A 52,659-nucleotide genomic window follows, 5' to 3' on the forward strand; every position below is an offset into this window, starting at 1 on the left:
ACTTAATGGTATTTTTTAATTTCTCTATATTATATAATGATTTGTGAATTTATGGTAGAAATTTATTCATCTTTAGTTTAAAAAAAGTCTTTTTTGCTTTAATAAAAAAATGAAATTATTTCTAAAATTAATCCCCGTAATTGTTTAAAAATTTAGCATTAAATGAAAAAAATAAGATTAATTTTTTTCATAAGATCACTAAATCAAACTGTTTTTATTCTAACTGTCTGATAATTAATTAATAAATAGAGAAAGGAAATAATATGCGGATAGTTTTAGCGATTTTGTTGGTGTTTTGTTTAACTGCTTGCCATGTTCGTACGGCTGATCAGGCATATAATGAAGGGAAATATGTAGAAAGTATTAGTTTATTAACGGCTACTATTAGTGAAAAAGGCGAAGCAAAATTTAATGAAGAAAGTGCCGAAAAATTACGGGGATTGGTTAGTAATGTGATGAAACATTACGAGACAATCATTAATAGTAGTGCTAGTACTGATTATCAAGCACGTATTGATAGTTATGAATCGCTTCGAAAAATCAATTTAATGTTAGTTAATCGTTTTTATAGTCAAACTGTTGCATTTTTTAACGATAAATATCCAGTGAGTAAATTAGATCAACTTATTGCAAAAGAGTATTACGATTATGGTAATTCGATAAAAGGTACGGATAGTGAAAGTTACAAAATAAAAGCTGACTTATATTTAAAAGGTTCAGAACGGTATAAATATAAAGATATTTTTACTTTATATAAAAATGCTAAAAAGCAACATCTGGATATTGAAGCAAAACAACACTATGATTTAGGTAAAACATTTTCGCAACAGGGTAGTTATCATGAAGCATCCCTAGAATATCTTAAAGCTTGGGAAGTTTATAAGCCAATAGGCGAATATAAAGATAGTTTTAAACTCTATGAGGATAATAAAAGAAAACATGTTACTGCGCTAGCAAAAGAGTATTATGAAAAAGCCTCGTCACTTGAAAAAATAGCTTATAAACGCGAAATTTATCGTGAAGCGGCTAAATATTATGAGGCAGCCAATTCAGCCTATGAACAGTTCGGTTCATACCGTGATGCCAGCGCTAGAGCGAGTCGTTGTAAATTAAAGGGACGCGTTAATGTGTATGTTAAAGATTCCGACTATCTTAGCTGGGTAAAACAAGTTTTTAACGCTGATTATATATACTTTGTTGATCATAGTTCACAAGCTAATATCATTATAGATATTAATGCCAAATCTGACTATATTCATATGAAACCGTATGAAAAAAATGAAGTAAAAACAGAAAAATATGTAGAAAGAATGAGCGAAAAAACCGATGATAAGGGTAATAAAATTAAAGTTCCAATTTATAAAGAGCAAAAATTCAATTTAAAGACTATCACTAATTCAAAAAAATACATTTTTACTACTGATATCGAAATAACCGGAGAAATCAGTAATTCTAAACGTTTGATAAGCGAAGCCATCTCTTCTAAAACGGATTATATCTATACGGGTGATGTTCCAAGTAAATTTCATAACTCACAAGCAGGCGAGTGGAAGTCCAAATCAACGTTAAAATCTGAAGCACATTATACGCAAGGTGAGGATATCAGAAACCATTTAAAACAATTTATTGATAAGATGAGTTCTTTATAATAATTGTTAATTATCGCTCAAAAATAGAATCCCACAAAATTGATAATGTGGGTTTTTTTATTTTAATCGTCTTTTAGTATAACTTAACGTCTGATATGGATTAATTGATACCTTTTAATTTATTAAATGTAATCGTGCGATTATCTAAAATTTAGCACCTTAATTATGATCAATTTAACTCTGACAATTTAGTTAAAAATTATCATTGTCATTGCTCAATCCAATCACAGTCTTATATAAAATATAACTAACCTATATCCTATGATTATTAAGATAATTTTCATTTTAATTTATTCTTGCCAATTATTCTGAATCAGCTTGAATAAACCTTAAAAATTTGGTAGTTTACTGTTAGTTATTTTATCATTTAACACAAATAAAGAAGGTAATTTTTATGACAATCAAAGTAGGTATTAATGGATTTGGCCGTATTGGTCGTATTGTTTTCCGTGCTGCACAAAAACGCTCTGATGTTGAAATCGTTGCTATCAATGATTTATTAGACGTTGAGTATATGGCGTACATGCTTAAATATGATTCAACTCACGGTCGTTTTGATGGTACTGTTGAAGTTAAAGATGGCAAATTAATCGTTAACGGTAAAACAATCCGCGTTACAGCTGAAAGAGATCCTGCAAACTTAAAATGGAACGAAGTGGGTGTTGATGTTGTTGCTGAAGCAACAGGTTTATTCTTAGATGATGCAACTGCTCGTAAACACATCCAAGCGGGTGCTAAAAAAGTTGTTTTAACTGGTCCTTCTAAAGATAGCACGCCTATGTTTGTTATGGGTGTTAATGATAAAGATTATGCTGGTCAAGATATCGTATCTAATGCGTCATGTACCACTAACTGTTTAGCGCCTTTAGCTAAAGTAATCAATGATAACTTTGGTATCGTTGAAGGCTTAATGACAACTGTTCATGCAACTACAGCTACTCAAAAAACGGTAGATGGTCCATCTCACAAAGATTGGCGTGGTGGTCGTGGTGCAGCACAAAACATCATCCCTTCATCAACTGGTGCAGCTAAAGCAGTAGGTAAAGTTATTCCTGAATTAAACGGTAAATTAACTGGTATGGCTTTCCGTGTTCCAACTCCAGATGTTTCTGTTGTTGACTTAACTGCTCGTTTAGCAAAACCTGCTAAATATGAAGATATCTGTAAAGTGATCAAAGCGGCTTCAGAAGGCCCAATGAAAGGCGTTCTTGGTTACACTGAAGATGATGTTGTTTCAACTGATTTCTTAGGTGAAGTTTGTACTTCTGTATTTGATGCAAAAGCGGGTATCCAAATCAGCGATACTTTCGTTAAATTAGTTTCTTGGTACGATAACGAAGTTGGCTATTCAAATAAAGTTTTAGATTTAATTGCGGTTGTATCTAAAAAATAATGACTAATTTTTAGTTTTCTAAAAAGTGACCAAGTGGTCACTTTTTTTTCGCTAAAATCTTATAGCTTTACAAAATAAAAACGCTCATTTTTTAAAAATGAGCGTTTTCACTAATATATATACTACGATATTAATTAGATTACGACAACTTCTGATGCCGCTGGTCCGCGAGGGCTATCTTGAATAGCAAATTCGACTTGTTGACCTTCAGCTAGAGTTTTAAAACCTTCCCCCGAGATTGCTGAAAAGTGAACAAATACGTCTTTGCTCCCATCGGTTGGTGTGATAAATCCAAAACCTTTACTCTCGTTAAACCATTTTACTTGGCCTGTTTTCTTATTCATTTACTAGATATCCTAACAATAATTAATATTTTGCCTTTAAGGCACGTATAGACTTTTATGCAATATAAATTAATCAACTTACAAACTAGATGATGCGTTAAAAACACCTCCTAATTGTTAAACGTTTTCATAAAAAAATATTGCTTCATAAGTCTGTTACTATTACCGCATAATTTATAATCGAAAGCAAGATATTAATGACAATTTTTTCATCTTAGGATGAAGTTTTTTATAAAATTTTTAGATATAATGGTTAAATTTGATAAATAGCAAATTATTGAAGGGTTTTTGATTTAAATTTATTTCGAAAGTAAAGATTATTTAAGCAGATTAAGGCATGTAAGATGTAAATTTAAAAATTAGTATTAACGATTACTTTTAGGTTTCTTTTGAATACATTGTTTTATCGTTTCTTTATATCAAACGTTTACATACGTTTTATCTGTAGGTTTACAACTTACTGTTAAAGATGTGAATCACAATGTGGTTAATTATGTCATTTATGTCATATAAGGCTTGCAACTTGCCTTATTGAGATAAGATTGCCAGCGCAAATTATCTAAGCTAAATAGCACTAAATTGGATATTCACTTATTTTTCATCTCATCTGTTAAAAAGGCATTGTTATTGATTTAATTACTTTCTGCTATTCTTTATTTAAAAATAAAAGCTATAAGTAAAGACTTATAGCTTTTAATTAACCATTATTATGAAAATTGATAGCAAATATTAATTATTTTTTAGCTCTCTCAAAAGATTCAATAATTTCTTTGCGAGCAGCATCGGCATTTTCCCAACCGTCAACTTTTACCCATTTTCCTTTTTCTAATGCTTTGTATTGTTCGAAAAAGTGTTTAATTTGAGATTTTAGTAATTCAGGTAAATCATCCACATCTTTGATGTGATCATACTCTTTAGATAATTTAGTATGTGGTACTGCAACCAATTTAGCATCTTGACCGGCTTCATCAGTCATTTTTAATACACCAACAGGACGGCAACGAATCACTGAACCAGGTTGTAATGGATACGGTGTTGGAACTAAAACGTCAACAGGATCGCCATCAAGCGATAATGTGTTATTAATATAACCATAGTTACATGGATAAAACATTGCTGTTGCCATAAAACGGTCAACAAAAACTGCACCTGTATCTTTGTCTACTTCATATTTAATTGGATCCGAATTTGCTGGAATTTCAATTACTACATAAATATCATCCGGTAATTCTTTACCTGCTGGTACATTTAAAAGTCCCATTTTTGTATCCTCTATCTTGGTTAATAATTTACAATATTGTTTCTGATATGAAATGAGCGAACATTATAAAGATTATTCGGCGTTGCTCAATTCTTTTAAGTATTGAAAAATCTGTTTGGCTGTTTTTGGTGGTTTATTGGATTCTCGTTCTTTTTTAGCCTGACGGGCAAGCGTACGCAGTTGTTGTCTGTCTGCTATAGGAAAGAGTTCGATAATGTTTTCTGCATCACCTGTTTCAATCAATTCGTCACGTAACTTTTCAAGTTTATGAAATAAGGCAACTTGTTGGTTATGACGGTTTTTGAGCTTGTCTAAAGCTTGCGTGATAGGATCGATATTGCGGCTACGAAGCAATTTGCCAATATATTGTATTTGTCTTCGATATCCCTCTTTTTTGATTTTTTGAGCAAGTTCGATAGCATAAAGTAAATCTTCATCAAGGGGGATTTTAGTCAGTTCATTTTTGCTTAAATTAACCAATTCGACGCCCATCTTTTTTAAAATTTCGGCATCTCGTTTGATTTCACTTTTACTGACATAAATAATTTCATCATCCATATCAGTATCAAATTCTTGGTCAATGATTAAATCTTTAGGGTTATTCATAGGATTTCTTTTGTTAATAGTTAACTAAAATTGAATTCTGGCTTATTATAACGTATCACTAGCAGAATTGTAGAAAATAATAAAATGAGTATTGAACAGATTAAAAAAGATGCCCAAAGACAACAAGATAAGTTATCAAATATTGTTGCTCAAGCTATTGAACTGGCTAAACCTCGTGTTGATTCAGTTGAAGTTTCAATTAACCAAGCAACTGGTATTGGTGTAAGTACTCGTCAAGGGGAAACTGAAAATGTTGAATTTAATAGTGATGGTGCATTATCTATAACCGTTTATAAAGAACAACGCAAAGGAAATGCATCAACTAATGATTTATCGCCACATGCAATAAATCAAGCTATCGATATGGCAATTAATATTATGCAATATACTTCTGCTGATCCTTGTTCTGGTTTAGGAAACTTAGATCAGATGGCATTGAATCCTCCTGATTTAGATCTTTTTTATCCCAGTGATTTAGACGTGGATAAGGCTATTGAGCAGGCAAAACAAGCTGAGCTAGCAGCCCTTGCCAATGCTGACATTATGAGTAGTGACGGCGGTTATTTTAGTAGTAAATATGGTGTGTATGTATATGGTAATAGTCTTGGTATGTTACAAGGCTACTGTGCAAGTTCTCATTCGTTGTCTTGTACAGCGATTGCTGAACAGGCGGGAAAAATGGAACGAAACTATGCTTACACTTCATCGCGTGATATTAAGGCTCTCAAATCCCCTAGTTGGGTTGGGCAGCAAGCAGCAGAAAGAACAATTGCGCATTTAGGGGCTAAACAAATTTCTACCATGCAAGTACCCGTACTGTTTAGTGCAGAAGTTGCAGTTGGATTAATAAGGCACTTAGTGGGTGCAATTAGTGGCGGTGCAATCTATCGCAAATCATCATTTTTACTTGATAGCGTGGGTAAACAGATTTTTCCTTCATGGCTAACTATTTTTGAAGATCCACATATTTTAAAAGGTGTTGGTTCATCGCCTTTTGATAGTGAAGGAACCAAAACAATTAAACGAAATATCATTGAAAACGGTGTATTGCAAACCTACTTGCTTAGTCATTATTCAGCCAGAAAGCTTGGTTTAACATCAACAGGTCATGCGGGAGGAATTCATAACTGGCTTGTATCGCCAAGTGAGCATGATGCTGATTTTAAAACCATGTTGAAAAAATTGGATAAAGGGGTTGTGATTACTTCGCTTATGGGGCAAGGTGTGAATAATGTAACGGGCGACTATTCACGTGGTGCGACAGGTTTTTGGGTTGAAAAAGGTGAAATTCAATATCCAATAAATGAAATAACCGTTGCTAATAACCTAAAAGATATGTATAAAAATATTGTAGCAATAGGGAATGATCTTGAAACACGCAGCAATATTCAATGTGGTTCAATATTGATAGATAAAATGAGTATAGCAGGGAAATAGGATGAAAAATGGGAAAGTTAGTCAGTAGTACGTTTTTCCAAAAAATCACATTATGGATGCCAGGACTAATCAGTTTCTTACATTATAAACGTGAATATTTAAACGCAGATATAAAAGCCGGATTATCCGTAGCCGCGGTATCCTTACCGGTATCGATTGCTTATGCTGAGCTAACAGGTGTTGGTGCTATTGCGGGGCTATACTCAACTATTTTACCGCTTATTGTCTATGCCCTTTTTGGATCGTCTAAACAGTTGATTGTAGGACCCGATACCGCAACGTGTGCGGTGGTTGCTGCGGTTGTTTTTCCTTTAGCTGCAGATGATCCCATGTTACGTTGGCAACTGGTGGTGCTGCTGACAATTATGATTGGTATTTGGTGCATCATTGCCGGCAAATTTCATCTTGGCGCCTTAGCAGATTTACTCAGTCAACCTATTTTGATTGGTTTGTTAAATGGTATTTCTATTACAATCATTGTCGATCAATTAGCGAAAACATTTGGTTTTCATTATGACTATTCTTACCTTATTGAACGTGTGGTTTATTTACCGGTTAAGCTTTATCAATCACATTTAGGCACGACATTTATATCTTTCATAACATTATTGATTCTCATTGCTTTTAAGAAATATAAACCACGTTACCCGGCACCACTTTTTGCCGTTGTGATAATGACTTTATTTTCATGGCTGTTTAATTTTGAACATTTTGATATCCACATTATTGGTAATGTAACTGGTGATTTTATACCATTGGAAGCTTGGATTGATTTTGACAAAGGATTAATGCGTGATTTAGTTGTTCCCTCATTGAACATTGCTGTTATCTGTTTTGTGAGTATGATGATTACCGTACGAAGTTTTGCGACAAAAAATAATTATGAAACGAATGCCGATGTTGAATTTAAGGCATTAGGCATGGCAAATATTGCAGCAGGTCTATCACAAGGATTTGTTGTAAGTGGTACTTCGTCACGAACGGCAGTGAACGATGCGAATGGTGGAAAAACTCAGCTTGTATCGATCATTGCTGCGGCATTAATAGGATTTGTGGTACTCTTTTTGTTGTCACCGTTACAATATATTCCAACAAGTGTCCTTGGCGTGATTTTGATATATTCCTCGATCTCGCTAATTAATGTACAAACAATTTTGCGTTTTTTTAAATATGACCGTGACGCATTTTATTTAAGCTTATCAACATTTATTGCGGTATTACTTATCGGTATTATACCGGGTATGGCTTTAGCAGTATTATTAGGCATCTTTTTGTTTCTACGTCGCGTTTTTCGACCTAAAGATCAGTTATTAGGGGTTGATGATGACGGACGAATTCATTCATTAGGCAAAGATGTTAAACCTGTTAGTAATACGATAATTTATCGATTCAATTCACCTTTAACGTATTTTAATATTGCTTATTTTAAACGAAGAATCATTAGTTATATTGACGAATCAGAGCAATCTGTTAATTATGTTATCGTCGATGCGATTCCTTGCTTTACTTATAAAGATGTCAGTGTATTATCGGGTATTAACGAATTAGTTAATGCATTAAAAGTACGTAATGTGGTTTTAATCTTATCAGGTAGACGCAAAACCCTTAAAAATTGGTTTAAACAAATGAATATTACCCCTGATCATGATTACATTGAATTTACTTACGATCTCTATTTTGCTGTTAAGTTAGTTCAAAGTAGGGAACATATGGACAATAAAAATGAAGACGAGGATACGGATTAATTAACGCCCCCTTTTTTGTTCAATTAATGATGTCAAAAGGTGCAGAACCATGATGAATAAGAACAATAATCACGTTAAGATCGAAATGATAAGTACCGGCGATGAAATTTTATATGGTCAAATAACCGATACGAATGCAGCTTGGCTTTCTGAACTATTTTTTCAAGAAGGTATTTTAATCACGACTCGCCACACAGTTGGTGATAATCTTAACCAGCTTACCCAAACATTACAAGAACGTAGTCTGATCAATGATATCATTATTGTTAATGGGGGGCTTGGGCCAACCAGTGACGATTTAACAGCACAAGCGGCAGCTTTAGCCAATCATGAAGCACTGGTACTCAATCAGCAGTGGTTGACACAAATTGAACGTTATTTTGCCAGTTGCGGTAACGTGATGCCGTCAAGCAACCTTAAACAAGCTTTATTGCCGCAAAGTGCTGTATTAATTGATAATCCAATAGGAACAGCCTGCGGATTTAAAATGCACATCAACGGCTGTATTGTGTTTTTTACGCCTGGTGTGCCTGCTGAATTTAAAGAGATGATCAAAACTCTTGTATTACCAGAAATTAAATTATCCTTTCCAAAATTAGAAAAAACGCTCTGTTATCGATTAACTATTATCGGGCGCACTGAAAGTGATTTAGCCACCGAGCTAACATCTAAATTAGATATTCCAAAAGATATCGTGATTGGTTATCGTGCTGCGATGCCTATTATTGAATTAAAATTGAGTGGTCCTCAACACAAAAAAGACACGCTGGATAGTTTATGGCGAAAAACTAAATCTATTGTTGATGACAATTTGCTTTACGAAGGCATGATTAGCAAAGACAGTGAACTCGGTTTAGCCAAAGTTGTTTCAGGGCTGTTACATGAAAAAGATTTAACTATCGCAGTGGTCGAACAACAATCAGCAGGGATAATTAGTTATCAATTATTTGAAACCGATGCACCCATCGCAAAATCAGAAGTGATTCCATTATTATTTGAAGATCCCAAAGATTATCTTTGGCATATTATGACCCAATATAGAGCTGATATTGTATTAGGTATGGTTAATTTCAAAGAAAAGAACAGTCAATTTACGTTAATCATTACCACAGCAAAGCAAACTATCCAAGTTAATTTAAAATATATTGGTCGAAAACTTTCACGGCATGAAGAGTTACAAACTTTTTCAGCAATAGCGTTAGATGCTTTACGTCGTTATTTGTTAAATAAACCAATAATTGCTTCTAATGTTTGGCTCGATATTTTGGATTAAGTTAAACGATAATGTGATGTTTTTTAGACTAGGAATGGTTAATTTTAACTATCTTAACAATAGTATGATATTAATATAGACAATTCCCCACAAAATTAAGTAAAATAACGGATCTTCCAAATTACATAAACTAGTAAATACATTAGAGGTAAAAATGGCTCGAGTAACTGTTCAAGATGCTGTAGAAAAAATTGGTAATCGCTTTGATCTAGTTTTAGTTGCAGCAAGACGCGCACGTCAATTGCAAGTTGAAAACAAATCACCATTAATTCCAGAAGAAAACGATAAAGAAACCGTTGTTGCTTTACGTGAAATTGAAGATGGTCTTGTTAATAAACAAATTCTTGATACAGCTGATTTTCAAGCTCGTCAGGAAGAAGAAGCAGAAGTGCGTTCTACACTGCATGAATCGATCCTTCTTGAAAATACGCCATCATACGAATAAGCGCTATAGGAATTGCCTATGCAATATTTTGATAGCTTAAAAGAGGTTGTAGCATCTTATCTTCCACCCAAACAAGTTGAACTTATTAAAGATGCTTATCTTTTTGCTCAGAAAGCACATGAAGGGCAATTTCGATCTAGTGGTGAACCTTATGTCACGCATCCTGTTGCTGTGGCATCGATTTTAGCCGATATGCGGCTTGATTATGAAACCATCATTGCTGCACTATTACATGATACGATTGAAGATACACCAGTTACTTTCCAAGATATCACAAATCATTTTGGTAAACATGTTGCAGTGTTAGTTGAAGGTGTATCCAAACTTGATAAATTAAAATTTCGTAATCGACAAGAGGCTCAAGCTGAAAATTTTCGGAAAATGGTGCTCGCCATGACCGAAGATGTGCGAGTGATTTTAATTAAACTGGCTGATCGTACGCATAATATGCGAACACTTGCGGCATTAAGACCAGACAAACGCCGTCGTATTGCAAAAGAAACGCTTGAAATTTATGCTCCATTAGCTCACCGTTTAGGTATTCACCATATTAAAACTGAACTCGAAATTTTAGGATTCACGGCGATGCATCCTAATCGAGCCAAAGTAATTGAAAATGTGATAAAAGCAGCTCGAGGTACACGTAAAGAATTAATTCAACAGATTTTATCGGAAATTCGTGGTCGTTTAGCTGAAGCAAATATCGAGGCGGAAGTTGAAGGATTAGAAAAAAATATCTACGTGATTTATCAAAAAATGCAAATGCGTGAACAGCATTTTCATTCTATCATGGATATTTATATTTTTCGGATCGTTGTGAAAGATGTTGATGCCTGTTATCGTGCACTTGGTCTTGTTCACAATCTGTATAAACCTCGCCTTAATCGCTTCAAAGACTATATTGCAATTCCTAAAGCTAACGGTTATCAGTCATTGCATTCTTCATTAATTGGACCACATGGTACGCCAGTTGAAGTGCAAATACGTACTGAAGATATGGATCAAATGGCTGAAATGGGTGTTGCCGCACATTGGGTTTATAATGCCAATGATGAGCTGAATAATACAACGGCGCAAATCAAGGCACAGCGTTGGATGCAAAGTCTATTAGAGTTGCAACAAAGTGTGGGTAACTCTTTTGAATTTATTGAAAATGTGAAATCTGACCTGTTTCCGAAAGAAATTTATGTTTTTACCCCTAAAGGAAGAATAGTACAGTTACCGGAAGGTTCAACCGCCGTAGATCTTGCTTACGCTGTCCATTCTGATATTGGCTATCAATGTATCGGCGCAATTGTTGACCGAAAACCTTATCCACTTTCACAGCCATTAAGTAATGGTCAAACCGTTGAAATTATCACGTCGCCTGAAGGTCGTCCGAATGCAAATTGGCTTAATTTTGTTGTGAGTGCTAAAGCCAGATCACGTATTAGACAAGCGTTAAAAATGTTAAAACGTGATGATGCAATTGAATTAGGTAGAAGACTATTGAATCTGTCATTATTAAAAACAGGTGGCATCAATTCACTTAAAGCTAAACAAATTGCGAAAATTGTTGAGATAACGCAGTTACAATCTTTTGATGATGTCTTAGCCGAGATTGGTCTTGGTAATATAATGAGCCATTTTATTGTCAAAGGGTTAGAACACAAAGAATTGTTTCAAAATAACAACGATACAAATAAAACCTTAGTCATTACTGGTAGTGAAGGGGTTTTAGTCACATTTTCGAAATGTTGTCACCCAATTCCCGATGATCCGATTGTCGGTCAAGTGAGTCCTGAAAAAGGATTAATTGTCCATCATGAATCATGTCGAAATGTCACGGGATACCAAAATAATCCTGAAAAATACATCTCTTTAAAATGGGCGACTGATATCACTCAACAATTTGTTGCTGAAATATGGGTTGATATCTCCAACAACCAAGGAGCTCTTGGGCATATTCTTTCAATTATTAATGATGAAAAAGCGCATTTGCAATGGCTTAATACCGAACAGAAAGATCGACAAATTTATACAGTCATTTTGCAAGTTGAAGTTAAAAATCGTCAGCAGCTCAATGAGTTAATGCGTAAAATTTCATTGCAGCAAGATGTTGTAAGTGTCTCACGTAATATTAATAAGCGATGATGGCAAATCGATTTTTAAGTCAGGTTCCGATAATAAAATTGAGCGGAATTGGCTCTAACCTTGAAAAAAAATTCAATGCATTAGGTATCTATACTGTTCAAGATCTTTTATTACACTTTCCGTTACGTTACGAAGATCGCACCTCATCTTGTCCTATAAGTGAGGTTGCTATTGGTGAGCACACTACCATAGAAGGTCGAATCATCAAGTGTGAAGTGGTGCTTAGACGTCGACAAATGTTAATTTGTCATATTCAAGATGATTCGGGCATAGCAATATTAAGATTCATGCATTTCAATGCAGGCATAAAAGCAAGTTTAGCACTTGGCAATTGGGTTAGTGCTTATGGTGAGATAAAAAAAGGAAAATTAGGCGCTGAAATTATTCATCCTCAATATAAAATTATTGCTAATCCAGCAGACAAATCTAAAAAATTATTGGATGATCAAGAAAAATATACCCCAGTCTATCCAACCACCTATGGATTAACTCAAAATGTCATTCGTAAATTAATTGCTTCTGCGTTATTACTGTTAAAACGTAATCCATCCAAAGAAATTCTGCCTAAGTCAATAGCAAATCATTTTTTACCAGCATTGGAATCATTAAATATCATTCACAATCCTCCAATTGGTACCGATATCACACAATTATCTGCAGGGGAACATCCTGCTATCAAACGTTTTATTTTTGAAGAGTTACTTGCTTATCATCTGAGTATGTTAATGCTAAAAGTTGATAACCAAAAACAGCAAGCCCGTATTTATCGCCCAACGCAACAATTTATAGAGCCTTTTTTAGCATCACTCCCTTTTAAACCCACTAACGCACAACAACGTGTTGTACACGATATCTATCACGATATGGCAAAACCTGTCCCTATGATGCGATTAATTCAAGGGGATGTGGGATCTGGCAAAACATTAGTCGCGGCTTTAGCGGCATTAAATGCGATTGAAAATGGTGCGCAGGTTGTCTTAATGGCACCGACCGAGATATTAGCTGAGCAACATTATAATAACTTTAAACAATGGTTTGATCCTTTGGGTATTACCGTTGATTGGTTATCAGGGCGTTTGACTGCTAAAAATAAAAGATTGCGTTATGAACAAGTAAAAAGTGGGGATATTAGATTGTTAATTGGCACACATGCCGTATTTGTTGATAAAGTTGAATTTGCTTCTTTAGGACTGGTGATTATCGATGAACAGCATCGCTTTGGTGTGAATCAAAGACTGAGTTTGTGGGAAAAGGGAATCAAAGATAACGACTATCCTCATCAGCTAATTATGACAGCTACTCCGATTCCACGAACATTAGCCATGACGGTATATGCTGACTTAGATGTCTCTATCATTGATGAGTTACCCCCGGGGCGCACACCTGTCACAACTGTTGTGATTCCAAATTCTCGGCGTGATGAAATTATTGAACGCGTTAATCAAGCTTGCCTGGAAAATCGTCAAGTCTATTGGGTTTGTACATTAGTCGAAGAATCGGAAACATTAGATGCTCAAGCCGCTGAAATACTGGTTGAAGAGCTCAAAGAAAAAATGCCACATTTAACGATTGGGCTGGTTCATGGCAAAATGAAGTCGGACGAAAAACAATCGGTAATGCAGAATTTTAAACAAGGTGTCATCCAATTGCTTGTCGCCACAACGGTTATTGAAGTGGGTGTCGATGTGCCAAATGCAAGCTTGATGATTATTGAAAATGCGGAAAGATTAGGTCTGGCGCAATTGCATCAATTACGTGGTCGTGTAGGTCGAGGAACGGCGGTATCTCATTGTGTATTAATGTATCAAGCCCCATTAAGCAAAGTTGCACAAGCAAGAATGAAAGTCATGCGTGACAGTAATGATGGTTTCGTGATTGCGCAAAAAGATTTAGAAATACGTGGTAGTGGGGAGATTTTGGGCACGCGTCAAATGGGGATAGCTAACTTCAAAGTTGTGGATTTAATCCGTGATCAACATTTGATAAGTCAAGTTCAAAAAGCCTCTTATTTTTTACAACAACAACACCCCGAAAGTGTGAAAGAGCTGATTGACTGTTGGCTTCCGGATAGACAAAAATATATTAATGTCTAGTATTTTCATTTTCTTATTAGTTTATTCATAAAAACAGATAGATAATTTAAGTGAATTGATTCCACATTTATTCATGGCAGAGAATATAAAAAGTGGACATTGAATCTTATTCACTGTCCACAAAAATTATTGATCTTAATTTCGAAACAAATTACAAGAAAGATCGATAAGGTAATTCAGGCTCATCGGTAAAGATGTCTCTAAATCCACGATAATGCTGATAGTGCATTTTGTTTTTATCTGTTGGATAAGTATATTTACCGCCAACTTGCCAGAAGAAAGGCGTAAATTGATATTCCAAACGATCTTTCTTTATTTGCCAAAGCACTTCAATTTCACGAGGATCACTTTGGAAATTTGCCCAAATATCATGATGAAAAGGAATCACAACTTGGGTTTTCAGTGATTCCGCAGCACGCAAAATATCTGAAGAGGTCATTTTATCGGTGACCCCACGCGGATTTTCACCATAAGAAAGTAACGCAACATCGATTTTGTAATCATTACCATGTTTGGCATAATAGTTAGAGTAATGAGAATCACCCGAGTGATAGAGCGAACCACCTGAGGTTTCAAACAGATAGTTAACGGCTCTGTCATCCATGCCATCTAAAATCGCTTTATCAGTTGAGGAAACCCCTTTAGGTAGTGTCACTAACGAAGTTCTGTCAAAAGAATCTAGCACTCGAATGGTAATATCGCCCACTTTAATGGTTTCGCCTACTTTGGCAACAATGCAACGATCTTCAGGTACACCCCAACTTTTCCATAATTCGACACAAGCTTTAGGGCCAATAAATTTCACTTTTGGTGAACAGTTTTGAATGACCGCAGCAGCCACATTGACATCAATATGATCGGCATGATCGTGGGTTGCCATTACTGCATCAATCTCTTTAATAGCAAAAGGATCTAATACAAATGGACTGGTTCTTAAATTAGGTTGTAATTCGCGTACTCCCCCCATACGCATCATTTGATGTTGTTTGTTCATCAAGGGATTAGCGTGTGTTTTTTTACCGGTCCCACACCAAAAATCGACGGAGATATTGGTATTACCGGCAGATTTTAACCAAATGCCAGTACAAGCAAGCCACCACATGGTAAACGTATTGGGTTTAACCTCTGTTGCTTCAATCTCTTCATTTAGCCAAGTACCCCATTCAGGAAAGGTATTTAATATCCACGATTCTCGGGTAATTTCGTTCACTTTACTCATACTTTGTTCCTTTTACATTTTAATAATTAAACTAAAATAACATCTACACCTTGCTCCTTAATGCTTTCAATGACTTCCTTGTTTGCTTGTTTACCGGTAATTAAAATATCGATTTTATTCACAGGACAAAAAAGCATGCCAGAATTGGCTTTGGTTTCAATTTTTGAACTATCGACAACAACAACTAATTTTTCAATTTTTTCAAGTATCTGTTGTTCAGCCACTGCACCTAATATTTCATTCTTATAAAGTCCATTGGGTGTTAACGTCTTGCCACTGGTAAACATCCATTTGCCAGCATAAGAATCAGTAATGTTCGCAATGGGGTTAAGAATAATATTTTGTGTTTTGTTATATAATCCTCCCATAATGATGACATTTTCATGATCATGTTCAATCAAGTAACACGCTAACGGAAAATAGTTAGTAATGATTGAAACATTTTTACCACAGAGTTCTCGACCCAATAAAAACGCCGTTGAACCGCAGTTAATGACAATATTTTCATCAGCACCACATAACTTAGCTGCACGAATAGCGATGCGAGCCTTTTCATGATAATGATCGGTATTATTATTGCCGATTGGTGCCCATATTGGCTTTTTCTCTTCGATGCGCATAATACCGTTACGTACTTTTTTTACTCTTCCTTCCTGATCGAGCTTAGTGATATCACGACGAGCTGTAGCCGGTGAGATAGAAAAATATGAAACTAACTCAGTCACTCTTAACATCCCTTTGTCGTTAACCATTGCCACTATTTCATTATGTCGTGATATTTCGTTCATTATTACCTCTTTGTTGAATTAAAGTGATTAATTTTGATCAAAAATGATAATAATTTTCATTCATAATATTGTCAAATACTTATAACCAATATTTAACTCATTGTTGATTCAATATGTTGATAATAATAATTATATTTCTAATTTTTACCGCTGTTTTTTCCTAAAAATGTGATGATAATCACAGATGTGGGTGTGATAGATTTAGAAAAGTGATCTTTATCAAAATAATCATAAATAATCATTGAATGGTTAATTGTGATTGTAGAATATAACAAGTGTTATTTAATCATGAATAACGAAGTGTAATCAGAAATTTTATCTATTCATATAACAATAAATATTATAGAAAAATTTAAAAACGAAGTTAGTTCTCCACAGTAAAGCGTTAGATATTTAAAGATGTCGATAAACCAATGAGAGGAACATATGGAAGTAATCTACAACATATTTTATATTTTTTATAGCCAAGTTATGACAAAAGCGCCTTTGTTGCTTGGCTTAGTGACAATGTTAGGTTATTGCCTTTTACGTAAAGACATAACAACCGTTTTAAAAGGCACCATTAAAACCATTGTTGGTTTTATGTTATTACAAGTCGGTTCAGGAGTGTTAGTTTCAACCTTTAAACCCGTCATTGCAAAACTATCAGAATATCATGGTATTAAAGGATCGATTATTGATACGTATGCCTCGATGGTGGCCGTCGAAAAGGGTATGGGCGATCAATATTCTTGGGTTGGCTATGCAGTATTATTGGCACTTGCTATCAACATTGCACTTGTACTGTTTCGCCGTTTAACCGGTATCAGAACGATCATGCTGACAGGTCATATTATGTTTCAGCAAGTCGGTCTTATTGCACTATTTTACTTTTTATTTGGTTATGGCATGTGGGAAACCATTATCTATTCCGCCATTATTACTGCACTCTATTGGGGGATATTCTCAAATATGATGTTTAAACCAACCCAAGCGGTAACAGGTGGGGCTGGTTTTTCCATTGGTCATCAACAGCAACTCGGTTCATGGATAGCGGTAAAATTAGCGCCAAAACTGGGTGATAAAAATGATTCGGTTGATAATCTTAAATTACCTAAATGGTTACATATCTTCCATGATAGTATCGCTGCCACAACCATTGTAATGACATTCTTCTTTGGCATCATCCTTCTTTCATTTGGTTTAGATAATCTTCAAACAATGGCTGGTTCAACCCATTGGACAATCTATATTTTCGAAACAGGGCTTAAATTTGCCGTTGCAATACAAGTTATTGTGGGCGGTGTACGAATGTTTGTTGCTGAATTATCCGAAGCATTTAAAGGCATTTCTGAAAAGTTAATCCCTAATGCTGTGCTTGCTATTGATTGTGCTGCCATTTATGCATTTTCGCCCAATGCCATGGTTTTTGGTTTTATTTGGGGCGCATTAGGGCAATTCTTAGCGATCGCATTATTGCTTATCTTTAAATCCCCAATAATGATTATTCCGGGATTTATTCCAATGTTTTTCTCAAATGCGACAATTGGCGTATTTGCCAACCATTTTGGTGGTTGGAAAGCAGTTATGAAAATCTGTTTTGCAATGGGGATAATCGAAGTTCTGGGCTCTGCTTGGGTGATCAATATTTTTGCGCAAAACGGCACGCCTATTGACTCATGGATGGGGATGGCGGATTGGTCAATTCTATTCCCACCAATCTTACAAGGGTTATCATTTTCTCATTTGTTTATCTATTTAATCATTGCGTTAGCATTGGTGTATATGTTCTTTGCCGCTAAAACACTACGCGCTGAAGAAGCACAACAAAAAAATCAACCTATCGAAAACGATATACATCAGGATGTAAACGAAGCAGTAGTTGAAAAAATGGATGAAGTTGCAATAAGTGAAGGACAACCAATTCGTATTCTGGCGGTATGCGGTAGTGGTCAAGGGTCATCAATGATGATGAAAATGAAAATTGCGAATTTTCTGGATAAGAAAGGGATCCCTAACATTATGGATTCTTGTGCAGTTACCGACTACAAATCCCGATTACCGAATGTTGATATCATCGTAGCATCGAAGCATCTGATACATGAAATTGAAGTGAATGAAGGTCAACATGCACTCGGTGTACAAAATATGCTTAATCCACATACGTTTGGCGATGAGCTTATCGAACTAATTAACCAAGTTAATACGAATAAATAGATAGAATATGAAAAAGGAGCGCAATATGGCTTTCAAAGAATCTTTAATTGAAAATAACTCAATATTACTCAGCGCAGAAGCGGCAAATTGGGAAGATGCGGTCAAGCTTGGAACCGATATGTTAGTAGCATCAAAAGCCATTGAACCATCTTATCACGATGCCATTATCCGTTGTGTAAAATCCATGGGACCTTACATTATCATTGCGCCTAATCTGGCTATGCCGCATGCCAGACCTGAAGATGGTGTCAATCGTACCGCTTTTGCCTTAGTAACCTTAAAAAAACCGGTTTATTTTGACGGAGAAGATGAACCGGTTGATGTGCTTGTCACCTTAGCCGGAAGTACGTCTGATCAACATATGGAAGGGTTAATGGAAGTGACACAAATTTTAGATGATGAAAATAGCGCAACAGGTGTTGATCTCGATAAATTAAGACGTTGTCACAGTAAAGAAGATGTCTATGCAGTCATTGATCGGGCTTTAAATGGAGGCTAGTTTATGTATCAAGCTTTAAAAGAAAGGGTTTTACACGCTAATTTACTGTTACCTAAATATAATCTGGTTACTTTTACTTGGGGCAACGTATCAGAAATTGATCGCACAAAAGGCGTTATTGCCATAAAGCCTTCAGGTGTTGAGTACGGTGCGATGACTGTAGATGACATTGTTGTACTTTCATTAACAGGGGAAATTGTAGAAGGTAAACTCAATCCGTCCAGTGATACAGCCACTCATCTTGAACTCTATAAAGCATTTGAAAATATTGGTGGCATTGTCCATACCCATTCGCGCTATGCCACCATTTGGGCTCAAGCAGAGTTAGACATCCCAGCCTTAGGCACAACGCATGCCGATTACTTTTATGGTGATGTACCTTGTACTCGTCGGTTAACTGATAGTGAAATTGCGAACGATTATGAAAAAAATACAGGACTTGTCATTATTGAGGAGTTCAAACGTCGAGGCGTCGATCCAAAAGCCATGCCTGGCGCTGTGATTTCTGGACATGCTCCATTTTGTTGGGGAAAAAATGCTATCGATGCCGTACATAATGCTGTGGTACTGGAAGAAGTCGCTATGATGGCAATTGCAACTCGTCAACTCAATCAAACCATTAAAATACAACAAACCTTATCTGATAAGCACTATTTTCGCAAACATGGCGCAAACGCTTATTACGGTCAAAAATAAAATGAACAAGGAAATAAAAATGACAGCACCTAAATTACAAATCGCCTTAGATCAAACTGAATTAAAACCGGCATTAGATGTTGCTAAAAATGTGTCAGGATTTGTCGACATTATTGAAGTCGGCACTATTCTTGCGTTTGGGGCAGGCATGGAAAGTGTAAAAACATTACGACAACTTTATCCCGATCATATTTTAGTCTGTGATTTAAAAACCACCGATGGCGGAGCAATATTAGCAAAAATGGCTTTTTCTGCTGGCGCTAATTGGTTAACTGTATCGGCAGCTGCGCACATAGCCACGGTTGAAGCATGTAAGAAAGTCGCCGATGAGTTTAAAGGCGAAATCCAAATCGAATTGTATGGGCATTGGACATTAGAAGATGCGAAAGCTTGGCGTAAATTGGGTATTAAACAGGCAATTTATCACCGTTCTCGAGATGCGGAATTAGCTGGCGTAGGTTGGGGGGAGGAGGATTTGGTTAAAATGCGTCAGCTTTCAGATTTAGGACTAGAGCTTTCAATCACAGGGGGAATTGTACCGGAAGATATCCACTTGTTTGCTGGCATTAAAACCAAAGCCTTCATTGCTGGTCGAGCTCTTGCCAATGAAAATGGTAAAAAAACGGCTCAAGCATTAAGAGAGCAAATAGCAAAATATTGGTAAGTGATAGATTGCAGTCGTTACGGCGACTGCATTTTTAAAATAATAAAGATATGAGCAGGTTTTAACTATGTCAACATTTGCAATCGATCCCACACTACAGACCAATCATATTGGTATTTATGAAAAAGCATTGCCTAATGAACTTTCATGGCAACAAAAATTGCAGGAAGCAAAATCATTAGGATTTAATTTTATTGAGATATCAATAGATGAATCTGATGAGCGTCGAGCAAGGCTCGATTGGTCTGATGACGAAATCTATGCATTAAAACGATTATGTGAGCAAAATCAAATACCACTACATTCAATGTGTTTAAGTGCACATCGTAAATATCCGTTTGGCTCAGCAGATGAAACAGTCCGCAACCAAGCAAAAGACATCATGAATAAAGCGCTTCGTTTGGCTTATAAGCTTGGAATACGAGTGATTCAGTTAGCAGGGTATGATGTCTATTATGAACCAGCCAATAACAAGACTCACCAACGTTTTATTGAAGGTATGCAATGGTCAGCTAAACAAGCGGAAAAAGTTGGGATAATGTTGGCAGTTGAAATTATGGATACTAATTACCTAAATTCACTCAGTAAATTTGAAATTTTAAAACGGGAAGTGAATTCCCCTTACTTCATGGCTTATCCTGATGTTGGAAATATTACGGGTTGGAACTACGATACATGTACTGAGCTATTGTTAAGTCGTGATCATATCGTCCAAATTCATCTGAAAGACACCTTAAAAGTGAAAAAGAATTATTCAGGACAATTTAGAGATCTTGTCATTGGTGAAGGTGAGGTTGATTTTCTGGCCATATTTAAAACACTTAAAATGATGAACTATTCCGCACCGTTAGTCATTGAGATGTGGGCAAAAGATGATAAATGGAAAGAAAATATTATCACAGCTCAAAACAGATTAAAGGCAATCGGCGAACAGGCAGGATTTCCTATATTTAATTCAATATAAAATCAAACATGATTTGATTGTGAATCAACGCTTCATCTTATGAAAAAAGATGAAGCATTCAATGCATTAAGCTTTTTTGACAAAACAGGCTTTAAGCATAATTTTCATGCCATCGATTTTACAATCAATTTCATGATCACCGTCGACTAAACGAATCCCTTTCGCTTTTGCCCCTTTTTTTAGCACAGTCGATGAACCTTTTAATTTAAGGTCTTTAATCAATAATACATCATCACCATCCGCTAATAAATTACCGTTGCTGTCTTTCACTTCACGTTGAGATGATTCAGTCGTTGCTTGATTAGGATCCCACTCATGAGCACACATTGAGCAGACAATTAAATTACCGTCGGGATAAGTATATTCTGATCCACAGGTAGGGCAGTGATTTGTTGATTCCATCTTGTTTCCTGTCGTATTAAAAAGTTTAATTATAGCATAATTATTATCAAATTCCCTGACTTTAGATTTTGCCTTGTTCTTTGGCAAACCTATTATTAGCGCTTTGCACGATTAGGGCTATCGTGTAATATAGTCGTTATCATAAAAATCTAGAATATTGTGAATATTATATGAAATCATTAATAAAATTACTTTCGATGTTTTTGCTCATTCTATCTATTGTGGGGTGCGGTCTAAAAGGGCCTTTATATCATCCTACAGAAGCATCCAATAATCAAACAGACCAATCAACTATGAATAGTTTGAATCAAGAACAAATAATAAATAAAGTTGCTTAAATTAGGAAAGAAACAATGAATTTTTTGCATTATCAAAATGGTCATTTATTGGCTGATCAGATTGCTATTGATGATTTAGCCAAACAATATGGTACCCCTTTATATGTTTATTTTGCTGACTATATCACTCAGCAGTTTTTAGCTTACAAGCATGCACTTACTCATCGTAAACACTTAATTTGTTATGCGGTTAAAGCGAATAGTAACTTAGCGGTATTACAGTTGTTAGTTAAGTTAGGCTCAGGGTTTGATATTGTTTCACAAGGTGAGCTAGAACGAGTACTCAAAGCGGGCGCAGACCCCAAAAAAGTTGTCTTTTCGGGAGTGGCGAAATCCATTACCGAAATTGAACGAGCTTTACAAGTAGGTATAAAATGCTTCAATGTAGAATCAGAAGCAGAATTGTATCGAATCAATGATGTTGCAAAACGTCTTGGTAAAGTCGCTGCTATATCTTTAAGAATTAATCCCGATGTTGATGCAAAAACGCATCCTTATATTTCAACGGGTTTACGAGAAAACAAATTTGGTATTAGTTATCAATTAGCGATTGAGGTGTACCGTCAAGCAAAAGCATTATCCAATATTAACATTGTTGGCATTGATTGCCATATCGGCTCGCAACTTACCGAATTATCGCCGTTTTTAGATGCCGCTGAACGTATACTTTTATTAGTTGATAAATTAAAATCAGAAAATATTCAGATACAACATATTGATCTAGGTGGCGGGTTAGGCGTTTGTTATGATGATGAGCAACCACCAACGGCATCGCTACTGGTGACTGAATTATTGAAAAAATTAGCGCATTATCCTGATCTCGAAGTAATATTTGAACCGGGGCGTTCAATAGTGGCTAATGCAGGTTTACTCATTACGAAAGTGGAATACACTAAACATCAAGATGATAACCATTTTGCAATAGTTGATGCGGGGATGAATGATTTAATTCGTCCAGCGCTTTATAAAGCTTGGATGCGTATATTACCCGAAAAAGAGCAACAAGCAGAAGATAAAACCTTTATATACAACGTTGTTGGGCCGATTTGTGAATCAAGTGATGTACTTGCTTATCAACGTGAGCTATCTGTCAAACAAGATGATTTAGTCGTGATATGTAGCGCAGGTGCTTATGGGTTTAGCATGGCTTCAAATTACAACAGCCATCCACGCCCGGCAGAAGTGATGCTGATTGATCAACAACAGCATAAGTTAATTCGTCAACGCGAAACGTTTGACGACTTATGGCGTGGAGAACACGTCTTCTAGCTATCCATTGATGTATAAGTTATAACTGGTTAAACAAGAATGATGAATCTTAATAAGTTGTTTATGACGTTCTTTAGTTCAAACGAATCAATAAACAATTATTCAAGATATAGTAATCTTTGATGATAAAAGGTAGATGATGATGAACTTTTCAAAAATGCATGGACTGGGAAATGACTTTATGGTTATTGATGCGGTAACGCAAAATGTTCATCTGTCTCCGGATTTAATTAAGCGTCTGGCTAATAGATATACCGGTATAGGGTTTGATCAGCTACTGATTGTTGAACCCCCTTATTCACCTGATAGCGATTTTCACTATCGTATTTTTAATTCGGACGGGACAGAAGTTCAGCAATGTGGTAATGGTGCACGTTGTTTTGCGCGTTTTGTTCGTTTGAAAGGTTTGACCAAAAAGCGCGTGTTAAAAGTCAGTACCATGAAAGGGAACATTGTCTTAACCGTTAACGATGATGAAACCGTTCGAGTGAACATGGGGGTACCTGTTTTTGAGCCAAATAAAGTACCTTTTAAAGCGATTAAAGAAGAAAAGACCTATATTATCAGAGCACAAGAACAAACCATTTTATGTGGAGTTGCCTCAATGGGCAATCCACACTGTGTAATACAAGTCGATAATATCTTAACTGCTCAAGTGAGCACGCTAGGGCCATTATTAGAGCAACATGAACGTTTTCCTGAACGGGCTAATATTGGATTTATGCATATTATTGATCGTAATAACATCAATTTGCGCGTATTCGAACGTGGAGTGGGTGAAACCCAAGCCTGTGGGACTGGTGCGTGTGCAGCGGTCGCGGTAGGAATTAATCAAGGCTTGTTAAATTCGACTGTGAATGTCAATTTACCCGGTGGCAAGTTGCTGATTGAGTGGAAAGGCGAAAATCAACCACTTTTTATGACGGGGCCGGCAACACATGTTTATGACGGTTTTATCTCTTTTTAAAATAGTGCTTATTTGGCAATTAATTTGTAGCGTGGGTCAATAAAAATCCCAGTTCGCATATTTGAATATTAAATGAGTCTATCTTTAAAATGTTAACAAATGAATAAAGAATTTAACTATGGTTGTAAAAAACACGCGGAATTTAAAAACTAAAAACAGTCAAACTCAAACTAAACCACTCAAATTAAATGATGAAGTGGTCAGTCAGTATATTATCAATAACCCTGATTTTTTTATTCGCAATGCCAACCAGATTGAAAGTTTGCAAATTCCTCATCCCGTGCGTGGCGTCATCTCATTACCCGAATGGCACATGGCAAGGCAACGAAATAAAATAAAGCAACTTGAGTCTGAAATAACGTTATTAATGGAACATGCCACAGCGAATGAGCAGTTGTTTAGCCAATTGATGGATCTTCAACTGAAATTGATTCAAACCTCAGACCTCAATGAATTAATTCAGTCACTTAATTCATGGGCAAAATCATTGGGACTGAACGGCGCTTATCTCTACCTTTTTGACGATAAATGGCTACTTAGTGCGCCATCAAATTATCACTATTTGGCGCTGAATTCTTCACAATTTGATTTTATTCGTGTTCGTCATTTGCAGTATAGCCATCAGTATTTAGGTACATTAAATTCGACGGAATTAGATTTTTTATTACCGGAACATAACTATGTTGGATCAGTTGCTTTATCGCTATTAGGAAAATTTGGTGATTTGGGCATCTTGATTTTTACCAGTGCAAATCCACATCATTATCAAGCAGGTCAAGGGACACTCTTGTTGGAAAAAATAAGTGAGTTATTACCGATCTTGATTGAAAAGTGGATTATGCGAACAAAATAAGGACTAATGATGATTCAGTCTAATCAAGAACAACTATCATTATTAACCCAACCCGTTGAGCAATTTTTAAACTACTTAAAATCCGAAAGACAACTCAGTTTAAACACGCAAATTAATTATCGTCGACAACTCTATGCCATTATTGAATTAGCAAAAACAGTCGAAATTGCTAACTGGCAAGATCTCGATTCATCCGCGGTGCGCTTATTAATTGGTAGAAGTAAACAAGCAGGGTTACAAGCAAGAAGCTTGTCATTAAGGTTATCGGCATTGCGGAGCTTTTGTGATTGGATGGTCAAGAATCAATTGATCAGCGCAAATCCTGCTCGTGGCGTTTTAAATCCTAAGATCGGTCAACATCTGCCTAAAAATATTGATATTGACGAGATAAATCAATTACTGGACATTGAATATAACGATCCTTTATCTGTACGTGATCGGGCAATGCTTGAAGTTATGTATGGATCCGGATTACGTTTGTCAGAATTAGTGAATCTAAATTGCCGTGAATTAAACCTAAAAGAGGGGGAAATTCGGGTAATGGGGAAAGGAAATAAGGAACGGAAATTACCATTAGGTAGAGAATCGATTAAATGGATCCAACACTGGTTATCCATGCGTAACTTATTAGAACCTCAAGATGATGCCTTATTTATATCAAAATTAGGTCGTCGAATCTCCCCACGAAATGTTGAAAAAAGATTTGCTGAGTGGGGGATCAAACAGGGATTAAGTTCACATGTTCATCCGCATAAATTGCGTCACTCTTTTGCAACGCATATGTTAGAATCCAGTCGAGATCTGCGTGCAGTACAAGAGTTACTCGGGCATGCTGATTTGTCTACAACTCAAGTTTATACCCACCTTGATTTTTCACACTTATCTGATGTTTATGATTCGACGCATCCAAGAGCAAAAAGAGGAAGAAAGTAATGCGTTTTTACCGATCAATTAACCGCATTCAAGCAATGACATTTGATCTTGATGATACGTTATATGACAACAGCATGATTGTTGAAAAAGCTGAAGATGAAATCATCAAGTCTTTAAGACAACATGAACAGCTAAAAAATATCACCTTGTCAGATCTTCATAATGAAAAACAACAGGTATTAGCCCTAAATCCCGAAATCTATCACGATGTGGTTATTTGGCGAATCGAAACGATTAAATCTCTACTCCTTAAAATGGGTGTATCCACATTTAACATTGATGATATCGTTCAGCAATCTATGGCGTGCTTTAACTTTTGGCGTCATAAAATGCAAATCACTGAATCGACGCATCAATTATTGGCAACACTTGCCAGTAAAATACCCTTAGCGGTGATCACAAATGGCAATGTGGATATTCATAAAATAGGATTAGGAGATTACTTTCAATTTTCGCTTCGAGGTGGGGCGGATGGTCGTTCTAAACCTTTTCCTGAGATATTCGATTTGGCAGTTAACAAGTTAGCCGTACCAGCAAAGCACGTTTTACATATCGGTGATAATCTATTAACAGATGTTAACGGCGCAGTAAATAATGGTTTATTAGCTTGTTGGATTAATATTTATGGTCAAGATATTTATCATCTTGCTGATGCCAAATGTTTACCACATATTGAAATCAATCATTTATCAGAACTGGATAATCTGCTATAATTTATTTTAAATATGTATAAATAGACAGTAAGCTACACGATCATCATCAATTGCTTTAAAAAAACGCCTATCTTTACATCCTTTTTGATGACAACCTAAACACGACAGATTAACTGAAAAGAATTGATTGATACTAGGTTTAAATTCAAAACCTATCAAGAATTGCTATGATGACAACAGGTTTTAACATAATGGAAAACAGACAATCATTATTAGACGACCTTAATACCGAGCAGAAAGATGCGGTGACCACTGATAATCAATACACTATTGTTCTTGCAGGGGCTGGCAGTGGTAAAACACGGGTATTAGTTCACCGTATTGCATGGCTCTGTATGGAAAAACATTATTCGCCTCATTCCATATTTGCCGTCACTTTCACCAATAAAGCTGCGGCTGAAATGCAAGAGCGTATACAGCATCTGATTGGTGAAGGTTATTTTAATGGTATGTGGGTTGGAACATTTCATGGGTTAACGCATCGTTTATTACGCATGTTCTCTCAGCAAGCTAAACTCCCATCCAATTTTCAATTGATCGATACGGAAGATCAGATCCGTCTGATCAAACGGATTTTTCGTGAATTAAAAATTGACGAAAAACAGTGGTCGGCAAAAGAGTGTGCAAGTTTTATCTCTAATCAAAAAGAGAAGGGCTTACGCGCTAAAGATCTGATACCTGAAGATCCTAAACAGATAATGTGGCAGACTATCTACAATGACTATCAAGCGATTTGTGACAGAGTAGGCTATGTTGATTTTTCGGAGCTTATTTTACGTGCTTATGAATTATTGTGCAGTGATAAAGATGTATTAAGTTACTGCCAACATCGTTTTTCAAATATTTTAATTGATGAATTCCAAGATACGAATCATATACAATATTCTTTAGTAAAAAAATTAGCGGGCACAACAGCTAATGTCATGATTGTTGGCGATGATGACCAATCAATCTATAGTTGGCGTGGTGCAAATGCCGATAACTTACAACTCTTTATTCATGATTTTCCCGAAACTGAAATTATTCGATTAGAGCAAAATTATCGTTCAACCAGTACGATTTTAGATGCCGCTAATCAACTTATTGCTAAAAATCAGAATCGATTAGGTAAGAATTTGTGGACAGAACGCAATGAAGGCGAAAAGATTTCTCTTTATGTTGGTTTCAATGATATTGATGAAGCCAGATTTGTTATTGGGCAGATAAAAAAATATCATGATGCTGGTGAAAAATATTCCAGTTGTGCCATTTTATATCGCAATAATGTGCAGTCCCGACTGTTTGAAGACACGTTATTACAAGCTGGGTTACCTTACCAGATCTATGGTTCGATCCGGTTTTATGAGCGGCAAGAAGTCAAATTAGCACTTGCGTATTTACGGCTTTTGCATGATCACGATAACGATATGGCATTTGAAGCAACGGTGAATACGCCAACGCGGGGTATTGGTAATGTGACCCTTGATAAAATCAGATTAACAGCCAAACAAAATAATATTTCATTATGGAATGCGTGTTTAATGTTAATTCAAATGAATGGATTAACCGAACGGCAGCGATCTGGAGTAAGTCGTTTTCTTGAACTTATGGGATCAATTTATGATGAAGTTGCGCAAATGCCGTTTTATCAACAACTCGATATCCTGATAAAATCGTCTGGAATTCAACAAATGTATGAGCAAGAGCCAGGCATTAAAGGACAATCTCGACTTGAAAATCTTGAAGAGTTAGTGTCGGCGGCTGAACAGTTTTATCGTAATAATGAAAATACCGTGATTGAAGATAGTGAAACCGGTCAGACCTTAACCGTGCTTGAATCATTTTTAGCTTATACTTCGTTAGAAAGCCGAGACGTGCTAAAAGAACAAGATTCAGTCCAATTGATGACATTACATGCCGCAAAAGGACTTGAATTTGATAATGTTTTCATTGTCGGTCTTGAAGAAGGACTGTTTCCGGCGCAACGTTCAGCACTAGAAATCGACAGAATGGAAGAAGAAAGACGCCTTGCTTATGTTGGTATAACACGAGCACGCAAGCATTTAACCTTATCGCTATGCGAGTTAAGACGCCTTTATGGTCGTGAAGAGCGTAATTTACCTTCTCGCTTTTTAGCTGAATTGCCAGTCGACAGGTTAAACGAAATTAGCTATCGGGGATTCTTTGCGCCTCCTGAAGGCAAATTAGATAATCTAAGTCAAGAAAAGCAATTTCAGCAAAATCGTAGACAATCTTATCTGGATAAAAGTCGTGAAAGTGATGGTTATACATTAGGCAGAAAAGTTAAACATCATCGGTTTGGTGAAGGCACAATAATCAATCTTGATGGTGAAGGGGATCATCGACGCGTTCAAATCGCATTTGTTAACGAAGGAATCAAATGGTTAGTGATTAAATTAGCCAATTTAACCCTACTTTGATTATACCTGCAAAAAAATGAATATTGTTTGAAGCTGAAAAGGGATCTTAATAAAGTATTGTAAGATCCCTTTTTTAACTGCTTATTTAATTAGCTTGCTTGTTCTTTTACTGCTTCAGAAAAAATCGTTTCAAAGATTTGATCACTTCGGTTACAAATCCACTGCTGATCATGATAATCAAAATGATAACCCTGTTTTGAGGTTGCTAACCAAACTTGATAAAGCGGTTCTTGAGTATTGACAATGATTTTGCTGCCATTTGGAAAGCTGATTGTAATCACATTACCATTAGTTTCATAATCAATATCGACATCATGTTCTTGAGCGTAGTTATCTAAAAAAAGTTCAATACTATTAAATAATTGTTCTGTTAGAATGTGAAATTGCGTAATATTCATTTCATTGTCATCAATTCGTTAAAAATAATGCCAGAATATTAGCATAAACGTCTATTTTTCGCTACCGTACGCCTAAATGCAATGCACAAAGTTTGTGACTAATTCACAAGGGGTAACGAGCAGGCAATAACCAGTAACACCCGCATATCAGTTCCTGGATTGGTTGCAACCCAACGGTTTACTAACTGATTTTCAGAAATCAATTTACCGTCACCAAAATAGTTTGCATAAATTTGTATCTTGCCTTCGGCAATTTCCATTTTATCGCAATTCGCAAATTCTTGGATAACCATTGAATGATAAGGTACTTTATTCCCATTAATCTGTTCATAGTTAAGAGAAGGTATATAATTAGTCACTTTATTAAATTGACGAATGTTTTTATTATACGGATGCAATCTGACCGAATTTTTATCTATAAAAGTGTAACCGACCGAATCTCTTTCATAACTTTTATTGATTGAAATAAATTGCTCTCCAATACTGGCATCTTTTAATTTTTGATACTCTTTATTAAAGTCAACTTTATTCACCTCCGTTTTATTTTTTGTTACTCCCTGAAGGCTTAGTACAGAAAAAGAAAAAAGAAATAACAGTATTCCTAATTTTTTCATTAAATTTCATCTCCATTTTTTAATTATTTTTTAAGCTTTGGTTAGGCTTAACTTGAGGTTGAAATTGTCTTTTTTGTTCTATTTCTTTCTGTTTATTATCTAGTTTTAACTTCTGTTTACGTTCAAGTTCCATTTTTTTAAAAATTGGTTTTATATCTGGTCTTGTAACATAAAGAATCTGTTTGTCTACATCACCTTGAATCGAGCACGACACCAAGCTTTGTTTGTCAGAAATCGGTTCTAAATAAAGTGATTTTTCAATAGTGCCAATTTTAGGAAGCACACCGTCTATAGAATAAGGATTATCCTGCCAATTAGGAGAATGAGATTGGGTATCAAAAATTTTAGTATTTGCAGTATAAATTTGTGCATTGAATTTAGACCAATGGAGAGTATCTAATGCGTTTTTTACATCGTCAATGGCATTATCAACAATAAATCCCCAGTAATAAAATTGGCCTGATGCGGTGGTAGAAAGGTAGACATTTTGATAACCCGAAATGGTTAACCCACGATATTGAAACGGTTTTTTAAACATCACTTTGTTTTTATCATGACTTTCGATAGATTCGACAGGAATATAGGTCACATTATCAGCAGTGGCTAAGTCAACATATTGATTAAAATCATCTTTGTATAAAGCGAGTTGCTTAAAGAATTGATTATCACATGCTAAAAAAGCTTTCATTACTTTGTCAGTTTTATTGATATCTTGTTGATTTTGAGCAGAAAAAGCCATGCAAGATATCAATAATGTACTCACAAGCACAGAAAGTTTTTTTAAAAGCATGGTGATGTCCTTTTGGTAATCTTTTTATTAAAAAAGTATAATGATATTGTAAATTATTGTAAATCACGCCGTCAATGTTTACTACTAAAATCTTCAATGAAAATGATTAAATTACCTTGTTGAAAAGTAATTTTAACTAAATCTGATATGGCTTTATTGCGTACGCTAATAAATTTCCCAAAAGTGAGCGTTTGATTGACTAAAGGATACTGCACGCCTGTAATGGTCAAGTCCGTCACTTCACAAAATGGTATAAAAGAGACTATATGATTGTTGATATTAACGATTTCTTGATACTTTTTGGCAAAAAAGAAGTGGCCGTAATTATCATAAAAAGTAATTTGATATTGTGAATGATACTGCAACGCTACCGATAAATTACCTAAAAAATGGTCGCTAGCATGTCCAGTTGCCCCATAAATATCAAAGTGTTGAATCCCTTTATCTGCCAAAAAAATGATAGCTTTCTCAAAGTCAGTTTTATTTTGATCGGGAGTTTGTATTATTTGGATTTTGTCTGGCACAGCCATAGTGTGATGGTAACTGTCTAAATCGCCAATAATAAAATCCGGTATGATAGCGGTTGAGGCTAAGTAATTATGATAAGCGCCGTCAGTACAAGCAACATAATGATAGCCGGTTAAATCACTTGGAAAGTGATGTGGCGGTTCACCATTGACAAAAAGTAGAGCCCGATTAGCTATCATTGATTATTCCTTCTGTAATTTATCGTTATGATAAGGTTAATGTGTAAGCCATAATAATTGCATCTTCGTGTTTGCCATTGGTTGTTGGATAATAGTTTTTCCTAACGGTAATTTGGTTAAAACCAAGAGAATGATAAAGTTCGATTGCGGGTGTATTTGATCTTCTTACTTCTAACCACAATGTGGAAATCGCAATCGGGTGATCGATGCTAGTCAGGTGATCAATTAAATGATTCAGTAACGCCTTAGCAAGCCCTTGTTGTCGGTATTTTGGATGAATAGCGATATTGAACAAATTAGCTTCGTCAGCAACCATTTGACAAATACAAAAACCAACTATACGGTTATCGATAGTCAATTTAAGATTGTAATAATGATCGCCTTGATTTGAATAGAACGTCTGCTTTGACCAAGGAATCAAGTGGCATTGTTGTTCTAACTCAAAAGCATCGGGTAAATCATTGTCGGTCAGGGTGGAAATAGTTTTCATATTCGCATAATTGTTGCCAAAGTTGGCGTTTTTGTTGTGGAGCTTTAGCTAAAGAAATTAAATCCGTTGTTTGAATCGTTAATGCACGTTTCCAAGATTCATCAGGATTTATGTCAATAAACCATATAACCTTATCAATATCATCTGAGGGGATGATTAATTGTGAAGGCGTTAAAAAAAGTACCTGCTCTTGATTAAGGCGAATCGCATTTAAAATATCAAAATAAATTTTTTGCGTGGGTTTTTGCTCAGCGACAACAATTAAACGAATTTCATCGTCAATATGGTTTACCACTTCACCTTTAAAAACATTTGCTTTACGCAACACATATTGCGTAATATTGCATTGTTGTAAGTACCAATCACGTTGTGACATTATCGACATTCGGTTTTTATTAGAGATTAAAGATGGTTAATTGTATAATCATCGCATCAATTTATAAAGGTTTTTCATTGAGGCATTATGGCAACATCCGCTTTTACTCCTGCAAGTCAAGTACTTGAACGTCATCAAACATTTTTTAGCGATAAAAAAGTTATTATTGCTGGTGATATTCAAGATAGTTATCCTATTGTTATTGCGGCTAATCAAGTTAAAATTCATTGTTCACAATTTCATACCTATTTGCGTCTAAAAAATAGTCGTAAGGGCACTGAAATCGATTTTTCTCTTCTGCCTGATAAAGATTTTTATAACGGCATGAATACGTTAATCTATTATTGGCCAAAAACAAAAAGCGAAGCCCAATTTCAGCTCTCTTATCTATTAAATAATATGCCAAAAGATAGTGATATTTTTATTGTTGGTGAAAATCGAACGGGGGTGAAAAGTGTTGAGTCGCTTCTCGCTGATTTTGGTGTCATCCAAAAAATTGACAGCGCAAGGCGTTGTGGTTTGTATCATTTTCAAGCTGAAAGTCGTTTGGCATTTGATCTTAGTGAATGGTGGTTAAATTATCATTTATCCATTGAAGATCAAGATATTGAGATTAAGAGTTTACCGGGCGTGTTTAGTCAAAAAGGATTAGATGCCGGAAGTGAACTGCTATTAAATGCATTAGTTGATCATGCTGATATTATTAAAGGCAATGTGTTAGATGTAGGATGCGGAGCAGGGGTGTTATCAACCGTGTTGGGTAAATTGTATCCTGAAATCAATCTTACTTTGTCTGATGTTAGCGTTGCTGCCATTGAATCAAGTAAAGCAACGTTAATTGCCAATCATATTGATGCAACAGTTGTTGCCAGCGATGTATTTTCAAATATTAATGATAAATATCATTTTATTGTGTCTAACCCCCCTTTTCATGACGGTAAAGAAACCAGTTATACGGCAGTAAACACACTGATTAAAGAAGCGAAAAAACACTTGAAACTAAATGGTTACCTTTGTATTGTGGCAAACTCATTTTTACCTTATCAAGCTATTTTAGACGAAACCTTCAAAAGTGTTGAAGTCATTGCACAAACAACCAAATTTAGAGTTTATTTAGCTTGTCATTAACTGATAATTCCACACAAGAAAAAAAGTTACGGTTTTTACCGTAACTTTGCCTTTAATACATCATCGAAAGAGGGTGGTTTGACTAGTGACTAAATCACCCTTGAAAACTGCTGTTGCCGTGCTTGTTGTCTCATATAGCTATCAAAACACATGCAAATATTACGGATAAGCAAATGACCTTTAGGATTAACGATAATGGCATCGTCTGTTACTGTGACTAATCCATCTTTGACTAATGGGTCAAGCAAGGTTAAATCTTCGTTAAAGTAGTGATCGAATCGGATTTGATACTGCTGTTCAATCGCTTGTTTATCTAAATAGAAATGACAAATAAGCTGTTTTATCACATCACGACGAATTTTATCATCTTCATTTAAGGAAAACCCTTTCCATAAACCATTACCACTTAATTCAACTTGTTGTTGATAAAGTTTAAGATCTTTCTGATTTTGTGCATAACTATCACCCAGCATACTAATTGCTGATACGCCAAGCCCTAATAAATCTGCCTCCCCTTGGGTGGTATAACCTTGGAAATTTCGATGTAATTTATTTTGCTGCTGGGCAATTGCCAGTTCGTCAGTCGGTTTTGCAAAATGATCCATACCAATAAAGCGATACCCTGCTTGGGTTAACTTTTGAATACTGGTCTGTAAAATCTGTAATTTTGCATGAGCATTAGGTAAATCGTGGTCTTTAATTTTGCGTTGTGCTGCAAATCGGCTAGGTAAATGGGCATAATTAAAGACACTTAAACGATCGGGTGAAATATCAATCACTTTATCCAATGTTTCGGTAAAACTGTCAACCGTTTGTTTAGGTAATCCATAAATAAGATCTAAACTAATTGAATGAAAACGGTTTTTTCTTGCTTGAAGGATCAAGGATCGAATGAGTTGTTCATCTTGTTCACGATTAATTAAATACTGAATTTCATGATTAAAATCCTGAATCCCCATACTTAATCGATTAAAGCCCAAATTGGCTAGATGATCGATAGTTTGTGGGGTAATTTCCCTTGGATCGATTTCGATTGAAAGTTCAGCGTGGGTATCAAAATGGAAATGCTTTTTTAACGAGGTAATAAGTCGAGTAATCTCGTCATGCGTTAAAAAAGTCGGTGTACCGCCTCCCCAATGCATTTGAGTGACGGTGCGATCTTTAAATAACTGAGAACGTGAAGCTATTTCCCGTTCCAGTATATCTAAGTATTGGGTGACTTTTTGGGTTTGTCGGGTAACCAGTTTATTACACCCACAAAAATAACAAAGTTTATGACAAAATGGGATATGAACATAAAGCGATAAAGGTCTATCCGCAAAGCGGGTGGCGGACAAGATAAAGTCTTGTTGGCTAAAATTTTCATTAAACTCTAACGCAGTAGGATAAGAAGTATAGCGTGGGCCTGAATAATTGTATTTTTCAATTAAACTTTGATCCCACAATTGTGCTTCTGCTAAGCTATTATTTTCGTCTAATTTTGTCTTTGACATGACTTTTTCCATGACCTTTTAAAATCGTTTTCTGTTTTGCCTTAACACGAAATTTAATCCGATTCGTTTTTCGAAGATAGAGTAAAGTACAAATAAATAGTCCAATATATAAACTAAGCATGATTAACATAGGCATAATGATTGGCTCTCATTATTAAATATTTGATTGTACATTCAGTCGACGGAACAGATTGATATTGATATTTTAACAGCCAAACTATCACAAATTCATCGCATTATATATCACAATAAATTAATGTAAATTTGTTCAGATATGACGTCAATTACGTTTCAATAAACTTACAATATCTTCTTGTTTCTCTTCTTCATCTTCAAAATCATCAACACTATAACCGAGTTGCTGCATCAATTCATCGATACGATTTAATTTAGTATCGAGATATGTTTGTTGCTCTTTTGTTAATTGGCTTCCACTTTCGACTAAATCAAGTAATTGCTCTAATTTAGGATCGTTTTCCAGTTGTTCCAATTCTTGCTCGGGTGATAAAACTAATTTTTGCGTTTTCGGTTGTTTGATTTTATTGGTCGATTTCACTGATTCATCAGCAATTAACGAAATCGGTTTTTTACTACCAATACGCGGATCTTTAACGGTTTTAGCTGTTGGTTTATTTTTTTTGGTTTCATTATTGAAACGAGAACCACTTGGTAAGCCTTTATGTTTGCGTTTTCGCTTGAGTGCCCAAGATTCTTCATTAATCTCTTGACGGGTTTTTTTCGGTTTTTGTTTCGATTTGGTTTTTAACATATAATCTCTGTTTAATAATAGGACAAATATTTATTTAGGCTATTTTATCAGTAAGTCTTCAATATAGCTACGATCATGCATTAATGCTAATTTATGATTGTAAAAAGTAAGATTTATGTATAATCTTAACCCAATGAATTTAAATAGATGGAATTTGAGAACACGACATGATGAAAAATCATCTTAGTCCTTATATGCAGTTTAGCCGCCAAGAATGGGCTAGTTTGCGTAATGCTGAACCCATGACATTAACCCCTCAGGAACTCACCTCATTGCAAGGGATTAATGAAGATTTGTCCATAGATGAAGTCAGCGAAATTTACTTACCCTTATCCCGATTGCTCAACTATTATATTAATAATAGTTTTAGCCGTCAGGCTGTTCTTGCTAAATTTTTAGGTAAAACCCAAAAAATCCCTTACGTTATCGGTATAGCAGGGAGTGTAGCAGTAGGTAAAAGTACGACTGCACGCGTTTTACAAGCACTATTAAGTCGTTGGCCTGAACATCGAAAAGTTGCATTAGTCACAACGGATGGTTTTTTATATCCTAATAAATATCTTGAAGAGCGTGGCATAATGAACAAAAAAGGCTTTCCACAATCTTATGATATTAAAAGGTTGATCAATTTTGTTGCTGATGTAAAATCAGGTCAATCTCAAGTTAAAGCACCCGTCTATTCACATCTGGTTTATGATATTGTTGATAATGAAGAAATCGTTATAGATAGTCCTGATATTCTTATTTTAGAAGGATTAAACGTATTACAAGGAACCTTAAATTTTACACAAAATACCAACCGAGTCTTTGTTTCAGATTATGTTGATTTTTCGATCTATGTTGATGCAGATTTGTCGCTTCTACATGATTGGTATGTGAATCGTTTTTTAAAATTTCGAGCTGGCGCCTTTAGTGATCCTAACTCATATTTTAATCACTATTCACAGCTTCCAGAACAAGAAGCGATAAATATCGCTAATCGTCTTTGGCGAGAAATCAATGAATTAAATTTGATCGAAAACATTTTACCGACAAGAGAGCGAGCAAGTTTAATATTAACGAAAGGCAAAAACCATAAAGTCGATTGTGTTCAATTAAGAAAATAAACTTAAGAGGAATTATTATGAAATCAACAATTAAGTCGTCTGTAAGTAAATTAACACTGCTTTCTTTTTTAACAACCCTTACATTAGGTGTTTGTGCCGCAAACGTTGATGATCATGAAGGGCAAACCTGTGCCGGCAAAAAAGAGGCAATTGAAGCACAAATTACTGAAGCCCAAAAAACAGATAATGTTGAACGTGTTCAAGGATTAGAAAAAGCATTGTTAAATGTCAAAATGCATTGTAAAGATAATAATTTAGAGGCAGAATACAAAAATAATATTACTGATAAGACTGAAAAAATGGCAGAAAGACAAAAAGATTTAGCAGAGGCAAAACTCAAAGGTGATAACCAAAAAATTGCCGAAAAAACCGCAAAATTAAATGATGCTGAAAAAGAACTTGCGGAAGCTAAAGATAAATTGGACAACTTTTACAAAGCAGTGAAATCGAAGTAAATCTTAGTTTTTAGCTTTTATTAACATTATCCTCCAAATTTGTCATCATCAAAATAGTGATAACGTTGTGAGTTATCCCGTTGATGATGACAACTTTCTTATTCAACACGCATTGCTATTGTTTAACCAAAATGACCCAATTTTCAAGCAAATTAAGTTAACTTTGCGTTTAACGCCGTTATGCTAAGTGATTAAGCTATAGGCTAGACTTTTATCACAAAAAAAGGTAAGGTGTGCGCCTTATCACGTGGTTCGTAAACCTCCCACGCAAAAAAACTAAGGAAAATTATGAGTAACGTTACACTATTAGGCGATCAGTCTGTTCGCTATCCTACAACTTATTGTCCAGAAATTCTGGAAACCTTTGATAATAAACATCCTGATAATGACTATTTTGTAAAATTCAATTGTCCGGAATTTACCAGTCTTTGTCCTATCACCGGTCAACCTGATTTTGCAACGATCTACATTTCGTATGTACCGAATATCAAAATGGTCGAAAGTAAATCACTTAAGCTCTATATGTTTAGTTTCCGTAATCATGGTGATTATCATGAAGATTGCATTAATATCATCATGAAAGATCTGATTAAATTAATGGATCCCAAATATATCGAAGTCTGGGGTAAGTTTACGCCACGTGGTGGTATTTCTATTGATCCTTATGCTAATTACGGTAAACCCGGTACTCACTGGGAACAAATTGCGCTTAATCGTTTAGCTAATCACGATCTTTATCCTGAAAAAGTCGATAATCGCTAATCTCATCAGCCTAACAGGAATTTTTTCATGCAACATCGTAAAGCACTTGTGATATTTTCGGGTGGGCAAGATTCGACCACTTGCCTGCTGCAAGCCATTGCTGATTATGGACGTGAAAACGTTGAAACAATCAGCTTTCAATACGGTCAACGACATGCCATTGAGCTTGAAAAAGCCAAATGGATTGCTGACGACCTTGGTGTAAAGCAAACCCTTATTGATACTTCAGTGATCAAACAAACGACCAATAATGCCTTGATTGATGACTCACAAGAAATCAAAGCCGCTCAAGAAGGGAATTATCCGAATACCTTTGTTGACGGGCGTAATATGCTATTTTTATTGTTAGCGGGGTGTTATGCCAAACAACACGCTATTCAAGATATTATTATTGGCGTATGTGAAACTGATTTTAGTGGTTATCCGGATTGTCGAGATATCTTTATTAAATCCATGAATGTATCGATGAATTTAGCCTTGGATTACACGTTTAACATCATCACCCCTTTAATGTATCTCACTAAAGCGCAAACATGGGAAATGGCTGATAAACTCGGTTATCTTGATTATATCCGACAACACACTCACACTTGTTATTACGGGGTTGACGGCGGATGTGGTCAGTGCCCAAGTTGTGAGCTGCGTGAAAAAGGGTTAAATCAATATTTAACCGATGTCACAACATAGTCGTGTCTGACGATTAAATGAATGCAGGCAAATCATCAACGATTATTTTGTATAACAAGTTGAAAATATTAAATATTGATGTAATTAAATTCAGGTAATCCGACATTTTTACCTTAATTACATCATTTTTACGTTAAACATCATGGGTTCTCTCACCCCATTCAAAAAAGGAAACGAATATGTATTTGAATATTCACTCAGACTCATTACAGAAAAAATTTACTCCAGCTCAGCAGCGTAAAGCACTTTGTTGGCTCTCTTTTTTTCATATCTTAGTTATTGCATCAAGCAATTATTTGGTACAAATCCCGTTTGATATCTTCGGTTTTCATACCACATGGGGAGCATTTACCTTTCCATTTATCTTTTTAACCACCGATTTAACCATTCGGGTATTTGGTGCCAGCCTTGCCAGAAAAATTATCTTTGTTGTCATGATACCGGCCTTACTGTTTTCTTATTCTATTTCGGTTGTATTTTTCGAAGGGCATTGGATGGGATTTTCAGCGTTGTGTGATTTTAACAGTTTTGTCTTTCGTATTGCATTAGCCAGTTTTGCTGCTTATTTGGTTGGGCAACTGATGGATATTACCGTGTTTAATTATTTACGAAAAAATAAAGCGTGGTGGGTTGCGCCTTCGGCGTCAGCGGTATTAGGTAATGGTATTGATACTATTGTCTTTTTTGCGATTGCCTTTTATCAAAGTAACGACGAATTTATGGCGAATCATTGGATCGAAATAGCCTCGATTGACTATAGCTTTAAAATTTTAATTTGTGGATTATTCTTCTTACCCCTTTATGGTGTTATTTTAAATTTTTTAATGAAAAGATTAATGACGTTAGCTAGCGCCAATTCATAATTTTGTTCGCTTTTGTAACGAAGCGCCTTCCACTATTTACAAAACTCATTTATTTTCATGAATAAATGAGTTTTGTCTCTTCATCTAATGGCAATAGTTTCTATTAACAATATGTTTTAATAAAAGATAATTTTTTTATCAGACATACTTGAAGGAGTGGCATTGTCTTTAAAAACAACTTTTGCCAAACGTTTTTAGGCAGTGCATAATATAGATAATCAAAAAATGTTGATAATGTAATATTTGGAATAGAAAATAGGTGAAAAATAATGAGCTTTATTAAAGGGTTAAGCGTGTTGAGCTTAATTTTGGTTTTAATCGGTTGTGATAATAATAATAAATCTTCATCGATAGCTAATGAAAACAAAGATAGTCAGACAACAACTCAATCTGTCAATGACAATACTTCAAAGATTAATTCGAATCAAAATAATCAAACTCAAAGTATATTTACTGTTACTCCTGAGTTAAAAGAAAAATATAAAAATAACCCTTTTACTGTCCTTGATACCTCAGAAATGATACTTGATGGTTCGAGTACTTTAGTTGTTACGTTTTCTGTTCCGGTTAACCCTAAACTCAATTTTTCCAATCTTCTAAGACTTGTCGATAAGGAAAAAGGAACGGTTGATGGCGCATGGGAGCTTTCAAATAACGGTTTGGAATTAAGGTATCGATTCCTTGAACCGAATCGTAAGTTAACCTTGACCATTGATAAAATGCTATCTGCTATCAATGATAAGAGTTTATCCTCAGTATATCAAATTGAAATTAATACCCAAAATCGTGAGCCTTTTATCGCTTTTTCAAGTAGTGGAGTATTATTACCCAGCAAATCCATGAATGGTTTACCGGTTACGACACTGAATATTGATAAAGTCGATATAAATTTTTATCGAATCAAACCAGAAAAGTTAGCTAAATTTATTACGAATTACGGATTTATAAACCGTTATTATACTTGGCGTTCACAAAATTTTGAAGAATATATGGATTTATCTTTTTCTTCAAGGTTTGATCTGAATCCTACACCAAATACTCAAGAAACACTATTACTGGATTTATCTAAGTTTTCAGAAATAAATAAGGAAGGCATTTATCTTGCAATAATGGATAAAGCTGGATCTTATAATGATGAATTGCCTGCCACATTATTTTCAATCAGTAATATTGGGATAGCTATTCATGCTTACAACAATGGTAAATTATTGGTGATGACTCATGGATTAGATAATGGCAAACCGTTACCAAACATAAATTTATCGCTACTTTGTGTTAACTCCTCAAATGACAACAATAATAATTGTAATACCCTTTCATTCCAAACGAATAATGAAGGTTTTGCTGAGATCACATTACCAGAAGGATCTAATTATTCATTATTAACAGCCGATGATGGAAGACAGACTTCATTTGTCACCATTAATCGTAATGGCCTAAATTTAACGGACTTTAATCTATCTGGTTCAACTTTTTATTCAAAACAATTATTTATTTTTGGGCCTCGCGATTTATATCGTCCTGGTGAAAAGGTTTATTTTAACGCATTATTACGTGATGCTGATGGACAACAATTACCTGATCAACCAATCATGGTTGAGGTGCTCTCTTCTGACGATAATGTTATAGCAAGTGGTTACGTAAAAAAAGAACCAGACACGCATGGTTTATATCAAGTTGAGTTCACGATACCAAATGATGCGCCAACAGGTAAATGGTCACTTCGTATTAATGTCGGTGATGACAACTATCGTTTTTCTTATTTTAAAGTAGAAGAGTTCCTGCCAGAAAGAATGGCAATGGAAATCAAAGCGCCTTCTAATGAACCTATATCATTTGATCAAGACGTGGAATTTAGTATAAAAGGTTGGTATCTCTATGGTGCACCAGCTTCTGGGAATAAATTGAATGGTAGGAACTATTATAAAAATTTAAGAACTGTTCAGGGATTAAATGATTTTAAAATCGGAAATGTTCAAGGTGAGACAGATTATACTGAGTTGTCTGAAATTGATGAAACTTTGGATAATAATGGTAAAACAGAAATCAAGCTTAGTGCAAATCAGTGGGCTCGTGTAAAAAAACCTATTAGAATCGTGACAAATATAAGTTTATTGGATTCGGGTGGAAGACCAGTTACTCGTTATGCAACTCAAGATATTTGGCCAGCAAATCAACTTCCCGCTTTACGTACTTTATTTAGTGACGAACCTTATTACAATTGGCAGATGGATACTTATAGTGAGCGTCCAACTGTTGACATTGGCGCTTTAGCGGAGTTTGAAGTCGCTTACGTGAATAAGCAAGGTGAAAAACTTGCTACTAATAATTTAATAGCCCGTGTAGTGCGTGAGCGTCGAAATTATTATTGGTCTTGGTCTGATGGAAGTGGTTGGGAGCAACATTCAACTTTAAAAGAGTTTGTTGTTTCAGAAAATAGGATTTCCATTGATGAAAACGCTACAGCTAAAGTCAGCTATCAACCTGATGATTATGGGGCATATCGAATGGAAATTGTTGATCCAAATACCAATGTAGTAAGTAACATTCGTTTTTGGGCTGGCTATGACTGGGAAGATAATACTCAAGGTACAAATAATTTGCGTCCAGATCAGGTAAAATTGAGTATAGACAAAGCATTTTATTCGGTTGGTGATACAGCAAAAGTACACGTACAAGCACCGGCTGCCGGTTCAGGTTACATATCACTTGAAACCAACGATGGAACATTATGGAAAAAAGAAATTACCGTTGACGATGAAGGTCTTGAAGTTGAAATTCCAATTAATGATTGGAAACGTCACGATATTTATATAAATGCAATGATTATCCGACCATCGACGAATGCTGAAGTACAAACGGTTAAACGGGCGGTAGGTCTACTTTATTTACCGTTAGACACGTCAAATCGTCAATTAAATATCACGATTGACGCACCGAATAAAACCGAGCCAGAAAAAACCATTCCAATTAAAATAAGAATGGATAAACAAGCAATTAATAAAGATCATACCGTAACAGTTTTAGTTTCTGCGGTAGATGCAGGCGTGTTGAATATAACTAATTTTGCAACGCCCGATCCTTATACCTCATTTTTAGGACGTAAACGATATGATGTTGATCAGTATGACGTATACGGCAAGTTAATTGAGGCAAAAGGACGAAACATTAAAATGAGTTTTGGTGGTGATGCGGTAGCCGCAGGCGGTAAAAGACCATTAACGGAAGTAAACATCGTTGCTCAACAACTCAAAACGATCCAATTAAATGAAGATGGTGAAGGAATTGTTGAATTAGCATTACCAAATTTTAATGGAGAATTACGTTTAATGGCGCAAGCATGGGATGACAACCGCTTTGGTAAAGCTGAGCAAGCGATGATTGTTGCTTCTCCTGTGATTGCTGAATTGTCTATTCCTCGATTCATATCAGGTGGAGATCGTGCTGAATTAGCATTAGATATCCATAATTTGACTGATACAACTCAAACCATGAAAATTGATGTCGCAACCTCAGGACTGGTTTATCAAACGGAATCGAAATCTATCAATCTTAAGCTTGATACAAAGCAGAAAAATATTATTCAAATCCCTATTATTGCTGATTACGGCTATGGTCAAGGAACCATAACAGTCACCGTAACAGGAATTAAATTGAATGATGGATCGGATTATAAAATCAACCGTTCATGGAAATTAGGAGTCAGGCCTGCCTATTCTGCAACCTACAAAAGTTATGTTGAAGCAATTGATGCAGGTGAAAGTTGGATGCTATCCCCGTCTAATTTAGATAATTTAATTGATAATACTGTTAGCGCTCAATTAATTGTTTCTAATCAGCCACCGTTAAATGTTGCCCAATATATCAAAGAATTGTTTGCGTATCCTTATGGATGTCTGGAACAAACTACAAGTGGCTTATTTCCATCTTTATATGCTAATAGTGAACAGCTAGCTGCATTAGGCATCAAAACCGATTCGGATGAAGAACGTCGTCAAAATGTTCAATTAGGGATTTCTCGTATTTTATCAATGCAAAGAAGCAATGGTAGTTTTGGTCTTTGGAGTAGTGAAAGTAATGAAGAATATTGGCTTACTGTCTATGCCACTGATTTTCTACTTCAAGCTAAAGAACGAGGTTATCAAGTGAATGATAAAGCACTCAATTCAGCGATGACACGAATTGGAGAGTATATCTATTCCTCTTCAGTTCTTGATAACATGAGATATTATTATCAAAATTCAGATAGATATGATCATACAGAGCTTTCGATAAAAGCTTATGCGTTAATGTTAATGGCAAAACAAGATAAAATTACTTCGATAATGCGTAATGAAATTAAAAATCTATCTCGAAAAATTATAGACAATAACATAGCGTTATCTCCACTACCTATAATGCAGTTAGCATTAACGGCAAAACTTACCGGTTATGAAGAATTATATCGAGCTTTGATGGAAGAAGTGAAAAATACAAATTACGAAAACGACATTAATTATTATGGTGATTACGGTAGTGAACTTCGTGATGACGCTTTAGTATTAGCGATTCTTGTTGAAAATAAAATTGGTACGAATTTGCAAACTGAATATCTATTTAAATTATCTGATTTATTAAATGACAAACGTTATCTATCAACGCAAGAATTAAATTCACTGTTTATTGCGGGATGGTCGTTAGAACAACGCAAAAGCACACAGAAGTTTAAAGTAGCAGTGAATAATGAAGTCACTTCGGCTAGTGGGTCATTTAAACGTAATTTTAATTTTAACGATATAAATCACGGATTAACTATCAGTAACCCACAAAATGATAAACCGCTATATATTAAATTAACCGTATCAGGTTATGCTAAAACAGCACCTGCACCAACATCAAATGGGAACATCTTAAGGATCAGTCGAAGTTATTATGATATGAAAGGCAACCCTATTATTCCTACAGATGTAAAAGTGGGTACAATGATGCTTGTCATCTTAGATGTAAAATCGCGAGAAAGAATTCAAGATGCGTTAATTGTTGATTTCTTACCTGCTGGATTAGAATTGGAAAATCAAAATCTTATAGGCAGTAATGTCAGTTTAGATTCTATTCCTGGGTTAGCCAATTTACTCAATAATCAAGATAGTAGTCATATTCGTTATCAGCAATATCGTGATGATAGATACGTAGCGGCTGTTGATATCCAAAATTATATCGGCAGAAATTTGTACGGTGAACGTATGGCTTATTTAGTTAGAGCAGTGACGCCAGGTAGCTATATGGTGCCTTCTCCATTTGTTGAATCAATGTATCGACCGGAAAGATTTGCGATTGGTCAAACACTAGATATGATGACAATATTTCAACCTAAAATTAAAAATGATTAGCAGTATAAACTCATTAAATTAATTATCATCAAAACATCCGCCAAATAAAATTGGCGGTGTTTTTGTGTAAAAATCTCTGTTAACTCCTGAAATTAGATAATGACAATGAAGATAATAAAACGCCTTTTTAAACTTCTTATTTGGCTATTCATTTTCGGATTTTTTGGGTTAATTATGTTTCTCATCGCTGATTACCTTTTTCCCATATCAATTTCAAAAAATAAACCTACTCAAACAATAGTTGCACAAGACGGAACACCTTTGTGGCGATTTGCTGATGAAAATGGTATTTGGCGTTATTCCGTAAAACTCGATGAAGTCCCTGATTATTATCTGGATGTTTTATTAAATTACGAAGATCGCTATTTTTATGAACATGTTGGGATAAACCCTTTTTCTTTGCTTCGTGCTGCTTGGCAAAATATCAATAATGATAGAATTATATCTGGTGGTAGTACAATATCAATGCAAGTTGCCAGATTACTCTATCCTCATGAACGAACGCTTTCAGGTAAATTAAAGCAAATATTTCGAACTTTACAACTTGAACTGCATTACAGTAAAAAAGAAATACTCACGCTATATATTAACCATGCTCCTTATGGGGGAACAATAGAAGGTATTGGTGCTGCGAGCTGGTCATATTTTGGTAAAAAACCCAGTGCGTTAACTCGTAGCGAAGCTGCTTTATTAGCGGTTTTACCCCAAGCGCCAAGCCGATTAAGACCGGATAAATACCCAGAGCGAGCCAAACAAGCACGCGACAAAGTCTTGGATCGCCTAGCAACATATCAAGTCTGGACACCAGCAATTATTGAGCAAGTTAAGCAAGATGAAGTGTGGGTACATCCTCGCAAATCCCCACAACTTGCCCCATTGCTATCTTATCGTTTAAAGCAGCAATATCCTAATGATGAAATTATTCATTCAACTATTGATCCTTCACTTCAATATCATCTTGAAGATATGGTATTAAACCGCAAAAAACAGTTACCCCCTAAAACATCGCTTGCGATATTAGTTGTCGATCATACTGATATGACGGTGAAAGCATATTTAGGATCAGCGGATTTTAATGATAAAGAACGCTTTGGACAGATTGATATGATTAAAGCACTACGATCACCAGGCTCAACATTAAAACCCTTTATCTATGCTTTTGCGATTGATGATGGAATGATTCATTCTGAATCTTTACTGCAAGATGTGCCGCGTATAAGTACTGATTATCGACCCACTAATTTTGACGAAGATTTTAACGGACCCGTCAGCGCCTCAAATGCACTGCGAAAATCCCTTAATCTTCCGGCAGTACAACTTATTGAACTCTATGGTCCAAAACGATTTGCAGCTAAACTTTTTAGCGTGGGGTTGCCATTGATTTCACAAGGCAACAATCCTAATATCGCTTATATTTTAGGTGGGGCTTCGTTAAGAATGGATAATTTAGTGAGTGCTTACAGTGCCTTTGCTCGACAAGGTGAAGTTAGCCCTTTAAGATTTACTCAAAATGAACCTATCATTAATCAACCGTTAATTTCTGAGGGTAGTGCATGGATCACAAAACAAATGCTTATTAATAATAATCGCGTTTATTATAAAACAGGAACCAGCTATGGATATCGAGACGCATGGGCTGTCGGCATCAATCCTCGTTACTTAATTGGAGTATGGGTTGGTCGTCCTGACGGAACACCAGTAATAGGTCAATATGGTGCAATTACCGCTACCCCAATTTTGCAACAAGTAAACTCAATATTATTAAATAAAGAAAATCGAATTAATCGACCGTTACCAATTTCGGTTAAACCGGACTCGGTCACATCAGAAAAAATATGTTGGCCTACTGGACAAATATTACCTGTAACAGATGATAATTGTCACCGTCAAAAAACGGCTTGGGTATTAAATAACATGATTCCACCAACGCAAAATTCATTAAATGAACTTAAAACTATTTATCGCACTGGTTGGATAAATGTATGGATTAATGATCAAGGAAAACGTGTTGCGCCTGATTGTGCTGGTGCTCAGAAAAAAACAATAGCACTTTGGCCTATAGCACTGGAAAACTGGTTATTACCGAAAGAGCGAAGAAATTCACTTATTCCACCAATCGATAAAGATTGTCCTATAATGGAAAAAAATATTTTTTCTACACTAACGATTATCGGATTGAAAAACCAGCAATTTGTTAAATCGCTACCGGGACAAAATCAAATAAATATCGAACTGTTTGCCGAAGGTGGAGTGGGCGAAAAATGGTGGTTTCTAGATGGAGAACTTGTTGCCCAATCAACTGATAATGATAAAATCGCATTAACAATCGTTAAAAAAGGACAACATCGATTATTATTACTCGATGAAAGTGGACAAATAACACGAATCCAATTTACTTCAGATTAACAAGGATAACGCACAATGGCTATTGAACGTACTTTATCAATTATTAAACCCAATGCCATAAAAAAACATTTAATGGGCGAAATAGAAACTCGAATAACTCAAGCAAATCTTAATATCATTGCAATAAAAATGCTTAAATTGACCCAAACACAAGCTGAAGGTTTCTATGCCGAACATCAAGGAAAACCGTTTTTCAATAACTTAATTAAATTTATGATTTCTGGTCCGATTATAGTACAAGTATTAGAGGGTGAAAATGCTATCAAACGTTATCGTGATCTTATGGGCCCAACGGATTTATCAAAAGCCCCTACAGGTACATTACGTGCAGATTTTGCTGACAACGTAACTGAAAATGCCGTTCATGGTTCTGACTCATTATCATCAGCTGAAAAAGAAATTGCCTATTTTTTTGTGGACAGTGAAATTGTCGGCAGCGACCATGTTTCCCCGCATACACAAAGATAAATTACCGATATAACACAAATTACATAGCGTTAAAACAAAATGATAAAACACCTTTTCTTATCTATTTTTTTATTTCTGGTAGGTAGTTATACAACAAATAGTGAAGCTAATAATCTAAAAAAGTTTTCAATAAACTTTATAGAAGAAAAAAGCAGCGCAGAAGAATTCCGTCATATGAAAAAAATTTATGACCCAATGATTGAAAAAAATGATAAAAGATTCATAAAAACAGAATCATACCTAAAAGTGAACAATAAAACCTATATAAATAATTTGAACGATAACGAATCCATGAAAATTCATGACTATTATGGTTATTGGAAGCCCTTGAATAAGGATATTATTACAGTTTCATCTTATGAAGATAGCGAGGTTAAAATTCAGGATAACAAAAATAATACCATTACTTTACAAGGAATACCCTATATAAATAAGGCAAAAACGCATTTTACTACCTTTTATTTAGATTATGAAGGATCAAAATCAATTATAGACTTATATAAGATTAAACATGATTATATAGAGCATAATTTTTGTTTCGAAACAGAAAAATGGATTATTTGGGATTTGGTTTGGAATGACAATATTCTATACATAAAAGTCACGGATACTATATGGAATGAAAAAGGTTCTTTTAGTACTGATTATAAATATAAAAAATTAATTATTGAGAAACTTAATTAACACCCCAATGAAAACAGTAAAAGCTATTTTATCATTACTTCTAAAAGCATAACACCTTCTATTAAAGGTCAAAGAATAATATAGATTGACCTTAAAATTTAGGGCATGTGACTAAATATACAAAAGGGTCATAGAGTATCGTAATCAAAAAAACTCGTTACAATAGTGTAATTGTTACCACAAGGAATATCCTTCTATAAATAATAATAATCTAGATGAGAAAACGCATATTTTAAGTGGGACATGGCTAGATTTCATTTAAAAAATAATAATATAAAAGGGCTCGATTACTACCCAGTAAAGAGATCATAAGCCAAAAATTTACACAGTTAAGCAGTGCCACAGAAAAAATGACTAAGGAATATGCCGATCAACTCACTATTGCGTGGTGCGAACAAAAATTATAGAAAAAAATGTCGTACAAAATTCCTTACTAATTACGCTTAACATTATGATAATATTATAAATTTAAGCCGTTAATGCTTAATTATCAATTGCTCAAAAAAGCATCAAAAAATTTGGTAGATTTTTTCACCTTACTATTTTAATTAATAAACAATGGGTTATAATAAGGGTGTTCCCTGTATACACAGGGATAAACCTTTTACAAACCCAGTTGAAAAATATCAACGATAGTGTTCCCTGTATACACAGGGATAAACCGTTTTTATTGGTCAAAATATAGATTATGTGTATGTGTTCCCTGTATACACAGGGATAAACCGGCTCGTATACATTTCCCTGCCACGTGACAGGGGTGTTCCCTGTATACACAGGGATAAACCGAAAAACAATCAATTAGCGAGTTGCTTTACGAAGTGTTCCCTGTATACACAGGGATAAACCGGAATATCACGAGCTGATTATTAAATTAATCAGGTGTTCCCTGTATACACAGGGATAAACCGCGCTAATCTTATTAGTTGTTATTCTGCCGAAAGTGTTCCCTGTATACACAGGGATAAACCGTGTTTTTTTGTAATAATCCATAATCAATCCATGTGTTCCCTGTATACACAGGGATAAACCGGAAAAATAGACCGCTTGTCAGGGCGTTGTTAAGTGTTCCCTGTATACACAGGGATAAACCGATCTTCAATCGTATAATTATATTTTTGAATCAGTGTTCCCTGTATACACAGGGATAAACCGTAACTTTACAACAATCACCACGAGGCGCACAAGTGTTCCCTTTATACACAGGGATAAACCGGCTAGTTAAATAGTTCCATGTGGGACTATTTAGTGTTCCCTGTATACACAGGGATAAACCACCAAATATAGTTATCTATCCAACCTAACCTAGGGTGAACTAAATCTGCCGACTATAGGCTTTTTACATTACACTATAGGTCAAGCAAGCAACCCAACCCAAATCAAACCAATAAAACGGTGACCAAACAATTGGATCAACAAACCATTACGATGACATGTGTGATGTTAACTGACATGGTAAATACAAATTATATTATTGAAAAAATTTGAAAAGTTGTATTTAATTTGTTAAGTTATGCTTTTTATAAATTTTAAGTTACAGGAAATATCACATGAAAAAAGTAGTTTTTAGCGCCATCCTTGCTTGTATTGGTTTTAATGTCTCAGCAAATGAAAATGCAAAAAGGATCATTGAATTTTTAATAGAAGATGATATAGCTGTGTTCAGAGCGAATGGAAAATCAGGTTTTATGGATGCAATGCCAACGGTTAATGCTGCACAGCTAATTAAAGAATATGGTGATAACCAATATGTTTATGAAAAAAAATATGATAAAAATTTGGTTAATATTAAAACAGTTGCATCAGGAGTAAAAACCAGTTTGACAGGCGATCCCTATGTAGTAGCAAATGGAAAAAATCAATTTGAATATGTTTCGCTTGAATTAAAAAATAAAGATGATGCCATGAATATCAATAAAGGAACTAAGCTTGATATGATTTGTCTTGGCTCTAAAAATAATGTCATTTTTCCTTCGTTGAAAAGTTGCGTAACCGCTGATAGTTATTTCGATAAGTTCCTCAACTCAGTAATGAGCGATCTAAATAAATTAAATATAAATGATAAACCATCAAATAAACTTGAGGCTGTTTATTTAGCAATGTGGGAATTCGATAAGCAAAAACCAAATACATTAGAGAAATTTAAAACAGCTGAGGATTTTGAAAAAAATCAAGCAGATTTCATCGAAATTATGACATTAGCACAGACTAAAGCGAAAGATGGGGTCAAAAAATTTACATTACCAAAACCATAAAAAAGCCCTTTTAGGGCTTTTTTTCTATGCTAGTTACATGTTTTACGCAATTCAATAATAAACGTTACACCAATATTATGTAGAATAATAAAATATTAAACAAAATTAAACGATATTTTCACTTAAATGATATCAACAAATGAATTGGTATCAAATATGTATGGAAAGAGCAATAAGATTAAATAATACAAAGAGGTATAATGCACGGTAATTTGTCATTAACTTTTAACCAATCGATTACAGACATATGATGATTGCAAATTGGTTGGTAGACAAAAAAATTACAAGAACGTGTATTGTAAAAGCTCCCTTATAAATCATATTTAACAGTTTGATTAAATTATAAATTTAAGCTGTTATTGCTCAATCCTTAATTGCTCAAAAAAGAATCAAAAAAATCGGTAGAATTTTACACCTCCCTATTTTAATTAATAAACAATAAGTTATAATAAGAGTGTTCCCTATATACATAGGGATAAACCCGATGCGGTTATGATGAATCAGATACTAGAAGAGTGTTCCCTATATACATAGGGATAAACCGGGGGCGAACACGGTTCTGAGGATGAGGCTGTAGTGTTCCCTATATACATAGGGATAAACCGTCTCTTCGCTCCCTCTTGCGTTACATTCATAACGTGTTCCCTATATACATAGGGATAAACCGGGGATATGATGAGATACCGCTTTGACATGTTTGTGTTCCCTATATACATAGGGATAAACCGAGATAGCCAAATCGTTACATTTAAAAAATGTAGTGTTCCCTATATACATAGGGATAAACCGGTGATTTTAAATGAATAAAAACATCAAATATGTGTGTTCCCTATATACATAGGGATAAACCGTACCGTCTGCGTTTAAAACTGCGTCAGTTGCAGTGTTCCCTATATACATAGGGATAAACCGATGCGGGTGCGGATCAACAGTCTCAATTTTTGGTGTTCCCTATATACATAGGGATAAACCTTAACTGCAGCAGTTAATTTTTTACTGCCGTCGGTGTTCCCTATATACATAGGGATAAACCGCCGACGTGGTCGGCAAATGAGTTTTTTTGAGAGTGTTCCCTATATACATAGGGATAAACCGCGATACAACCCCGAAATTAAACGTGCGGCGTAGTGTTCCCTATATACATAGGGATAAACCGCTTTGAAGCAGTTACGGAAAATACCTAACAACGTGTTCCCTATATACATAGGGATAAACCACATTAACGACAAATCATTTTTTGAGGTTTCTTCTAAAGCTTCAATAATTGATTTACCTAAAATTTACACTATTTTATATTAATAATTAGTGGTGAATACCAAGCTTAATCTTAAACACTTAACACAGCTATACATTTAATTTAATTCTAAATTATGCTAAAAAAAATTGCATTTAATTGTAAAACAATGTAATTTAGAACTTTAAAATTTTTATCAAAATTAAAATTCAAAAATAACTAAAAACAAAACTATAATTTCTAGGAATGATATGGATATAAGGCAGCTGTTTTCGGATTGTTTCAACGTGCAATCAAATAACCGATTA

The 52,659-nt window shown here is 35.1% G+C and carries 45 protein-coding genes, 2 CRISPR repeat arrays and 1 riboswitch; of the genes, 31 read left to right on the top strand and 14 right to left on the bottom strand.

The window, feature by feature from the left end:
• Nucleotides 1-263 precede the first annotated feature (263 nt).
• Nucleotides 264-1,649, top strand: a complete 1,386-nt coding sequence (locus ACGH4F_RS08365; RefSeq protein ID WP_411590833.1) for a hypothetical protein — start codon at nt 264-266, stop codon at nt 1,647-1,649.
• A 394-nt stretch (nt 1,650-2,043) separates the two neighbouring features.
• Nucleotides 2,044-3,042 (top strand): glyceraldehyde-3-phosphate dehydrogenase, encoded by a 999-nt coding sequence (gapA, locus tag ACGH4F_RS08370; RefSeq protein WP_411590834.1) that lies wholly within the window; start codon nt 2,044-2,046, stop codon nt 3,040-3,042.
• 134 nt (nt 3,043-3,176) lie between these two features.
• Here gapA and ACGH4F_RS08375 read toward each other — a convergent pair whose 3' ends face one another.
• The 3 genes from ACGH4F_RS08375 to yjgA all read right to left on the bottom strand — a co-directional run bounded on the left by ACGH4F_RS08375 (nt 3,177) and on the right by yjgA (nt 5,253).
• A complete protein-coding gene (locus ACGH4F_RS08375; RefSeq protein WP_065559242.1) occupies nt 3,177-3,386 on the bottom strand; it encodes a cold shock domain-containing protein in 210 nt (69 codons plus the stop codon).
• A 733-nt stretch (nt 3,387-4,119) separates the two neighbouring features.
• Entirely contained in the window at nt 4,120-4,647 is a 528-nt protein-coding gene (gene ppa / locus ACGH4F_RS08380; RefSeq protein WP_065559243.1) for an inorganic diphosphatase, read from the bottom strand.
• A 72-nt stretch (nt 4,648-4,719) separates the two neighbouring features.
• On the bottom strand, nt 4,720-5,253 hold the full coding sequence (gene yjgA, locus ACGH4F_RS08385; protein WP_267361241.1) for a ribosome biogenesis factor YjgA: 534 nt from the start codon (nt 5,251-5,253) through the stop codon (nt 4,720-4,722).
• Between the two features lie 84 nt (nt 5,254-5,337).
• On the opposite strand from yjgA, the gene pmbA reads away from it, so the two are divergent.
• The 6 genes from pmbA to recG all read left to right on the top strand — a co-directional run bounded on the left by pmbA (nt 5,338) and on the right by recG (nt 14,379).
• Nucleotides 5,338-6,690, top strand: coding sequence for a metalloprotease PmbA (gene pmbA / locus ACGH4F_RS08390; RefSeq protein ID WP_411590837.1), 1,353 nt, complete (start codon nt 5,338-5,340; stop codon nt 6,688-6,690).
• An 8-nt stretch (nt 6,691-6,698) separates the two neighbouring features.
• Nucleotides 6,699-8,435 (top strand): SulP family inorganic anion transporter, encoded by a 1,737-nt coding sequence (locus ACGH4F_RS08395; RefSeq protein ID WP_411590838.1) that lies wholly within the window; start codon nt 6,699-6,701, stop codon nt 8,433-8,435.
• Nucleotides 8,436-8,484: 49 nt separating this feature from the next.
• Nucleotides 8,485-9,708 (top strand): CinA family nicotinamide mononucleotide deamidase-related protein, encoded by a 1,224-nt coding sequence (locus ACGH4F_RS08400; RefSeq protein WP_411590840.1) that lies wholly within the window; start codon nt 8,485-8,487, stop codon nt 9,706-9,708.
• Nucleotides 9,709-9,862: 154 nt separating this feature from the next.
• Nucleotides 9,863-10,153 (top strand): DNA-directed RNA polymerase subunit omega, encoded by a 291-nt coding sequence (rpoZ, locus tag ACGH4F_RS08405; protein WP_220216796.1) that lies wholly within the window; start codon nt 9,863-9,865, stop codon nt 10,151-10,153.
• An 18-nt stretch (nt 10,154-10,171) separates the two neighbouring features.
• On the top strand, nt 10,172-12,286 hold the full coding sequence (spoT, locus tag ACGH4F_RS08410; protein ID WP_267351382.1) for a bifunctional GTP diphosphokinase/guanosine-3',5'-bis pyrophosphate 3'-pyrophosphohydrolase: 2,115 nt from the start codon (nt 10,172-10,174) through the stop codon (nt 12,284-12,286).
• On the top strand, nt 12,286-14,379 hold the full coding sequence (gene recG, locus ACGH4F_RS08415; RefSeq protein ID WP_411590841.1) for an ATP-dependent DNA helicase RecG: 2,094 nt from the start codon (nt 12,286-12,288) through the stop codon (nt 14,377-14,379). The genes spoT and recG overlap by 1 nt, the downstream gene beginning before the upstream one ends.
• Before the next feature lie 151 nt (nt 14,380-14,530).
• On the opposite strand, the gene ulaG is transcribed toward recG, so the two are convergent.
• Entirely contained in the window at nt 14,531-15,598 is a 1,068-nt protein-coding gene (gene ulaG, locus ACGH4F_RS08420; RefSeq protein WP_411590843.1) for an L-ascorbate 6-phosphate lactonase, read from the bottom strand.
• A 26-nt stretch (nt 15,599-15,624) separates the two neighbouring features.
• Entirely contained in the window at nt 15,625-16,386 is a 762-nt protein-coding gene (gene ulaR / locus ACGH4F_RS08425; RefSeq protein ID WP_267378223.1) for an HTH-type transcriptional regulator UlaR, read from the bottom strand.
• Nucleotides 16,387-16,812: 426 nt separating this feature from the next.
• Here ulaR and ACGH4F_RS08430 point away from each other — a divergent pair, with 426 nt between their 5' ends.
• The 5 genes from ACGH4F_RS08430 (at nt 16,813) to ACGH4F_RS08450 (ending at nt 21,405) form a co-directional block, all read left to right on the top strand.
• Entirely contained in the window at nt 16,813-18,582 is a 1,770-nt protein-coding gene (locus tag ACGH4F_RS08430; RefSeq protein WP_267378225.1) for a PTS ascorbate-specific subunit IIBC, read from the top strand.
• Nucleotides 18,583-18,607: 25 nt separating this feature from the next.
• Nucleotides 18,608-19,081, top strand: coding sequence for a PTS sugar transporter subunit IIA (locus tag ACGH4F_RS08435; protein ID WP_267351391.1), 474 nt, complete (start codon nt 18,608-18,610; stop codon nt 19,079-19,081).
• A 3-nt stretch (nt 19,082-19,084) separates the two neighbouring features.
• The gene (locus ACGH4F_RS08440) at nt 19,085-19,777 is read left to right on the top strand and encodes an L-ribulose-5-phosphate 4-epimerase (RefSeq protein WP_411590846.1); all 693 of its coding nucleotides are present in this window, start codon (nt 19,085-19,087) and stop codon (nt 19,775-19,777) included.
• Between the two features lie 19 nt (nt 19,778-19,796).
• Nucleotides 19,797-20,441, top strand: coding sequence for a 3-keto-L-gulonate-6-phosphate decarboxylase UlaD (locus ACGH4F_RS08445; RefSeq protein ID WP_267361259.1), 645 nt, complete (start codon nt 19,797-19,799; stop codon nt 20,439-20,441).
• Between the two features lie 67 nt (nt 20,442-20,508).
• A complete protein-coding gene (locus ACGH4F_RS08450) occupies nt 20,509-21,405 on the top strand; it encodes an L-ribulose-5-phosphate 3-epimerase (RefSeq protein WP_411590848.1) in 897 nt (298 codons plus the stop codon).
• A gap of 66 nt (nt 21,406-21,471) precedes the next feature.
• Here ACGH4F_RS08450 and ACGH4F_RS08455 read toward each other — a convergent pair whose 3' ends face one another.
• Nucleotides 21,472-21,807 carry a zinc ribbon domain-containing protein YjdM gene (locus tag ACGH4F_RS08455; RefSeq protein WP_220216805.1) on the bottom strand — a complete coding sequence of 112 codons (336 nt, stop codon included), beginning with the start codon at nt 21,805-21,807 and terminating at the stop codon, nt 21,472-21,474.
• Between the two features lie 170 nt (nt 21,808-21,977).
• Between ACGH4F_RS08455 and lptM the strand changes: the two genes are divergently transcribed.
• The 7 genes from lptM (at nt 21,978) to uvrD (ending at nt 29,300) form a co-directional block, all read left to right on the top strand.
• Nucleotides 21,978-22,145 (top strand): LPS translocon maturation chaperone LptM, encoded by a 168-nt coding sequence (gene lptM / locus ACGH4F_RS08460; RefSeq protein ID WP_411590850.1) that lies wholly within the window; start codon nt 21,978-21,980, stop codon nt 22,143-22,145.
• 15 nt (nt 22,146-22,160) lie between these two features.
• Nucleotides 22,161-23,414, top strand: a complete 1,254-nt coding sequence (lysA, locus tag ACGH4F_RS08465; protein WP_411590852.1) for a diaminopimelate decarboxylase — start codon at nt 22,161-22,163, stop codon at nt 23,412-23,414.
• Nucleotides 23,415-23,556: 142 nt separating this feature from the next.
• Entirely contained in the window at nt 23,557-24,381 is an 825-nt protein-coding gene (gene dapF / locus ACGH4F_RS08470; protein WP_267351401.1) for a diaminopimelate epimerase, read from the top strand.
• Nucleotides 24,382-24,499: 118 nt separating this feature from the next.
• Nucleotides 24,500-25,234 carry a DUF484 domain-containing protein gene (locus ACGH4F_RS08475; RefSeq protein WP_267361265.1) on the top strand — a complete coding sequence of 245 codons (735 nt, stop codon included), beginning with the start codon at nt 24,500-24,502 and terminating at the stop codon, nt 25,232-25,234.
• Nucleotides 25,235-25,243: 9 nt separating this feature from the next.
• Nucleotides 25,244-26,167, top strand: a complete 924-nt coding sequence (gene xerC / locus ACGH4F_RS08480) for a tyrosine recombinase XerC (protein ID WP_065559259.1) — start codon at nt 25,244-25,246, stop codon at nt 26,165-26,167.
• Nucleotides 26,167-26,880 carry a 5-amino-6-(5-phospho-D-ribitylamino)uracil phosphatase YigB gene (gene yigB / locus ACGH4F_RS08485; RefSeq protein ID WP_267361267.1) on the top strand — a complete coding sequence of 238 codons (714 nt, stop codon included), beginning with the start codon at nt 26,167-26,169 and terminating at the stop codon, nt 26,878-26,880. Before xerC ends, yigB begins: the two co-directional genes overlap by 1 nt.
• Before the next feature lie 191 nt (nt 26,881-27,071).
• Nucleotides 27,072-29,300, top strand: a complete 2,229-nt coding sequence (uvrD, locus tag ACGH4F_RS08490) for a DNA helicase II (RefSeq protein WP_411590855.1) — start codon at nt 27,072-27,074, stop codon at nt 29,298-29,300.
• An 89-nt stretch (nt 29,301-29,389) separates the two neighbouring features.
• On the opposite strand, the gene cyaY is transcribed toward uvrD, so the two are convergent.
• The 6 genes from cyaY to ACGH4F_RS08520 form a co-directional block, all read right to left on the bottom strand.
• Complete coding sequence (cyaY, locus tag ACGH4F_RS08495; protein WP_411590856.1) at nt 29,390-29,698, bottom strand: iron donor protein CyaY; 309 nt, start codon at nt 29,696-29,698, stop codon at nt 29,390-29,392.
• Between the two features lie 98 nt (nt 29,699-29,796).
• On the bottom strand, nt 29,797-30,312 hold the full coding sequence (locus ACGH4F_RS08500) for a surface-adhesin E family protein (RefSeq protein ID WP_267351411.1): 516 nt from the start codon (nt 30,310-30,312) through the stop codon (nt 29,797-29,799).
• Between the two features lie 19 nt (nt 30,313-30,331).
• Nucleotides 30,332-31,102, bottom strand: coding sequence for a hypothetical protein (locus tag ACGH4F_RS08505; RefSeq protein WP_411590858.1), 771 nt, complete (start codon nt 31,100-31,102; stop codon nt 30,332-30,334).
• A gap of 71 nt (nt 31,103-31,173) precedes the next feature.
• Nucleotides 31,174-31,809 carry a thiamine diphosphokinase gene (locus ACGH4F_RS08510; protein ID WP_411590860.1) on the bottom strand — a complete coding sequence of 212 codons (636 nt, stop codon included), beginning with the start codon at nt 31,807-31,809 and terminating at the stop codon, nt 31,174-31,176.
• A 25-nt stretch (nt 31,810-31,834) separates the two neighbouring features.
• Entirely contained in the window at nt 31,835-32,299 is a 465-nt protein-coding gene (rimI, locus tag ACGH4F_RS08515) for a ribosomal protein S18-alanine N-acetyltransferase (protein WP_267351416.1), read from the bottom strand.
• Nucleotides 32,268-32,675: a DNA polymerase III subunit psi gene (locus ACGH4F_RS08520; protein WP_267378257.1), complete on the bottom strand. Its 408-nt coding sequence runs from the start codon at nt 32,673-32,675 to the stop codon at nt 32,268-32,270. Before ACGH4F_RS08520 ends, rimI begins: the two co-directional genes overlap by 32 nt.
• 87 nt (nt 32,676-32,762) lie before the next feature.
• Between ACGH4F_RS08520 and rsmC the strand changes: the two genes are divergently transcribed.
• Nucleotides 32,763-33,803 carry a 16S rRNA (guanine(1207)-N(2))-methyltransferase RsmC gene (gene rsmC, locus ACGH4F_RS08525; protein ID WP_411590863.1) on the top strand — a complete coding sequence of 347 codons (1,041 nt, stop codon included), beginning with the start codon at nt 32,763-32,765 and terminating at the stop codon, nt 33,801-33,803.
• Nucleotides 33,804-33,892: 89 nt separating this feature from the next.
• Here the strand turns inward: rsmC and hemN are convergent, their stop codons facing one another.
• Nucleotides 33,893-35,296 carry an oxygen-independent coproporphyrinogen III oxidase gene (hemN, locus tag ACGH4F_RS08530; protein WP_411590865.1) on the bottom strand — a complete coding sequence of 468 codons (1,404 nt, stop codon included), beginning with the start codon at nt 35,294-35,296 and terminating at the stop codon, nt 33,893-33,895.
• 280 nt (nt 35,297-35,576) lie between these two features.
• Entirely contained in the window at nt 35,577-36,065 is a 489-nt protein-coding gene (gene yihI, locus ACGH4F_RS08535; RefSeq protein WP_267378267.1) for a Der GTPase-activating protein YihI, read from the bottom strand.
• A gap of 167 nt (nt 36,066-36,232) precedes the next feature.
• On the opposite strand from yihI, the gene coaA reads away from it, so the two are divergent.
• The 10 genes from coaA to ACGH4F_RS08585 all read left to right on the top strand — a co-directional run bounded on the left by coaA (nt 36,233) and on the right by ACGH4F_RS08585 (nt 51,117).
• Nucleotides 36,233-37,171 (top strand): type I pantothenate kinase, encoded by a 939-nt coding sequence (gene coaA / locus ACGH4F_RS08540; protein ID WP_411590867.1) that lies wholly within the window; start codon nt 36,233-36,235, stop codon nt 37,169-37,171.
• A 17-nt stretch (nt 37,172-37,188) separates the two neighbouring features.
• The gene (locus ACGH4F_RS08545; RefSeq protein WP_411590868.1) at nt 37,189-37,626 is read left to right on the top strand and encodes a DUF1090 domain-containing protein; all 438 of its coding nucleotides are present in this window, start codon (nt 37,189-37,191) and stop codon (nt 37,624-37,626) included.
• A 241-nt stretch (nt 37,627-37,867) separates the two neighbouring features.
• Nucleotides 37,868-37,912, top strand: a riboswitch (PreQ1 riboswitch).
• Nucleotides 37,913-37,914: 2 nt separating this feature from the next.
• Nucleotides 37,915-38,388: a preQ(1) synthase gene (queF, locus tag ACGH4F_RS08550; RefSeq protein ID WP_267378274.1), complete on the top strand. Its 474-nt coding sequence runs from the start codon at nt 37,915-37,917 to the stop codon at nt 38,386-38,388.
• Nucleotides 38,389-38,415: 27 nt separating this feature from the next.
• On the top strand, nt 38,416-39,075 hold the full coding sequence (gene queC / locus ACGH4F_RS08555; RefSeq protein ID WP_267351430.1) for a 7-cyano-7-deazaguanine synthase QueC: 660 nt from the start codon (nt 38,416-38,418) through the stop codon (nt 39,073-39,075).
• 179 nt (nt 39,076-39,254) lie between these two features.
• Nucleotides 39,255-39,938, top strand: a complete 684-nt coding sequence (locus tag ACGH4F_RS08560) for a 7-cyano-7-deazaguanine/7-aminomethyl-7-deazaguanine transporter (RefSeq protein WP_267351431.1) — start codon at nt 39,255-39,257, stop codon at nt 39,936-39,938.
• A 269-nt stretch (nt 39,939-40,207) separates the two neighbouring features.
• The gene (locus tag ACGH4F_RS08565; RefSeq protein WP_411590870.1) at nt 40,208-45,307 is read left to right on the top strand and encodes an MG2 domain-containing protein; all 5,100 of its coding nucleotides are present in this window, start codon (nt 40,208-40,210) and stop codon (nt 45,305-45,307) included.
• Between the two features lie 174 nt (nt 45,308-45,481).
• Complete coding sequence (gene pbpC / locus ACGH4F_RS08570; RefSeq protein ID WP_411590871.1) at nt 45,482-47,713, top strand: penicillin-binding protein 1C; 2,232 nt, start codon at nt 45,482-45,484, stop codon at nt 47,711-47,713.
• Nucleotides 47,714-47,728: 15 nt separating this feature from the next.
• The gene (gene ndk, locus ACGH4F_RS08575) at nt 47,729-48,181 is read left to right on the top strand and encodes a nucleoside-diphosphate kinase (RefSeq protein WP_411590872.1); all 453 of its coding nucleotides are present in this window, start codon (nt 47,729-47,731) and stop codon (nt 48,179-48,181) included.
• Between the two features lie 39 nt (nt 48,182-48,220).
• A complete protein-coding gene (locus tag ACGH4F_RS08580; protein ID WP_411590874.1) occupies nt 48,221-48,865 on the top strand; it encodes a hypothetical protein in 645 nt (214 codons plus the stop codon).
• Between the two features lie 574 nt (nt 48,866-49,439).
• A CRISPR array of direct repeats spans nt 49,440-50,139; the repeat unit is 29 nt; unit sequence GTGTTCCCTGTATACACAGGGATAAACCG.
• A gap of 273 nt (nt 50,140-50,412) precedes the next feature.
• A complete protein-coding gene (locus tag ACGH4F_RS08585; protein ID WP_411590875.1) occupies nt 50,413-51,117 on the top strand; it encodes an OB-fold protein in 705 nt (234 codons plus the stop codon).
• Between the two features lie 454 nt (nt 51,118-51,571).
• Nucleotides 51,572-52,334: direct repeats of the CRISPR family, unit length 29 nt; unit sequence GTGTTCCCTATATACATAGGGATAAACCG.
• Nucleotides 52,335-52,659 lie beyond the last annotated feature (325 nt).

Origin of the sequence: Gilliamella sp. CG35, assembly GCF_046635745.1 — a bacterium.
Taxonomy (GTDB): domain Bacteria; phylum Pseudomonadota; class Gammaproteobacteria; order Enterobacterales; family Orbaceae; genus Gilliamella; species Gilliamella apicola_I.

Excerpts from the sequence above, each read along its gene's own strand:
- ACGH4F_RS08365 (WP_411590833.1), top strand. The coding sequence starts at position 264 with ATGCGGATAGTTTTAGCGATTTTGTTGGTGTTTTGTTTAACTGCTTGC.
- gapA (WP_411590834.1), top strand. The coding sequence starts at position 2,044 with ATGACAATCAAAGTAGGTATTAATGGATTTGGCCGTATTGGTCGTATT.
- ACGH4F_RS08375 (WP_065559242.1), bottom strand. The coding sequence starts at position 3,386 with ATGAATAAGAAAACAGGCCAAGTAAAATGGTTTAACGAGAGTAAAGGT.
- ppa (WP_065559243.1), bottom strand. The coding sequence starts at position 4,647 with ATGGGACTTTTAAATGTACCAGCAGGTAAAGAATTACCGGATGATATT.
- yjgA (WP_267361241.1), bottom strand. The coding sequence starts at position 5,253 with ATGAATAACCCTAAAGATTTAATCATTGACCAAGAATTTGATACTGAT.
- pmbA (WP_411590837.1), top strand. The coding sequence starts at position 5,338 with ATGAGTATTGAACAGATTAAAAAAGATGCCCAAAGACAACAAGATAAG.
- ACGH4F_RS08395 (WP_411590838.1), top strand. The coding sequence starts at position 6,699 with ATGGGAAAGTTAGTCAGTAGTACGTTTTTCCAAAAAATCACATTATGG.
- ACGH4F_RS08400 (WP_411590840.1), top strand. The coding sequence starts at position 8,485 with ATGATGAATAAGAACAATAATCACGTTAAGATCGAAATGATAAGTACC.
- rpoZ (WP_220216796.1), top strand. The coding sequence starts at position 9,863 with ATGGCTCGAGTAACTGTTCAAGATGCTGTAGAAAAAATTGGTAATCGC.
- spoT (WP_267351382.1), top strand. The coding sequence starts at position 10,172 with ATGCAATATTTTGATAGCTTAAAAGAGGTTGTAGCATCTTATCTTCCA.
- recG (WP_411590841.1), top strand. The coding sequence starts at position 12,286 with ATGGCAAATCGATTTTTAAGTCAGGTTCCGATAATAAAATTGAGCGGA.
- ulaG (WP_411590843.1), bottom strand. The coding sequence starts at position 15,598 with ATGAGTAAAGTGAACGAAATTACCCGAGAATCGTGGATATTAAATACC.
- ulaR (WP_267378223.1), bottom strand. The coding sequence starts at position 16,386 with ATGAACGAAATATCACGACATAATGAAATAGTGGCAATGGTTAACGAC.
- ACGH4F_RS08430 (WP_267378225.1), top strand. The coding sequence starts at position 16,813 with ATGGAAGTAATCTACAACATATTTTATATTTTTTATAGCCAAGTTATG.
- ACGH4F_RS08435 (WP_267351391.1), top strand. The coding sequence starts at position 18,608 with ATGGCTTTCAAAGAATCTTTAATTGAAAATAACTCAATATTACTCAGC.
- ACGH4F_RS08440 (WP_411590846.1), top strand. The coding sequence starts at position 19,085 with ATGTATCAAGCTTTAAAAGAAAGGGTTTTACACGCTAATTTACTGTTA.
- ACGH4F_RS08445 (WP_267361259.1), top strand. The coding sequence starts at position 19,797 with ATGACAGCACCTAAATTACAAATCGCCTTAGATCAAACTGAATTAAAA.
- ACGH4F_RS08450 (WP_411590848.1), top strand. The coding sequence starts at position 20,509 with ATGTCAACATTTGCAATCGATCCCACACTACAGACCAATCATATTGGT.
- ACGH4F_RS08455 (WP_220216805.1), bottom strand. The coding sequence starts at position 21,807 with ATGGAATCAACAAATCACTGCCCTACCTGTGGATCAGAATATACTTAT.
- lptM (WP_411590850.1), top strand. The coding sequence starts at position 21,978 with ATGAAATCATTAATAAAATTACTTTCGATGTTTTTGCTCATTCTATCT.
- lysA (WP_411590852.1), top strand. The coding sequence starts at position 22,161 with ATGAATTTTTTGCATTATCAAAATGGTCATTTATTGGCTGATCAGATT.
- dapF (WP_267351401.1), top strand. The coding sequence starts at position 23,557 with ATGAACTTTTCAAAAATGCATGGACTGGGAAATGACTTTATGGTTATT.
- ACGH4F_RS08475 (WP_267361265.1), top strand. The coding sequence starts at position 24,500 with ATGGTTGTAAAAAACACGCGGAATTTAAAAACTAAAAACAGTCAAACT.
- xerC (WP_065559259.1), top strand. The coding sequence starts at position 25,244 with ATGATTCAGTCTAATCAAGAACAACTATCATTATTAACCCAACCCGTT.
- yigB (WP_267361267.1), top strand. The coding sequence starts at position 26,167 with ATGCGTTTTTACCGATCAATTAACCGCATTCAAGCAATGACATTTGAT.
- uvrD (WP_411590855.1), top strand. The coding sequence starts at position 27,072 with ATGGAAAACAGACAATCATTATTAGACGACCTTAATACCGAGCAGAAA.
- cyaY (WP_411590856.1), bottom strand. The coding sequence starts at position 29,698 with ATGAATATTACGCAATTTCACATTCTAACAGAACAATTATTTAATAGT.
- ACGH4F_RS08500 (WP_267351411.1), bottom strand. The coding sequence starts at position 30,312 with ATGAAAAAATTAGGAATACTGTTATTTCTTTTTTCTTTTTCTGTACTA.
- ACGH4F_RS08505 (WP_411590858.1), bottom strand. The coding sequence starts at position 31,102 with ATGCTTTTAAAAAAACTTTCTGTGCTTGTGAGTACATTATTGATATCT.
- ACGH4F_RS08510 (WP_411590860.1), bottom strand. The coding sequence starts at position 31,809 with ATGATAGCTAATCGGGCTCTACTTTTTGTCAATGGTGAACCGCCACAT.
- rimI (WP_267351416.1), bottom strand. The coding sequence starts at position 32,299 with ATGAAAACTATTTCCACCCTGACCGACAATGATTTACCCGATGCTTTT.
- ACGH4F_RS08520 (WP_267378257.1), bottom strand. The coding sequence starts at position 32,675 with ATGTCACAACGTGATTGGTACTTACAACAATGCAATATTACGCAATAT.
- rsmC (WP_411590863.1), top strand. The coding sequence starts at position 32,763 with ATGGCAACATCCGCTTTTACTCCTGCAAGTCAAGTACTTGAACGTCAT.
- hemN (WP_411590865.1), bottom strand. The coding sequence starts at position 35,296 with ATGTCAAAGACAAAATTAGACGAAAATAATAGCTTAGCAGAAGCACAA.
- yihI (WP_267378267.1), bottom strand. The coding sequence starts at position 36,065 with ATGTTAAAAACCAAATCGAAACAAAAACCGAAAAAAACCCGTCAAGAG.
- coaA (WP_411590867.1), top strand. The coding sequence starts at position 36,233 with ATGATGAAAAATCATCTTAGTCCTTATATGCAGTTTAGCCGCCAAGAA.
- ACGH4F_RS08545 (WP_411590868.1), top strand. The coding sequence starts at position 37,189 with ATGAAATCAACAATTAAGTCGTCTGTAAGTAAATTAACACTGCTTTCT.
- queF (WP_267378274.1), top strand. The coding sequence starts at position 37,915 with ATGAGTAACGTTACACTATTAGGCGATCAGTCTGTTCGCTATCCTACA.
- queC (WP_267351430.1), top strand. The coding sequence starts at position 38,416 with ATGCAACATCGTAAAGCACTTGTGATATTTTCGGGTGGGCAAGATTCG.
- ACGH4F_RS08560 (WP_267351431.1), top strand. The coding sequence starts at position 39,255 with ATGTATTTGAATATTCACTCAGACTCATTACAGAAAAAATTTACTCCA.
- ACGH4F_RS08565 (WP_411590870.1), top strand. The coding sequence starts at position 40,208 with ATGAGCTTTATTAAAGGGTTAAGCGTGTTGAGCTTAATTTTGGTTTTA.
- pbpC (WP_411590871.1), top strand. The coding sequence starts at position 45,482 with ATGTTTCTCATCGCTGATTACCTTTTTCCCATATCAATTTCAAAAAAT.
- ndk (WP_411590872.1), top strand. The coding sequence starts at position 47,729 with ATGGCTATTGAACGTACTTTATCAATTATTAAACCCAATGCCATAAAA.
- ACGH4F_RS08580 (WP_411590874.1), top strand. The coding sequence starts at position 48,221 with ATGATAAAACACCTTTTCTTATCTATTTTTTTATTTCTGGTAGGTAGT.
- ACGH4F_RS08585 (WP_411590875.1), top strand. The coding sequence starts at position 50,413 with ATGAAAAAAGTAGTTTTTAGCGCCATCCTTGCTTGTATTGGTTTTAAT.